33 protein-coding genes and 1 pseudogene are annotated in these 40,642 nt (G+C 69.2%); 22 read left to right on the forward strand and 12 right to left on the reverse strand.

Annotated elements, in window-relative coordinates; translation table 11 throughout:
* The 4 genes from KY469_18905 to KY469_18920 all read left to right on the forward strand — a co-directional run.
* On the forward strand, nucleotides 1-1,532 hold a 1,532-nt coding region (locus KY469_18905), incomplete at its 5' end, for an aldehyde dehydrogenase family protein (protein MBW3665168.1).
* Nucleotides 1,533-1,563: 31 nt separating this feature from the next.
* A complete protein-coding gene (locus KY469_18910) occupies nucleotides 1,564-1,803 on the forward strand; it encodes a hypothetical protein (protein MBW3665169.1) in 240 nt (79 codons plus the stop codon).
* Between the two features lie 119 nt (nucleotides 1,804-1,922).
* Nucleotides 1,923-3,080 carry an aminotransferase class V-fold PLP-dependent enzyme gene (locus tag KY469_18915; GenBank protein MBW3665170.1) on the forward strand — a complete coding sequence of 386 codons (1,158 nt, stop codon included), beginning with the start codon at nucleotides 1,923-1,925 and terminating at the stop codon, nucleotides 3,078-3,080.
* Nucleotides 3,077-3,319 (forward strand): sulfurtransferase TusA family protein, encoded by a 243-nt coding sequence (locus tag KY469_18920; protein MBW3665171.1) that lies wholly within the window; start codon nucleotides 3,077-3,079, stop codon nucleotides 3,317-3,319. Before KY469_18915 ends, KY469_18920 begins: the two co-directional genes overlap by 4 nt.
* On the opposite strand, the gene KY469_18925 is transcribed toward KY469_18920, so the two are convergent.
* Nucleotides 3,303-4,145 carry a hypothetical protein gene (locus KY469_18925; protein MBW3665172.1) on the reverse strand — a complete coding sequence of 281 codons (843 nt, stop codon included), beginning with the start codon at nucleotides 4,143-4,145 and terminating at the stop codon, nucleotides 3,303-3,305. The genes KY469_18920 and KY469_18925 overlap by 17 nt on opposite strands.
* Nucleotides 4,146-4,249: 104 nt before the next feature.
* Here KY469_18925 and KY469_18930 point away from each other — a divergent pair, with 104 nt between their 5' ends.
* The gene (locus KY469_18930) at nucleotides 4,250-5,875 is read left to right on the forward strand and encodes a long-chain fatty acid--CoA ligase (GenBank protein MBW3665173.1); all 1,626 of its coding nucleotides are present in this window, start codon (nucleotides 4,250-4,252) and stop codon (nucleotides 5,873-5,875) included.
* Here the strand turns inward: KY469_18930 and KY469_18935 are convergent, their stop codons facing one another.
* Nucleotides 5,876-6,925, reverse strand: a complete 1,050-nt coding sequence (locus tag KY469_18935) for a hypothetical protein (protein ID MBW3665174.1) — start codon at nucleotides 6,923-6,925, stop codon at nucleotides 5,876-5,878.
* Nucleotides 6,926-7,086: 161 nt separating this feature from the next.
* Nucleotides 7,087-8,100 carry a GTP 3',8-cyclase MoaA gene (moaA, locus tag KY469_18940; protein MBW3665175.1) on the reverse strand — a complete coding sequence of 338 codons (1,014 nt, stop codon included), beginning with the start codon at nucleotides 8,098-8,100 and terminating at the stop codon, nucleotides 7,087-7,089.
* A gap of 158 nt (nucleotides 8,101-8,258) precedes the next feature.
* Here moaA and KY469_18945 point away from each other — a divergent pair, with 158 nt between their 5' ends.
* Nucleotides 8,259-8,675, forward strand: coding sequence for a SigE family RNA polymerase sigma factor (locus KY469_18945; protein ID MBW3665176.1), 417 nt, complete (start codon nucleotides 8,259-8,261; stop codon nucleotides 8,673-8,675).
* 145 nt (nucleotides 8,676-8,820) lie between these two features.
* Here the strand turns inward: KY469_18945 and KY469_18950 are convergent, their stop codons facing one another.
* Nucleotides 8,821-9,261, reverse strand: coding sequence for an iron-sulfur cluster assembly accessory protein (locus tag KY469_18950; GenBank protein ID MBW3665177.1), 441 nt, complete (start codon nucleotides 9,259-9,261; stop codon nucleotides 8,821-8,823).
* Nucleotides 9,262-9,337: 76 nt separating this feature from the next.
* Nucleotides 9,338-10,429, reverse strand: a complete 1,092-nt coding sequence (locus tag KY469_18955) for a glycerate kinase (protein MBW3665178.1) — start codon at nucleotides 10,427-10,429, stop codon at nucleotides 9,338-9,340.
* A gap of 156 nt (nucleotides 10,430-10,585) precedes the next feature.
* Here KY469_18955 and nadA point away from each other — a divergent pair, with 156 nt between their 5' ends.
* Together nadA and KY469_18965 are read left to right on the forward strand one after the other, a co-directional pair.
* Nucleotides 10,586-11,806 (forward strand): quinolinate synthase NadA, encoded by a 1,221-nt coding sequence (gene nadA, locus KY469_18960; protein MBW3665179.1) that lies wholly within the window; start codon nucleotides 10,586-10,588, stop codon nucleotides 11,804-11,806.
* Nucleotides 11,807-11,896: 90 nt separating this feature from the next.
* Nucleotides 11,897-12,787: a hypothetical protein gene (locus KY469_18965; GenBank protein MBW3665180.1), complete on the forward strand. Its 891-nt coding sequence runs from the start codon at nucleotides 11,897-11,899 to the stop codon at nucleotides 12,785-12,787.
* Nucleotide 12,788: 1 nt separating this feature from the next.
* On the opposite strand, the gene gcvT is transcribed toward KY469_18965, so the two are convergent.
* Nucleotides 12,789-13,889, reverse strand: a complete 1,101-nt coding sequence (gcvT, locus tag KY469_18970) for a glycine cleavage system aminomethyltransferase GcvT (GenBank protein ID MBW3665181.1) — start codon at nucleotides 13,887-13,889, stop codon at nucleotides 12,789-12,791.
* A gap of 99 nt (nucleotides 13,890-13,988) precedes the next feature.
* Here gcvT and lpdA point away from each other — a divergent pair, with 99 nt between their 5' ends.
* From lpdA to KY469_19025, 11 genes are all read left to right on the forward strand, one after another.
* Entirely contained in the window at nucleotides 13,989-15,782 is a 1,794-nt protein-coding gene (gene lpdA, locus KY469_18975; GenBank protein MBW3665182.1) for a dihydrolipoyl dehydrogenase, read from the forward strand.
* A 13-nt stretch (nucleotides 15,783-15,795) separates the two neighbouring features.
* On the forward strand, nucleotides 15,796-17,265 hold the full coding sequence (locus KY469_18980) for a 2-oxo acid dehydrogenase subunit E2 (GenBank protein ID MBW3665183.1): 1,470 nt from the start codon (nucleotides 15,796-15,798) through the stop codon (nucleotides 17,263-17,265).
* 159 nt (nucleotides 17,266-17,424) lie between these two features.
* Nucleotides 17,425-17,691 (forward strand): hypothetical protein, encoded by a 267-nt coding sequence (locus KY469_18985; protein MBW3665184.1) that lies wholly within the window; start codon nucleotides 17,425-17,427, stop codon nucleotides 17,689-17,691.
* A 244-nt stretch (nucleotides 17,692-17,935) separates the two neighbouring features.
* On the forward strand, nucleotides 17,936-18,610 hold the full coding sequence (locus KY469_18990; GenBank protein ID MBW3665185.1) for a CPBP family intramembrane metalloprotease: 675 nt from the start codon (nucleotides 17,936-17,938) through the stop codon (nucleotides 18,608-18,610).
* Between the two features lie 140 nt (nucleotides 18,611-18,750).
* Nucleotides 18,751-19,101 (forward strand): DUF2510 domain-containing protein, encoded by a 351-nt coding sequence (locus tag KY469_18995; protein ID MBW3665186.1) that lies wholly within the window; start codon nucleotides 18,751-18,753, stop codon nucleotides 19,099-19,101.
* Between the two features lie 20 nt (nucleotides 19,102-19,121).
* Nucleotides 19,122-19,820: a lipoyl(octanoyl) transferase LipB gene (gene lipB / locus KY469_19000; protein MBW3665187.1), complete on the forward strand. Its 699-nt coding sequence runs from the start codon at nucleotides 19,122-19,124 to the stop codon at nucleotides 19,818-19,820.
* A gap of 106 nt (nucleotides 19,821-19,926) precedes the next feature.
* A complete protein-coding gene (gene lipA, locus KY469_19005; GenBank protein MBW3665188.1) occupies nucleotides 19,927-20,847 on the forward strand; it encodes a lipoyl synthase in 921 nt (306 codons plus the stop codon).
* A 172-nt stretch (nucleotides 20,848-21,019) separates the two neighbouring features.
* Nucleotides 21,020-21,535, forward strand: coding sequence for a hypothetical protein (locus tag KY469_19010; protein MBW3665189.1), 516 nt, complete (start codon nucleotides 21,020-21,022; stop codon nucleotides 21,533-21,535).
* Nucleotides 21,536-21,695: 160 nt separating this feature from the next.
* Nucleotides 21,696-23,354 (forward strand): OmpA family protein, encoded by a 1,659-nt coding sequence (locus tag KY469_19015; protein ID MBW3665190.1) that lies wholly within the window; start codon nucleotides 21,696-21,698, stop codon nucleotides 23,352-23,354.
* Between the two features lie 16 nt (nucleotides 23,355-23,370).
* Complete coding sequence (locus KY469_19020; protein ID MBW3665191.1) at nucleotides 23,371-23,964, forward strand: hypothetical protein; 594 nt, start codon at nucleotides 23,371-23,373, stop codon at nucleotides 23,962-23,964.
* Nucleotides 23,961-25,061, forward strand: coding sequence for a hypothetical protein (locus KY469_19025; GenBank protein MBW3665192.1), 1,101 nt, complete (start codon nucleotides 23,961-23,963; stop codon nucleotides 25,059-25,061). Before KY469_19020 ends, KY469_19025 begins: the two co-directional genes overlap by 4 nt.
* Nucleotides 25,062-25,075: 14 nt before the next feature.
* Here KY469_19025 and KY469_19030 read toward each other — a convergent pair whose 3' ends face one another.
* The gene (locus KY469_19030) at nucleotides 25,076-26,146 is read right to left on the reverse strand and encodes a mechanosensitive ion channel family protein (protein ID MBW3665193.1); all 1,071 of its coding nucleotides are present in this window, start codon (nucleotides 26,144-26,146) and stop codon (nucleotides 25,076-25,078) included.
* A gap of 490 nt (nucleotides 26,147-26,636) precedes the next feature.
* Here KY469_19030 and glnA point away from each other — a divergent pair, with 490 nt between their 5' ends.
* Nucleotides 26,637-28,067 carry a type I glutamate--ammonia ligase gene (gene glnA, locus KY469_19035; protein ID MBW3665194.1) on the forward strand — a complete coding sequence of 477 codons (1,431 nt, stop codon included), beginning with the start codon at nucleotides 26,637-26,639 and terminating at the stop codon, nucleotides 28,065-28,067.
* A gap of 393 nt (nucleotides 28,068-28,460) precedes the next feature.
* Here glnA and KY469_19040 read toward each other — a convergent pair.
* From KY469_19040 to KY469_19055, 4 genes and pseudogenes are all read right to left on the reverse strand, one after another.
* Nucleotides 28,461-28,797, reverse strand: a pseudogene (locus KY469_19040) (type II toxin-antitoxin system PemK/MazF family toxin).
* Between the two features lie 483 nt (nucleotides 28,798-29,280).
* Nucleotides 29,281-30,063 carry a hypothetical protein gene (locus KY469_19045; protein MBW3665195.1) on the reverse strand — a complete coding sequence of 261 codons (783 nt, stop codon included), beginning with the start codon at nucleotides 30,061-30,063 and terminating at the stop codon, nucleotides 29,281-29,283.
* 66 nt (nucleotides 30,064-30,129) lie between these two features.
* On the reverse strand, nucleotides 30,130-32,175 hold the full coding sequence (locus KY469_19050) for a S8 family serine peptidase (GenBank protein ID MBW3665196.1): 2,046 nt from the start codon (nucleotides 32,173-32,175) through the stop codon (nucleotides 30,130-30,132).
* Complete coding sequence (locus KY469_19055) at nucleotides 32,172-34,661, reverse strand: S8 family serine peptidase (protein ID MBW3665197.1); 2,490 nt, start codon at nucleotides 34,659-34,661, stop codon at nucleotides 32,172-32,174. Before KY469_19055 ends, KY469_19050 begins: the two co-directional genes overlap by 4 nt.
* A gap of 206 nt (nucleotides 34,662-34,867) precedes the next feature.
* Between KY469_19055 and KY469_19060 the strand changes: the two genes are divergently transcribed.
* The gene (locus tag KY469_19060; protein MBW3665198.1) at nucleotides 34,868-36,874 is read left to right on the forward strand and encodes a glycoside hydrolase; all 2,007 of its coding nucleotides are present in this window, start codon (nucleotides 34,868-34,870) and stop codon (nucleotides 36,872-36,874) included.
* 283 nt (nucleotides 36,875-37,157) lie between these two features.
* On the forward strand, nucleotides 37,158-39,938 hold the full coding sequence (locus KY469_19065; protein MBW3665199.1) for an AAA family ATPase: 2,781 nt from the start codon (nucleotides 37,158-37,160) through the stop codon (nucleotides 39,936-39,938).
* 532 nt (nucleotides 39,939-40,470) lie between these two features.
* Here KY469_19065 and KY469_19070 read toward each other — a convergent pair.
* Nucleotides 40,471-40,642: helix-turn-helix transcriptional regulator (locus KY469_19070; GenBank protein ID MBW3665200.1), on the reverse strand; the 172-nt coding region annotated here is incomplete at its 5' end.

Genomic DNA, 40,642 nt, shown 5'->3' on the forward strand with positions numbered 1-40,642 from the left:
TGATGGCGGTATCCACCGCGGCACGTTCCCATCGCTGGCGAGTGCTTCGTCGCTCGCCGACATTCTGGGTGGGCGGATTCCTCGTGCTCATGTGGGTCGTGTTCACCATCTTCGGCGACTTCGTCACCCCATACGAACCTCAGGGCAGCCCACAGGACATCCTCAATCGGCTCCAACCTCCTTCGTCGGAACACTGGTTCGGCACCGACGATCTCTGGCGCGACGTGCTCTCCCGGGTTCTCGCCGGCGCTCGCCAGGTACTGACCATCGCATTGGCGGCCACGCTCATCGGCACTGTGTTGGGAACGGCGATCGGCCTGGTGATCGGCATCGCGCTCGCCGGCACCAAGGGCGTGGTGGTCGAGGTCAATTCCGAGACCGATTTCGTCGCCCGCAACGATCTGTTCCAGGGGCTGGTGAAACTGATCGCGCAGGTCGCGCTCGCGATGCCGGCCGAAGTCCGGCAGGCGGTCGAGAACGCCAAGGCCGCGCAGCCGGCCTGGGCGGCGACGAACCCGCAGCGGCGCGCCCGCGTCATGATGACGTTCGTCCAGCTGCTGCACCGCGACATGGGGCCCGTCTCGCGCTACCTCGGTCCGTGGGTTCCGGAGCCGCAGCTGTGGCAGGACCCCGTACCCGACGTCGATCACGAGCTGATCGACGACGAGGACATCGCCGGACTCAAGGAGAAGCTCCTCGCGTCGGGGCTGTCCATCACCCAACTGGTCTTCACCGCCTGGGCGTCTGCGGCCAGCTTCCGCGGCACCGACAAGCGTGGCGGAGCCAACGGGGCACGGATCCGCCTCGCGCCACAGAAGGACTGGGAGGCCAACGACCCAGCGGAGCTCGCCAACGTCCTGGCAACCCTCGAGGAGATCCAGCAGGACTTCAACAGTGCACGGTCCGGAGGGAAGAAGGTCTCGCTCGCCGACCTGATCGTCCTGGGCGGGTGCGCGGCCGTCGAGCAGGCAGCCAAGGACGCCGGGCACGACGTCACGGTCCCGTTCGCGCCGGGGCGCACCGACGCCTCGCAGGAGCAGACCGACGTCGAGTCCTTCGAGGTGCTCGAGCCGCGAGCCGACGGCTTCCGCAACTACCTCCGAGCCGGCGAGAAGCTGTCCCCGGAGACCCTGCTTCTGGACCGGGCGAACCTGCTCACGTTGACCGCTCCCGAGATGACAGTGCTCATCGGAGGCATGCGCGTCCTGAACGCCAACTCCGGGCGAGCCGAGCACGGCGTCGTCACCGACCGTCCCGGAACGCTGACGAACGACTTCTTCGTGAACCTGCTCCACATGGGCACGGAGTGGAAGGCGTCGGAGGCGACCGAGAACGTGTACGAGGGTCGCGATCGCACGACGGGTGAGGTCAAGTGGACCGCAACCGCCGTCGACCTCGTCTTCGGTTCGAACTCCCAGCTGCGAGCGATCTCGGAGGTCTACGCGCAGGACGACTCGAAGGAGAAGTTCGTGCGCGACTTCGTCGCCGCCTGGGACAAGGTCATGACCCTCGATCGCTTCGACCTCGACTGATCGCTCGTGCCCGGCCCGGAGGAGACCACGCATGGCCGAGACCGATCTGCCGGAGCCGACCGAGGAGGACGAGCGACGGGCCCTCGAGCTGTACCGGTTGGTCGAGGACAACGTCCTGCGCGCCACGTCGCCAGGCGATGAGCGCTGCGGCAACTGCCAGTACTACCTCAACCCCGGCGAGAAGCTGTCCTACTGCTGGCACCCCAAGCTCCGCATCCTGGTCGATGCCGACTGGTGGTGCCAGTGGTGGGAGCAGATCCCCGAGGGGTAAGTCCGGTACCTGAGGTGGTCAGACGCGGGTGATGGGGATGCGACAGCCGGCGCTCCACGGGGCGTGTCTGCAGGTTCGACACTCGCAAGGGATTCCCTGCCGTCCCGTACGCTCCTGGCGTGTCCCGCGTCCACCTCGATCACGCCTCCACCTGGCCGCTGCGCCCCGAGTCAGCCGCGGCGTACCGCGACGCGGCCGCGGTGGCCTGGGCCGACCCTTCCCGCGGGTACCGCGAGGCCCGCGCTGCTCGCGACCTCCTCGACCGCGCCACCGAGACCGCGACCGACACGCTCGGGGCGACGGACGGGATCGTGTGGACCGCATCGGGTACCGAAGCGATCCACCTGGCGGTCCTCGGATCGGCGCGCGCGGCGGTGCGGCGTGGCGACCCCCGGCGGCACGTCGTCACGAGTGCGGTCGAGCACTCCGCGGTCCTGGGTGCGTGCGAGCGACTCCACGACGAGCACGGCTTCGACCTCACCGTGGTGGACGCCACCGCGTCCGGGGAGGTCGACGCCGAGGCGGTCATCGCTGCGCTTCGCCCTGACACCCTCGCGGTCCACCTCCAGCACGCGAACCACGAGGTGGGCGCCATCCAGCCCACGCACGAGGTGGGCGTGGCCTGCCGTGAGCGGGGCGCGCTGTTGCACGTCGACGCTTGTCAGACGGTGGGCCAGCTCGGAGTGACGTTGGGCCAGCTCGGAGCGGACCTGCTGTCCGCCTCCGCGGTGAAGTTCGGCGGTCCGAGTGGCGTTGGTCTGCTGGCGATCGGTGAGCGCGGCCGCGTTCGCGCGCTCCTCGACGGCGACGACCGCCAGCGCCGTCGTCGGTCGGGTCTCGAGCCGGTTCCGGCGATCGCCGCGTCCGCCGTCGCGCTCGCCGTGGCGACCGCGAACCTCGACACCGAACGGTCGCACCGCGAGCTGCTGCGGAGGCGCCTGCGTGAGCTGCTCCCCCGACGCGTTGCCGACCTGCAGGTCCACGGGCCACTGGCGGACGCCCACCCCGGGATCGTGGCCGTCTCGGCGCTGTACGTCGAGGGCGAGGCGCTGGTAACCGAGCTCGATGCCGCCGGCTTCGCGGTCCACTCCGGCTCGTCGTGCGCCACGACCTCGGGGGAGCCGTCGCACGTCCTCGTCGCCATGGGCGCGCTGACGCACGGCCACGTCCGGGTGAGCGTCGGTCCGTCGAACTCCGAGGACGACATCGAAGCCTTCGTCGAGGCGTTCGTCGAGACCGTCACCCGCCTACGTGAGACGGCGGGGGTCGGGCGGTGACCGCGGACCACGCCGACCACGTCGTGGACGCCCTGGGGCGGGCGTGCCCGATCCCGGTCATCGAACTCGCCAAGGTGGTCGAGACCGCGGCGATCGGCGACATCGTGGAGGTGCTCAGCGACGACCCGGCGTCGAAGGTCGACGTGCCGGTGTGGTGTCGCATGCGAGGTCAGCGGTTCCTGTCCCAGACCGAACGCCCCGATGGCGGCTGGGCCTTCCGGGTCACGAAGCTGCGTTGACCTCGGGGCGCCGCGGCAGGCTCAGCGCCAGGATCAGCGTCCCCGTTGCCCCGAGCAACGCGACGAACCCCGTGCCCGGCTCGAGACGGGAAGCGAAACCGAGCGCCGCAACCTGCTCCTGCGATGACATCAACAGCAGGAGATCGGCGACGATCTGCCCGACGAAGCCCACCGCGAGCGGCGTCGCGATGGCCACCGCCACTGCCCACGGCCGGCTCGTGGCCGCGGCGGCGATGACCAACAGTGCCGTCACGATGACGAGCAGGTTGACCTGGCCTTCCGCCGTCGTGGGCGCGAGCTCGATGCGGTACGCCAAGGTCCCGAGAGGAGGGAACTGCTCGAGTGGGGGCAGCCGCACGACGAGGCTGGCCCAGGTCGCCACCATCCCTCCCGCGATCACGATCCAGCCGCGCACGTCGGGCACCGCTTGGAACAGCGTCACCTCCGTCTGATCACGCAGGGCCAGGAGCGCGACGACACCCAAGGCGACGACCGACACGAACGTGACGAGGGTCAGCCACATCCAGAGGTCCGCGTGCCCGAGCATGTGGAGCAGTCCCACGACGCCGGGGATGGTCAAGGCGCCGATCGCAGCGAGCAGCCCGAGACCGATCCTGACCCGCGATGTGGCCGCCGACCACGTCAGCGCGACCGCCGTGACGAGCAGCGCCAGGTGGAGCAGGGACAGCGCGGCGGTCGTGGCCAGCACCGTGCCAGGGCCGGGCTCGGTTGCCGTCAGGATCGCGTGGATGTCGAGGGCCGCACGCACCAGGACGACTGGGAGACCCAGCAGCCGGACGAACCTGATCTTCTCGTCCGTGGTCATCTCCGGCATCTCGGACGCGCAGTGTGCCCGCACGTGTCCCGCGACGTGACTAGCTTCGACTCCCCGAGCCCATGACCGGAGAGCGAGCCGTGGTCGACAGCACGATGCAGAACTACCCACTGACCTTGACCCAGATCCTGCGGCACGGCGCCAAGGTCCACGGACAGAGCGAGGTCGTCACGTGGAAGGGCGACCACGCGGAGCGCGTCACGTTCGCCGACACCTACGAGCGCATCGAGCGCGCCGCGAAGGCGCTCGAGAAGCTCGGTGTCGGCCAGGGCGACGTGGTCGCGACGTTCATGTGGAACGACCAGGCGCACACGGAGCTGTACTTCGCCGTGCCCTGCATGGGCGCAGCGCTGCACACGCTCAACATCCGCCTCTTCCCCGAGCAGCTCGCGTACGTGATCAACCACGCCGAGGACAAGGTCATCATCGTCAACGACTCACTCGTGCCGCTGCTGGCGCGGGTCAAGGACGAGCTCACGACGGTCGAGACGTTCGTCGTCGTGGGCGACGGTGATGCCTCACCGCTGGGCGACGACGTGCTGCGCTACGAGGAGCTCATCGAGGTCGAGACCCCCGGCTATGACTGGCCCGACCTCGACGAGAACACCGGTGCGACCATCTGTTACACCTCCGGGACGACGGGCAACCCCAAAGGGGTCGTCTACAGCCACCGCTCCCAGTGGACCCACACCTTCGGAGCCATCGCCGGCGGCTTGAAGGTCAGCGACAACGACCGCTGCCTGGTCATCGTCCCGCAGTTCCACGCCAACGCGTGGGGCCTCATCTACATCTGCTGGGCTGCCGGCGCGGACATCCAGCAGCCGTCGATGTTCCTGCAGCCCGAGCCACTCGCGGCGTTCATCGCGGAGGCGCAGCCGACCTTCGCCGCGGCCGTCCCGACAGTCTGGAACGGACTGCTGCAGTACGGGGCGCAGGCGGAGATCGACCTCGGCTCGCTCCGTGAGGTCGTTGTGGGTGGTGCCGCGGTGCCGCGCTCCATGATCGAGGCGTTCAAGGAGCGCTACGACGTCGAGATCCTGCAGGGCTGGGGTATGACCGAGATGAACCCTCTCGGCACGCTCGCCCACCCCCCCCGCGGCGTCGAGGACTGGGAGGAACAGATCGACTGGCGGACCAAGGCCGGACGCATCGTCGCCGGCGTCGACATGCGACTGATCGACGACCATGGAGACGAGGTGCCGTGGGACGGCAAATCGATCGGGGAGGTCGAGGTGCGCGGACCTTGGATCACCGCGAGCTACTTCAAGATCGAGGACGACGAGAAGTTCCACGACGGCTGGCTCCGCACCGGCGACGTCGGCGTCATCGACGGACGCGGCTACATGCAGATCGTCGACCGCTCGAAGGACGTCATCAAGTCCGGTGGTGAGTGGATCAGCTCGGTCGATCTCGAGAACGAGCTCATGGCGCACCAAGAGGTCCTCGAGGCGGCCGTGATCGGCGTGCCGGACGAGAGGTGGACCGAACGCCCCCTCGCCGTGGTCGCGACCGGCGACGTGAGCCAGCTCACACCTGCGGAACTCGCGATGTTCCTCGAGGACCGCGTCGCCAAGTGGTGGGTCCCGGAGCGCTGGGCGTTCGTCGACGAGATCCCCAAGACGAGCGTCGGGAAGTTCGACAAGAAGGTCCTGCGCGCGCGTCACGAGGAGGGCTCGCTGGAGGTCCACACGATCGCGAAGGAGGGCTTCGAGGGGAGCTGATCACGTCACCTCCTCGGCCTCGATGGGGTCGGTGAGCTGCAGCGTGCGGTGGCGCTCGCGCCCGGTGCCGAGCTGCTCGACGTCCCACCCGCCGTGGTGCAGCAGCGCCGCCAGCAGCCGCCGACGCAGCCCGAGCTGCTCGGCGGCACGGTCGAGATCGGCCGCGGTCGGAGTCGGTACGCCCCGCTCCCTCAGACCGTCCAGGTCCGGCCACGGCAGCGGCTCGTCCGTGGGATCGATGTACGCCTTCTCCATCGTGGCGAGGTACTCGGTCACGGCGCGACGGACCGGTAGCACCGCGGTGCGGTCCATCGCACCGTCGGCCCGCCCGGCGAGCAGCGTGAGGGCGTCGTCGAGCGCGACGATGCTGGCGGTCAGACCGGTGTGTCGCTCGAGCGACCGGAAGTAGAACAGCAGCGGGTAGGCGAGGTGACGTTCCGCCTGACCCACGATGCGTGGAGCCAACGCGATCAGGTGTAGATCGAGCTGCCCGAAGCCCGACCCATCCCAGGCGCGTTCGATGATGCTGTGTGACGTATGGCCGAGCGTTGAGATGTAGCCGGCGGTCTCGCGGGCGTTGACGACGGCGGACACGATGGGCAGGACGTAGGCGATCGAGAGGCTGATCAGCGCGAGGCCTGATGCGGCTGCCAGCAGCTCGACGAGGCGCCACCACCCGGTCACCTCGACGCCGCTCGAACCCAGCCCGATCACGGTCGCCCCGCCGACGTACAGCCGGTCTCCGAGCGTCCCTGGACCCTCACGGGCCACGTGGGTGATGGCGTCGGGGCTGAACACCAGCGTCCAGCCCACGACGAGCAGGACCAGCCACATCGTCAGGATGCTGAAGAGGATCACGGGACCGGCGACCTGCAGGATGCGCCGGTTCGGCACCCGGCGGTGCAACCGCAGCGCCACGGCCCAGATGGCCTGCGCCAGGCGACCGGTGAGCGGTCCGCTGCCGCCGCTCACGGCGACCGTCGTCGACACGAGGTCAACGAGGACGGCCGCGAGCACGGCCGTTCCGAGGGCGATGGTGAGCGCTTCCACGCCACCACGTTGCCCCGCCTCGAGCGTGGTCGACCGACGTGCACCCGTCCGAACGGGGCCGCAACTGCTCGACGGTTCCCCGCTACCCCCCCGGATGCCGCAAGGTTGAACCGCTGAACCTGGCTGGCGGGTTCAACGGTTCAGCCTTCTGGTTGGCCCCGTCAGCCGCCGATGTAGCTCATCTCGACCTTCGGCAGGTCGCGACGCGCACCCGCGCGCAGCTCGCTGTAGCGGTCGGTGCGGCGCTCCCACGTGTCGCGGATGCGGGTCTCGAGGTCGGCGTCCGACGCGCCGTCGCGCAGCGGAGCGCGCAGGTCGTGTCCGTCGACGCCGAACAGACAGGTGTAGAGCTCGCCGATGGCACTCAGGCGAGCGCGGCTGCACGTGCGACAGAACGGCCGGGTGACGCTCGCGATCACCCCCACCTCACCGCTGCCATCGGTGTAGCGATAACGCTCCGCCACCTGTCCTCCGGGACCGGGCTCGATGGGTTCGACCGGCCAGTTCCGCGCGATGGTGGCGAGCATCACGTCGGCGCTGAGCACCTCGTCGGGGTTCCAGCCGTTGGTCGAGCCGACGTCCATGTACTCGATGAAACGGACGATCACGCCCCGCTCCCGGCCCCAAGCCGCGAGGGGAACGATCTCGTTGTCGTTCGGGCCGCGCTTGACGACCGCGTTGACCTTGACCGGGACGAGTCCCGCCTCGATGGCCGCGTCGATGCCCTCGAGCACCACCTCGACCGGCAGGTGCGTGTCGGACACCTCCCGGAAGGTACGGTCGTCGAGCGCGTCGAGGCTGACGGTCACCCGGCCAAGGCCGGCCGCTGCCAGCGGCTCCGCGAGGTAGGGCAACAGCGAGCCGTTGGTCGTGAGCGCGAGATCCTCGATGCCGTCGATGGCCGCGAGCATGGCGACGAGGTCCGGCAAGCCCTTGCGAAGGGTCGGTTCTCCCCCGGTGAGCCTGACCTTGGTCACCCCCAGACCGGCGAAGATCCGCACGAGCCGGTCGATCTCCTCGAAGCTCAACAGTTCGTCCCGCGGCACGAACGCGAAGTCAGGGCCGAACCGCTCACGCGGCATGCAGTACCGGCAGCGGAAGTTGCACCGGTCGGTCACCGAGACACGCAGGTCGGTCAGCGGCCGGGCGAGGCGATCGCGGGGTGGGGCGCTCATGGTGCCAAGCCTACGCCCCCGCCCCCGAGTCACGCGCGGTCCCGTCGGTGTACCGGTCCTCTCGGTCATGACCGAGCAGAGCGGTACACGGACGCGTGACACGCCCCGCCGGACTCGTGCGTGTGGTTGGGTGGAGGGTCCGTGGCGCAAGGGGGTTGGTGAGCGGGGCGATGCCGGAGGCGGCCGCGGCGTTCTGCGCCGCTGAGTACCCACGCCTGGTAGGTGGCCTCGCCCTGTACGTCGGTGACGTGCACGTCGCCGAGGAGTTCGCCCAGGAGGCGCTCCTGCGAGCGTGCCGGCGGTGGGAGTACGTGTCCGGTCTCGAGTCGCCGGGCGGCTGGACATGGCGGGTGGCACTCAACCTCGCGAACAGCGCGTTCCGGCGTCGGGGCGCAGAGCGGCGTGCCCAGGCCCGGCGCCCCGCCGATGCCACCATCCACATCGACGCTGATCCCGCGGAAGCGACCGCGGTCCGTCGCGCGGTCGCGGCCCTCCCCCAGCGCCAGCGCACCGCACTCGTGCTGCGCTACGGCCGTGACGTTCGACATCTGGGAGCCGTGAACCCGTCGATGTAGGTGTTCTGGTGCGATACGGCACCGGATCGCGTACATCGACTCGATCGACGCCCTTCACGCCCGAACGCCGCCGTCGCCGTGGACTACGCCACACAACGCGGGACGGGAGCCCCAGAGGGCTCCCGTCACCGTGAAGCGGAACGAGTCAGAACGTGGCGCTGTCGCCGCAGGCGCAGGTGCCGGAGGCGTTGGGGTTCTCGATCGCGAACCCGGAGGCCTCGAGCGTCTCCTTCCAGTCGATGACGCTGCCCTGGATGTAGGGCGAGCTCATCTTGTCGACGCGGATGGTCACGCCGTGGTGGCTCTCGACCACGTCGCCGTCGAGCTGACGGTCGTCGAAGAAGAGGGCGTAGCGGAAGCCGGCGCAGCCGCCCGCCTGCACGGCGACGCGCAGCGCGACCTCGGAGGCGTCGGGTTCGTCGGCGAGGAAGCCGCTGACCTTCTCGGCCGCCTTCTCGGTGAGGGTGATGACCGACGTCGACTCTGCCGCGGTGTCAGCGGGGGTCGGGGCGAGGGCCTCGGCCTGCGTGGGTGGGGTCACAGCTTCACTCCTGCGGTCTCGTGCATCGGTCTGTACGGCTGACATGTTCTGACATGTACCCGGGGGCTCAACCGTCGACGCCCCGTGAACAAGGTGAGTGTACCGGAGCGTGTTCCGCCTCTCACGAGCCTCGCCCGGCCACCCGTTCCGCGAGCCTCTCGGCGGCCGCGGCGACCTCCGCAGCGGGATCGTCACCTGGCCCTCCCGGAGCCGACCGCTCGAGGTCGCTGATCCACGACGGGGCGTCATCGCCCCGCCCGACGACGACGTAGACCCGCGCCCCGGCCTCCTCAGCGCGCTTGCGCACCTCGTCGAGGACCTTGCCCTCGCCGGTCGTGGCGTCGAGACGGCCCTCGCCGGTGACGATCGCCTCTGCGCCCTCGAGCCGCGCCGACAGCTCCACCAGGTCCGCGACGCGCGCAGCGCCCGACACGAGTTCGCCGCCGAGGCCGACTGCGAGTCCGTAGGCGAGACCACCCGCGGCCCCCGTCCCCGGCGCCTCGCGCAGGGATGGATCGGCGCCGAGGTCGCGTTCGGCCACGTCGGCCCAGCGCCGCAAGCCGCGCGCCAGTCCGGGGATTTCGTCAGGCAAAGCTCCCTTCTGTGGCGCGAACACCTCGGCGGCGCGGCTCAGCGGTGTCGTGACGTCCGACCACAGCTCGACAGGGAGGTCCTTCCACGCAGCATCCAGCGACCCGCGCTCGGTGGTCGCGAGCTCGGTGAGGTGGCGGCCGCCGACCTTGAGTCCGTTGCCGTCCTCGCGCAGCGGCCGCAGTCCCAGCGCCGTCAGCGCCCCGACCCCCCCGTCGACTGTCGCGGAGCCGCCCAACCCGACAACGATCCTCGACGCACCCTGCTGACGCGCGGCCTCGAGCAACTGACCCACGCCGTAGGTCGTCGCGCGGGAGGGATCGCGCTGGTCCTCGGGTACGAGAGCCAGCCCGCAGGCCTGTGCCGACTCGAGGAGCGCCGTGCCGTCGTCGAGCAGTCGCCATCGGGCCGTGACGGGGGTCGTGAGAGGTCCAGCCACCTCCGATTGGTGGATCTCACCGTCCACCAGGACATCGAGGAGGCCCTCTCCCCCGTCCGAGAGCGCCATCGTGACGACCTCGTCGTCGGGACGAGCGCGGAGCCAGCCGTCGGTCATCGCGGCTCCTGCCTGCCGAGCGGTGAGCGTCCCTCCGAACGAGTCGGGAGCGATCACGACGCGCACGGGAGCTCCTGAGAGGGCGGGACCGGAAGTGCCAGCCTACCGATGGGTCTGGTACGCTGACGTTCTTGTCGAGATGACAATAACTGGTTCTCGATCACTCCGTCCCAGTCGCTCGAAGGTGGGTCCGCCAGGCTCGGACCTCGGATCGGTACCCCGATGACGACCGCACCGACACCCGCGATCGAACAGCCGACCGCGCTCACGCCGACCATCCCGCCGGAGTCACCCCTGCTACTGCTCGGCCGCCGCAGCGACCCGGCGAGCGAGCGAGGCGTGCTCTGCCCCGGCGACCTGCCCTCCCCGTCGGACCCCGGTCTGGTCGATCGGGCGACCCGGGCGCGGACGCTCCTCGGTGATCGCGTGGCGGTGCTCGGGCACCACTACCAGCGGGACGAGGTCATCCGGTTCGCTGATTCGCGCGGTGATTCCTTCGCACTCGCGCGCTTCGCCGCCGAGGCGGATGCCCCCTACATCATCTTCTGCGGTGTGCACTTCATGGCCGAGTCGGCATCCATCCTCGCCCGCGACGACCAGACCGTCATCCTCCCGGACCTGGCGGCTGGTTGCTCGATGGCGGACATGGCCGAGAGCCACCAGGTCGTCGACGCCTGGGAGCGGCTCCTCCGGGCCGGCGTGGCGGACCGGACCGTGCCGCTGACCTACATGAACTCGACCGCGGCCATCAAGGCCTTCACCGGCGAGCACGGCGGCGCCGTCTGCACCTCGTCCAACGCCGCCCGGGCGATGACCTGGGCGTTCGACGAGGCCGGGCCGGACGGCAAGGTGCTGTTCCTGCCCGATCAGCACCTGGGCCGCAACACCGCCGTCCTGGGCCTGGGACTCGACCTCGACGACTGCGTCGTCTACGACCCCTGGAAGTCCGACGGCGGCCTGACCGACGACGAGGTCCGCCGCGCACGGGTGATCCTGTGGAAGGGCCACTGCTCGGTCCACCAGCGCTTCGTGCCGCACATGGTCCACGCGGTGCGCGAGCGCGTGCCCGGGGTCGAGGTCCTCGCCCACCCCGAGTGCCGTCATGACGTGGTGCTCCAAGCGGATCGCGTCGGCTCGACCAGCCAGATCATGCGGTGGGTCGAGGCCGCCCCGCCTGGCGCCCGGATCGCCATCGCGACCGAGCTGAACCTCGTTCGGCGCATCGCCGAGGAGCACCCCGACAAGGACGTCGTGTTCCTCGACGACACCGTCTGCTTCTGCGCCACGATGAACCGCATCGACCTGCCGCACCTCACGTGGGCGATGGAGGAGCTCCTCGCCGGGAACGTCGTCAACGAGGTCCGCGTCGACGAGGACACCCGCAAGTGGTCGGGCGTCGCGCTCGAGCGGATGCTCGCCCTCCCGGGCGACGGTGCTCGTTAGGGCGGTCACCCGGCGTGCGAACGTGTCCGTCGGCCGTGGGTGATCGATCCCATCGGTAGCGTCACCGGGACTCCGACGAGGGGACCGTCCGTGGATGCCGCGCTCGCGGTCGTCAACCCGGAGGCCGGGGGCTACGACGAGGACGAGATCGATGCGATCGTCGCGGCGCTACGAGACGTCGGCGAGGTGGAGTTGGTCCACACGACCTCGCCCCGCGAACTCGAACGTGCGCTTGAAGGGCTCGATGGACGACGGCTCGTGATCGCCGGCGGAGACGGCAGCCTCCACGCGGCAGCAGCGGCGCTCGACCGCCTCGCTCTGCTCGACTCGACTTCGGTGGCCGTCATCCCTCTCGGAACCGGCAACGACTTCGCCGGAGGGTTGGGCCTCGCGTCGGGGCTCGATGCGGCGGAGGCACTCGCGCAGGGCGTCGAGGAGCGCACCTTCGACCTCGTCCGGACCGACGATGCGATCGTCGTGAACGCGGCGCACGCCGGCATCGGGGCCGTGGCCGCCGAGAAGGCGACAACGCTGAAGCAGGTCCTCGGCGACGCGGCCTACAAGGCCGGGGCGCTGATCGCCGGAGTGGGCGCCGGCCCCTGGCGGCTCACCGTCACGGTCGACGACCGAGAACTGTGGCCCGAAGAGGGTGACGCCGCCGTGCTCGTCGCCATCGCCAACGGCTCGAGCGTCGGGGGTGGGACGGCGCTGCTGCCGCATGCCCGCCCCGATGACGGTGAGCTCGACGTGCTCGTCAGCACGGCGACGTCGCCAGGGGAGCGGACCGGTCTCGGAGTGGCGCTGCTGCGGTCCGAGCACGACGAGCGGCCGGATGTCGCCACGGCCCGTGGTCACGCGGTCGTCGTCGAAGGCGAGGCGATCCCTTGGAACCTCGACGGCGAGCTCCCGGGTGAGAGCACCCGACGCCGCTTCACGATCGAACCCGCAGCGCTGCGCCTGCTCGTGCCGCGCGGCGGTTGAGTCAGCCGCGAGGATCGCGGTCCACGAACGGAGGGCGCAGCACCTCGAACTCTCTGTGCTTGCCGCGGATGTCCACCGTGACGCGATCACCTGCCGCCACGGGGTGGGCGAGGTACGCGAGCCCGATGCCGGTCCGCAACGTCGGCGAGTAGCTCCCTGACGTCACGGTGCCCACGTCCTCCCCGTCCTTCAGGACCGTCATACCAGGTCTGGGGATGCCGCGCTCGACCGCGCGGATGCCCAGCAACCGGCGCGACACCCCCGCCTCGTACGCGACCTTCAACGCGTCGCGGCCGCGGAACTGACCACGCTCGAGATCCACCGCCCACGACAGTCGCGCCTCGAACGGATCGGTGTCGGGTCCGAGATCGTTGCCGTGCAGGGGGTAGCCCATCTCGAGGCGCAGGGTGTCGCGCGCCCCGAGGCCGCAGGGCGTGACCCCGTGATGCAGCAGCTGGTCGAACACCTCCAGGGCGCGGGAGTTGGGCAGGATCAGCTCGCTGCCGACCTCCCCGGTGTACCCGGTTCGGCACAGCAGAGCCTCCTCGCGGTCGAGGTCGATGGTCGCGACCGACGTCCAGGCCTGCGAGGCGACGTCGGCGCCCGTGACCGTTCCGAGCACGTCGAGGGCGCGTGGCCCCTGGACGGCGAGGATCGTGCACTGCAGCGAACGGTCGTCCACCTCCGCGCCGTGTCCGGACGCGGCCTCGATGAGCGCCGCTCCGACCTCGGCGGTGTTCGCGGCGTTGGGGATGAGCAGGTAGCGATCGGACTCGAGGCGGTACACGATGAGGTCATCAACGATGCCGCCGTGCTCATCGCAGCAGAGGCAGTACTGAGAGCGGCCGACATCGAGTTGCGTGACGTCCTTGGTTACCGTCGCGGCGACGGCGTCGCCGGCACCCGGCCCGACCACGTAGATGCTGCCGAGGTGGCTCACGTCGAACACGCCGACGTCCCGGCGGACGGCCTCGTGCTCACTGAGGGTGCCTTGGTACTCGAGCGGCATGGCCCATCCAGCGAACGGCATGATCCTGGCGCCGAGCTCCGCGTGGCGGACGTAGAGCGCGGTCCGTGTCAGGCCTTCGACGTGCAAGTGCAGCTCCTCACCTGTCGCCTCCGTCCGACCGACGCTACCCCAGGGAGCCGGGTCGGGTCCTCGGCTAACGTCGATGGCCCGTCGCGCACCCAGGAGGTCGGTGTGGCCGAAGAGGTCAAGCTGCCCGAACTCGGAGAGTCGGTCACCGAGGCGATCGTCACGGCCTGGCTGGTCGAGGTCGGCGACACCGTCGAGGTCGACCAGCCCCTGTTCGAGATCTCCACCGACAAGGTCGACACCGAGGTCCCCTCCCCCGTCGCCGGCACCCTGCTCGAACGCAAGGCCGAGGTCGACGACACCATCGAGCCTGGCCAGGTCATCGCCATCATCGGCGAAGGGGACGAGGAGGCCCCCACCGAAGAGGAGCCCGACACCGAAGAGGAACCCGAAGCCGAAGAGGAACCCGAAGCCGAGCAGGAACCCGAAGCCGAGCAGGAACCCGAGGCCGAGGAGCAACCCCAGGCCGAAGACGAACCCGAGGCCCAGGCGGAGGCGACCGAGGAGGCCGGTGACGGGGACACCTACGACGTGCTGATCCTGGGCGCCGGTACCGGTGGGTACTCGTGCGCGCTCCGGGCCGCCCAGCTCGATCTGACGGTCGCGTTGGTCGACCGGGACAAGGTCGGCGGTACGTGCCTGCACCGCGGGTGCATCCCGACCAAGGCGCTGTTGCAGTCCGCCGAGATCGCCGAGCACGCACAGGATGCGGGCGAGTTCGGCGTCAAGGTCGACTACCTCGGCATCGAGGTCGCCAAGGTCAACGAGCACAAGCAGTCGGTCGTCGACAAGATGCACAAGGGCCTGCAGGGCGCCCTCAGCGCCAGGGGCGTCGAGACCATCCACGGCACCGGCCGGCTGACCGCCAAGGACACCATCGAGGTCGAGACGGAGGACGGCACCCGCACCCTCACGGGCCGCAACGTCGTCATCGCGACCGGTTCGAAGCCCCGCGAGATGCCCTTCGCCCCCTTCGACGGCGAGCGCATCATCAGCTCGGACCATGCGCTCGAACTGGAGGAGATCCCCGGTTCGGTGCTCATCCTCGGCGCCGGCGCCATCGGGATGGAGTTCGCCAGCGCGTGGCACGCCTTCGGCGCCGAGGTCACCGTCGTGGAGCTCGAGGACCGGCTCCTGCCGCTCGAGGACCCGGATGTCTCGAAGGAGATCGGCCGTCAGTTCCGCAAGGCCGGTATCAGCGCCCTGACGGCGGCCAAGATGACCGCGGTCGAGACGACCGACACCGGCATCAAGGCGACGGTCGAGACCAGCAAGGGTGAGGAGACGCTCGAGGCCGACCTGCTCCTCGTCGCGGTCGGCCGCGCGCCTGTGACCGAAGGCAGCGGCATCGACGAGGTCGGGATCGAGACCGACCGGGGCTTCGTCGTCGTCGATGGATACGGCCGCACCAACCTCGATGGCATCTGGGCGCTCGGCGACGTGATCCCCACGCTGATGCTCGCCCACGCCTCGTTCGCCGAGGGCTTCCTCGTCGCCGACCAACTCGGCGGCCTCGACGTCCTGCCGATCGACTACAAGGGCGTGCCCCGCGTCACCTACTGCCACCCGGAGGTCGCCTCGGTCGGCCTCACCGAGCCAGAGGCAGAGGAAGCGGGGCACGACGTCGAGGTCGAGAAGTACCCCTTCCAGGCGCTCGGTCGTGCCGCGATGATGAAGGCGTCGGGGATGATCAAGATCGTGGCCGCAAAGGACGGTCCGGTCCTGGGCGTGCACATCGTCGGCCCACGTGCCACCGACCTCATCAGCGAGGCCGAGCTCATCTACAACTGGGAAGCGCTACCGATCGACGTCGCTCGCTTCATCCATCCGCACCCATCGCTCGGCGAGGCCATGGGCGAGGCACACCTCGCCCTGGCTGGCCGAGCGCTCCACGGCTAGAAGGGGACCTAACGTGGCCGAAGAGGTCAAGCTGCCCGAACTCGGAGAGTCGGTCACCGAGGCGATCGTCACGGCCTGGCTGGTCGAGGTCGGCGACACCGTCGAGGTCGACCAGCCCCTGTTCGAGATCTCCACCGACAAGGTCGACACCGAGGTCCCCTCCCCCGTCGCCGGCACCCTGCTCGAACGCAAGGCCGAGGTCGACGACACCATCGAGCCTGGCCAGGTCATCGCCATCATCGGCGAAGGGGACGAGGAGGCCCCCGCCGAAGAGGAGCCCGACACCGAAGAGGAACCCGAAGCCGAAGAGGAACCCGAAGCCGAGCAGGAACCCGAAGCCGAGCAGGAACCCGAGGCCGAAGAGGAGGCTGAACCCGAAGCGGGGCCGAAGGCCGAGGCGGAAGAGGAACCCGAGCCCGAAGAGGAGCCGGAGGCCGAGCCGGGAGAGGAACCCGAGCCCGAAGAGGAGCCGAAGGCCGAGGCCGAAGAGGAACCCGAACCCGAGCCAGCTCGCCGTCCCCGCGCGGACGCCGCCAGCCAGGAGGTCTCGGTCTCCGGCGAAGGCGCCCTCGCCTCACCGCTGGTGCGCAAGATGCTGCGCGAGGCGGGCATGTCGCCCGATCAGGTCCAGGGCAGCGGCGAGGGTGGACGCATCACGCGCGCCGACGCCGAGGCAGCGGTCGCGTCGGGAGGCGCCCCGCGCCCAGCAGCCGCGGCCGCACCGACACCGCGCCCCGACGCCTCCCCGACCCAGATCGACTTCGGCGACGACCGGGTCAAGACCATCGAGCTGACCCGCATCCGCAAGAGCATCGCCAAGCACATGCTCGAGTCGATGCAGACCACGGCGCAGCTCACGACCGCGGTCGAAGCGGACATGAGCCGCATCATGCACCTGCGGGGCGCCGCCAAGGGCCGGTTCAAGCAGCGGGAGGGCATCTCGCTGTCGCCCCTGCCGTTCGTCGCGCGAGCGGTCTGCCTGACCATCCCGCGCCACCCGATCGTCAACGGCCGCATCGACACCGACGAGGGCACCGCCACCTACCACGACTACGTCAACCTCGGCATCGCGGTCGACACCGAACGCGGGCTGTTGGTGCCGAACATCAAGGACGCGCAGGACCTGAGCGTCACCGAGCTCGCGCACGCCATCGTCGATCTAGCCGAGCGCACGCGCGGCAAGGGACTGCAACCCGATGACATCGCCGGCGGCACGTTCACGATCACCTCGACGGGCTCGCGCGGGGCGTTGTGGGACACCCCGATCCTCAACCCGCCCGAGGTCGCGATCCTCGGCGCCGCCGTCATCGAGAAGCGGCCCGTCGTCATCGAGTCGGAGCTGGGCGACGCGATCGCGATCCGGCAGATGAGCTACCTGGCTCTCACCTACGACCACCGCCTCGTCGACGGCGCTGACGCAGCCCGGTTCCTGACTGACCTCAAGTGGGTCCTCGAGAACCACGACTTCTCCGACGAGGTCTGACCCTCGATCGTGACTGCACTTCGTCCACTCGACCGGACCAAGTCACCTCACGATCGGGGCGCCTCTCCTCGGTGGCCGAACGGCCATGCCCCTCTCGCTCCCGCGTGATCGACCTGTGGCACGGTCGACCCGGAGGGGCCAGAGAAAGAGGGATGCCCGATGGATCGGACCACGCCCACCACGGATCAGCCGACAACCAGGACAGCCAGCACCAGCAACGGGTTCTCGATAGGGGCCATCGCATGCGGTCTGCTTGCTTTCGTCATCTTCCCCATCGTGCTCGGCCCTATCGGCATCGTCCTCGGCGCCATCGCGAAGTCGAACAACGAACCGAAGGCGAACTGGGGCCTCGGCATCGCGATCGCCGGGACGGCGATCGGGATGCTCCTGGGTTTCCTGGTCTTCGCCAACAGCGGAGCCGCCTGACCGGTCGGGGTCTCGTGGAGATCACGCGCTGAGGTCCCGCGACGAGCTCAGCGACGCGCCCGTTCCTCCACTCGCGGCAGGCTGGTACGACTACCCACAGCTCCCCGGATGGTGGCGGTGGTGGGACGGGCGACGCTGGACCGACCATTGGGCGCCGCAGGTCGCTGATAGAGACACGGCACCGGGCACCACGGCGGCCTCACGGCACCTGGTTCCAGGCTGGACCGCGGTCGCCGTCACGGCCGTGTTGCTATGTGCCCAGTTCGTGGTCGGTGCGGTCGTCGCGCTGGTCTTCCTCGATGGCGATGCTGACGCCGCCTCACTGTCGGCGGTGTTCGTCGTGGCGGTTGCGATCGCCGAGACGGTCGCGCTCGGCGCGGTCGCATGGCTGCTGCGGGCCCAGCTCGGGACGTGGCGTTCGGTGTTCGGTCCCGCGCGCTGGCGAGCATCGGATACGGCGCTGGGAGTCGGTGTAGGACTCGCGGGTCAGATCGCGCTGAACGTCATCGTGTGGACCGCGGTGCAGGTGCTCGATCTCGACGAGCCTGACGGGTCCTCGCAAGCGCTACTCGAGGAGGTCCCGTCTATCGGCGCCGGCGCCCTGGCGCTGGTGATACTGGTCGTCGTCGTGGTGGCACCGGTCGTGGAGGAGTTGGTGTTCCGACGCTCCCTGCTGACCGCCATCGAGCGGCGATGGCGACCCGTGGCTGCGATCGCGGCCTCCTCTCTGCTGTTCGGCTTGGTCCACATCGAACTGTTCGCCGCAGGCGCGGTTGGTGTCGTGCAGGTGGCTTCGATCACGATCTTCGGCGCCGTGCTCGCCGTGCTCTACCGGAGCACAGCCGCGACGGCCGCACCGATCGCAGCGCACGTCTCCTTCAACCTCCTCGCCGTTGTGTCAGCGTTTGTGGCAGGCTGATGGAACGGCTCCGCATCGTGCAGAACGGGGACGGGATGAGCGACGGTCCACCACCTCCACCTGAGGTTCCACCTCCACCCCGAGGTCAGCCTGCACATCCTCCTCAGGAGGGTCAGCCGCCGCCTCCGTCACCCGACAAGGTGGCCTCGAGACCCGACGCGGCGTGGTACGCCGATCCTCAACACCCGGGACAGCTCCGATGGTGGAACGGCAACCGCTGGTCCGAGCACACCGCGCCCGGCACACCCCCGCCGGGTTACGCGCGAGACTCTGAGGAGGTCGGCAACGGCTTCTCGGTGGGCGCAATCGCGTGCGGCGCCATCGCGTTCGTGTTCTTCCCGATCATCCTGGGACCGATCGGCATCGTGCTCGGGGCGATCGCGAAGTCGAAGGACGAGCCCCGTGCGAACTGGGGCATCGGCGTCGCCATCGCGGGCACGGTCGGCGGCATGGTGCTGGCTTTCATCGTTCTGTCGAACACGACGACGTGACGCCGTAGCATCGCAGCCTCATGCGCGCTTCCGATGCCCCGATCCTCGCCGTCCACGCGGCCCTCGTGCCGTACGGGGTGGCGTGGGACTGGCAACGGGACCTCGTCACGCGACGTGCAGCCGACGAGATCGGCGACGTCCTGCTGACGCTGGAGCACCCGCGTGTCTACACCGCGGGGAAGCGCGCCCACAGCGAACACGTCCTTTGGGGCGAGGCCGAGCGCAACGCGCGGGGCATCGAGCTGTTCGAGGTCGACCGAGGCGGCGACGTCACCTACCACGGCCCCGGACAGCTCGTCGCCTACCCGATCCTGAAGCTCGACGACTCGCGACGGGTCGTCGACTACGTGCGCCTCCTCGAGGAGGCGTGCATCCGGGTGATCGCCTCGCACGGCATCGTCGCGGGGCGCGACCCCGAGCACCGCGGTGTGTGGGTCGGCGACGACAAGATCGTGGCCGTCGGTGTGCGCGTCAACGCGGGCGGGGTGACCAGCCACGGTCTCGCGATGAACGTCACGACCGACCTCACGGACTTCGGCGGGATCGTCCCCTGCGGCATCGGCGACCGGGGCGTGTGCTCGCTCGCCTCGCTCGGGATAGCCACCACGGTCGACGCGACCTTCGAGCGGTTGCGACGCGCCTTCGCGGAGCTGTTCGGTTGTAGCATCGAGGTGACGACCACGAACGCTCTCGAACTCGCCGTCCCCGCAGCGACCTGAGGTTGCCGTGACCGATCAGACCCCCGTCATCCCGCCCCAGGCGCGGACGCTGCGGATGCTCCCCCGCGAGCAGCAGCAGCGTGCTGGCGTCGCCCGCCCGGCGTTGATGACCGGTCTGCGCTCGGACCGCAAGCCCGACTGGCTCCGCATCAAGATGCAGCACGGTGACAACTTCAAGGACGTCAGCCGCCTGATGGGCGATCTCGAACTCAACACGGTCTGCCAGCAGGCGGCATGCCCCAACATCTACGAGTGCTGGGAGACGCGCGAGGCGACCTTCCTCATCGGCGGCGACGACTGCACACGCCGCTGCGGGTTCTGCCAGATCAAGACCGGCAAGCCCGATGGCTACGACCGCGACGAACCGCGCCGCGTCGGGCAGGCCGTGGCCCATCTCGGCCTGAGGTTCGCCGTCGTGACCATGGTGGCCCGCGACGACCTCGACGACGGTGGCGCGTGGCTCGTGGCGGAGACCATCCGGCAGATCCGCGAGGCTGCGGCCGGTGTGGGCGTCGAGGTGCTGCCCAGCGACTTCGGCTACGGCAACGACCCAGCTTCCGGTCTCGCGGCGCTCGAGCAGGTCGTCGTAGCGGGACCCGACGTGTTCGCCTTCAACGTCGAGACGTGCCGGCGACTGTTCCCGACCGTCCGCCCCGCGTTCGACTACGACCGCTCGCTGGAGTTCCTCGCCGAGGCGCGGCGTCGCTTCCCCGACACGACCGCGACCAAGTCCAACGTCATCGTGGGGCTCGGCGAGACCGATGACGAGGTCCGGCAGGCCATGGCCGACCTTCGCCAGGCCGGCGTGCAGCTGCTCACCATCGGCCAGTACCTCCAGCCCTCGGCTCAGCACCTCACGCTCGACCGCTACGTCACCCCTGAGCAGTTCGCCGCGTTCCGCCGCTTCGGCGAGGTGGAACTGGGCTTCGACCACGTCGAGTCCGGCCCCATGGTGCGCTCCAGCTACCACGCCGGGGCGCAGGCCCGGGATGCCGGCGCGTGGGCGCCGACGGCGTCCGGTTCCTGAACCACGTGCGCGCTACGCGCGCGTCCTCGCGACGGACCGTCGGGGATGCTCGGGGTCGCTCCCCCTGGCGCGTACGGTGCGGCGGCGGATCCCGCGCGGACGGACGGGATCGCCGGCGGACCCGACCCCCGGCTGCGCCGGGGTCGGCAACAGGGGTACAGAAGGGACAGTCGTGGAGAACCTCTCCAACGGACAGAAGATCGCTCTCGGCGGCGGCCTCGTGCTGCTGATCTCCAGCTTCCTGCCGTGGTACGGCGTGGATCTGGGTGGGTTCGGTGGCGTCAGCATCAACGCGTGGAACGCGGGCTTCCTGGCGTGGGCGGGCGTCCTCGTCGGCCTGGCCGCAGCGGTGCTCATCGCGCTCAAGGCGTTCCAGGGCAACGCCGTCTCCGCCGGTGGCTTCGCCACCGAGCAGCTCGCGGTGATCCTCGCAGGGATCGGTCTCGTGCTGATCTTGCTGCGCCTCATCACCGAGACCAACTTCCTCAAGTACGGCATCTTCGTCGGTCTCGTCGCTGCGGCGGCTATGACCTACGGCGCGTTCCTGTCGATGCGCGAGGCCGGACTCGACCTCGACGTCGACGACTTCAAGGGCAAGCTCGGAGGCGGCGGAACCAGCGCCGGCGGCGAGCCGCCACCGCCTCCCCGACCGGACGAGCCGCCACCGCCTCCCCCACCGGCCCAGTAGACCGATCCGAACTGCTTCACCGAGGCGCGCCCCGCGGGGCGCGCCTCGCGCACCGGGGCCTCGCGTGCCCCTTCGGGCGCACACCCTTGCCCTCCGGGCGCGCCATCCGCCCCTGGTCGCCCTACTCCCCGTGTGCTTCTCTCTGGCGTAGGGGGTCGTCATGTCGAGATCGAAGGGACGTGAACCCGGGACCGCGCCCCACCGGAGCGCGGTCGAGCTGCCGCGACGATCGGTCACGGCGGTTCCCTCGGAGACCTCTCTCGGGGTCTTCGCCTCCGTCGAGGAGCTACCCCACGACCGGGTATCGCTCAGCGCCTTGCAGGAGCACGCCGGTAACCGCGCCGTCCAGCGCCTGCTATCTGCCCGGCCACGCAGCGCCGGCAGCCTCAGAGGTGACGTCCGCGTCCTGCCCGATGTGCGCCGCACGGGCGGGTACGTCGGTTGGGGACCGGGCGGGGCGTTCGAACGGACGGATGTGCAACGCCAGAAGGGCGGGTCCGCCGCCAAGCTCGACCCGTCCGGGAGCACCTTCGGGGACCCGTTCGGAGGCGGCTTCGGTGGCCCCTTCGGGGGTGGGTTCGGTGGGGCCAAGTCCAACCCGAAGCTCGATCCGTTCGGTGGCGGCCTCGGAGGCGCGCTCGGAGGCGGGACCAAGGCCGGCTCGAAGGTCGGCCCGGGTCCCGAGGCTGGCCCCGCCGACGAGGAAGCGCTGATCGAAGAGCAGGCCAAGAAGGACCTGATCGCCTTCACGGCCAAGAGCTACACGTTCCCCGGCTTCACCAAGGGCATCAACGGCAAGTTCGACGTGACCTACATCCCAAGCGCCCGCCTGCTCGACATCAACGTCAAGGTCAAGTTCGATTTCGTCGGCGCGGGTTGGGGGCTGATGGACCGGCTCATCTACCCGTTCAAGTTCATGGCACAGGCGGGCCCCGCCTGGTCCGGACAGCACCCGATCCACAACGTTCGCGAGCCGAAGAGCATCTGGGGCCCGGCGCTCAACCCCGTGAACGTGAACGTCCGGGTCACACCCGTGAAGACCGACCAGCACTTCACGGTTCGCTTCCACAAGGGGACGGGCGGAGCGGAGGTCCACAAGGGTGTCACCAAGCTGTTCGAGGACGACATGGCGCCGTCGCAGGCGTTCAACCCCGTCACCGCCGCTGGCGAGATCGCCCGCATCGAGCGCATCACGCCCAAGACGATCGACTTCGGACTCGACGCCGACCATGTGCCGGCGGCGGTCGCACCCAAGCTCGACTTCCTCGCGGAGTACCTCCGGCGTGTCAACCGGCCACCGGTCACGCTGACGGTGGAAGGCTGGGCCTCCACGGACGGGGCGGCCAAGTACAACTTCAAGCTGTCGGAGCGGCGCGCCCGCGCCGTCGCCGACTACCTGTCATCGAAGGGGCTCACCAACCACACCATCGTCGTGGTGCCGCGGGGCGAGAGGGGCGCCGGGCCGGGCCCCAAGTGGCGGAAGGCGACCATCACGCCGTCTATCGATCCGACGTGGAAGAACACGTTCAACACGATCACGCACGAGTTCGGCCACATGCTGGGGCTCGGCGACGAGTACCAGGGCACTCCGGGCAAGGTCGCCACGCACCACGGGCTGGTCAAGCAGCACTTCGGCCAGGACTACGCCGACCAGACCGTCAAGCGAGGGGACGTTGCGAGCGGCGGCGTGATGCACTTCGGCGACGATATCCGCGTCCACCACTACGTGACGATGTGGTCCGCACTCGCCGAGACGACCCTGAAGGCACCCGTGCCGAAGCCGCCGTTCGGCTACAACGACTGGAAGATCCAAGGATGAGGATGGGAGCCGCCCCGTGGCACTACGGCGATGGCGACGCGGCGTCTTCGTGCTCGTGGTCTCGCTCGCCGTCATCGGTGCCTGTTCCAACGGCGACGTCGACACGTCGTCCCCAGTGCCAGTCACGAGCCCAGGTGTCGAGGTGAGCGAGGACCTGATCGCGGGCCCCATCCCCGACGAGCTCGACGTACGGCTCCAGAACCGCGACACGAGCCAACTTCCGGACGACGCGCTAGTGCGCTTCCAGTTCATAAACCGCGGACCACATCCAGGCATCAACTACCGCTGGGTCCTGATGGAGGACGGCCGCCTCTTCGTGGCGCGCCACTCAGGCGACACGAGCGACCCCTACACGCCGTTCGATACCGACCTGCCCGCCGATCCGACCACGACCGTCGACACCGGTGTGGTCACCCGAGTTCGCGAGACCCTCACGCGTTCGGACTTCGCCAGTCAGCCTCCCTACCAGGCCGATCCGACGGTCGAGGATGGCACCTTCGCGGTCGTCACTGCACGGATCGACGGGATCCTGCACGAGGTCATCTACGAGGCGGTCGGACCCGCTCCGGTGGGGGCGCTGGCGCAGCTCCTGGAGGAGGTCGGCGCGTGAGGGGCGCAGGGTGCGACGCCGCCGCGAGCGCCACGCCATGGCGCAGCCTCACCGACAGCGTCGTGGAGCTGCCTGTGGTGCGGTCGGGGTACCGAGACGGGCCCTCTCCGTGCGAGGTGTGCCCGACCTCGCCCTGCTGCACGTACCTGCCACTCCACACCTTCCGCATCGGTACCAGGCTGGACCTCGATCACGCGGTCTACCTGCTGAACTTCGACCGCATCGAACTCGGTCTCGCCTCGAGCGGCGATTGGTCGGTCGCCTACCGCTACCCGTGCCGGCACCTCGACCGCGACGACTACTCGTGCGGCGTGCATGGGGAGGTCGAGCAGCCCCAGATCTGTAAGACCTACAACCCCCACGCCTGCTGGTACCGGCGGACCCTCACGACCTCCGAGACCGACGCCCACCTACGCATCGACCGCCCCCGGATCGAAGCGATCATCGAGCTCCTGGCCTTCGACGGCGACGGCATCCTCGTCCAGGGCCCCGAATGGGGCGAACTCCACGCCACGGTAACGGCCGTCGCCCCCGAGGTACCTGCGTCTTCCCCGTCCGATCCTCCCTCGGGCGATCCCGTCCGCGACAGGTGGCGAGCGCTGGCGACCGGCACCGGGGCTTCGGGGCGGCGAGCGCTGCCGCTCGCCCTCGAGGACCTCGACGACCCCTGCGATGACTGCGAAGCGTGGTGCTGCACCGCACTGGTGTTCCCGTACCCTGCCCCGGCCACGCGCAGCAACCTCGACTACCTCCGCTTCGCGCTGGGGTTCCCGGGCATCGAGGTCGGGATCACCGACCAGGCCTGGTCGCTGGTCGTGCGCACACGCTGCCGCCACCTCCAAGGACGCCGCTGCGGCGTGTACGACCAGCCTGAGCGCCCCTTGCTGTGCGAGTACTACGACCAGTGGAAGTGCACCTACCGGGTGCACCTCGGCCAGGAGCGTCCGCCTGGCTACGTCCGACTCGCTTACGAGCAGTGGGATGCGCTCGCCGACTGCTTCCGGTTCGACGCCAACGGGGACATCGTCGAGATGCTCGCCGCCGAGGCCATCCGCGAACGCGTCGAGGAGTCGTGGCGGGTAACGGCCTCAGGCTGATCTGGTTGCCCCGGTCATTCTCCTGGCTGGTCGCCGTCCGTCCCGGGCAGCGCCCCGCCCTCGCCCCGGACCCAGATCGTGCGCTGCGGGAAGGGGATCTCGATGCCCTCCTCGTCGAACGCCGCCTTGAGGCGCTGGCGTAGCTCGCGTGCGACCTCCCACTGCTTGAGCGGCACGGTCTTGACGACCAGCCGGATCGCGATCCCGTCAGCACCGAGGTTCTCCACGCCCCAGACCTCCGGCTCCTCGAGAACGAGCTCCGTGCCAGCCTCGGTCTCGCGGTAGACGTCGGCGACGTCCTTGATGACGCCCTTCGCCAGCTCGATGTCGGTGTCGTAGGCGACCTCGATATCGAGCAGCGCGCGTGACCAGCCCTGGGACATGTTGCCGACGCGGCGGATCTCGCCGTTGGGCACGTGCCAGAGCACCCCGTCGACGCTGCGGACCCTGGTGGTGCGTAGGCTGAGGCCCTCGACGATCCCGATCGCGTCGCCGACGTCGACCGCGTCGCCGACGCCGTACTGGTCCTCGACGAGCATGAAGATGCCGGAGAGGAAGTCGCGCACGAGGTTCTGGGCGCCGAAGCCCAGCGCCACACCGACGATCCCCGCACCGGCGATCAGCGGGGCGAGCTCGATCTCGAAGGTGCCGAGCACGATGAGGATGGCGAAGCCCCACACGAGCACGGAGGACGCCGACCTCAGTAGCGCCCCGATGGCCTCCGCGCGTTGCGCTTGCCGGACGCTGGGGAGCCGTCCACTGGAGAGCGCGTCCAGCCGTGCACGTCGCTTCAGCGTGCCCAGCCGCTGGCGCGTCTGGGGTTCCTGCATCTCCTGCACGAAGCGCTTGATGGCGCGGCGGATCAGGCGGTTCACGAACCACGCCAGGACGAGGACGAACACGACCTTGAGCGGACGTCCGAGGAGGAAGTCGGCCGCCTTCGACCATCCCTCGCTGTTGGTCTGCCCGAAGACCCATTCGCAGAGCAGCGTCGGTTCCTCGCCACAGGCCCCGAACAGGGTGGGATCGACGGGCGGCGGGGGGGCGTCCTGCGCGAGCAGCGTGACGAGCGGCTTGGCGGGCACCGTTCACCTCGGGGTGTGTCGGTCGGCTCGGACGCGACGAGGCTAACGGGCGCCCGCCGCCCGTCGATCGACGGGTTCGCACATCCGGGTTCCCTCGACCGGCACCCTTTGGCTAGCGTGTCCCTCGACACCCGGGCCGGAGTGTGAGGGGGGCCCGTGGCGATCGCGATGCCACGAGAGGATCGCGCCTGTAACAGTGCCGAAACAGCAGAGCAACGGCTGGGTAACCGCATCCCCGTAGCGTCCCGCGCGTCCGGACGGCCGGGTGCGATGCACCGAACCCCAGCGCGTTCCGACGCCAGGAAACCGGGCGGAGCGCCTACCGAGCCCCAACCGCGGCCCGCGCCGCGTGCGCGGGACGCGTCGGTGTGGCGCTCCGCCCACCTCCTGCCGACGCGCCTAGGGTGACGAGCCGAGGGCCCGGGCCCGGACGGACCGGTACTACCACCGAGCAGCGAACACACCCCAGCAGCGGAACGAAGGAGCAACGTTGGGCAGCTCAGAGACCCCGGACGACGTCGTCAAGCTCGTCAGCGACGAGGGCTACGAGTTCATCGACCTGCGGTTCGTCGACCTCCCAGGCCTCGTGCAGCACTTCTCGATCCCGGTCAGCCAGTTCAGCGCCGACATCTTCAGCGACGGCCTGTACTTCGACGGCTCGTCCGTCCGCGGGTTCCAGGGGATCCAGGAATCCGACATGCTGTTGCTGCCGGACCCCACGACCGCCGCGGAGGACCTCTTCCGCGATCGCAAGACACTCCAGATCTACTGCCACGTCCACGACCCCGTGACCGGCGAGGCGTACTCGCGTGACCCGCGCAACATCGTGCGCAAGGCCGAGGCGCACCTGAAGGCGACCGGCATCGCCGACACGGTCTACATGGGGCCGGAGGCGGAGTTCTTCATCTTCGATGGGGTGCGCTTCGACACCAACCAGCACGAGTCGTACTTCCACCTCGACTCGATCGAAGCCGCGTGGAACACCGGGCGTGACGAGGAGGGGGGCAACAAGGGCTACAAGATCCGCTACAAGCAGGGCTACTTCCCGACCTCGCCGATGGATCACTTCCAGGACCTGCGGTCGGAGATGGTGCACAACCTCGAGCGCGCCGGCATCGAGGTCGAGGTCCAGCACCACGAGGTTGGCACCGCTGGTCAGGCGGAGATCGACATCAAGTTCGACACGCTCGCGCGCGTCGCCGACAAGCTGATGACCTACAAGTACGTCATCAAGAACACCGCATGGGAGGCGGGCAAGACGGTCACGTTCATGCCCAAGCCGGTCTTCATGGACAACGGGTCGGGGATGCACACGCACCAGTCGCTGTGGAAGGACGGTGAGCCGCTGTTCTACGACGAGGCGGGCTACGCCCAGCTGTCGGACACAGCGCGGTGGTACATCGGTGGATTGCTCGAGCACGCCTCATCGGTGCTCGCGTTCACGAACCCGACGACGAACTCGTACCGCCGTCTCGTGCCCGGGTACGAGGCGCCGGTGAACCTCGTCTACTCCAACCGCAACCGCTCGGCAGCGTGCCGCATCCCGATCACGGGTTCGAACCCCAAGGCCAAGCGCATCGAGTTCCGCATCCCCGACCCGTCGTGCAACCCCTACCTGGCCTTCTCCGCGATGCTGATGGCGGGCCTCGACGGCGTGCGCAACAAGATCGAGCCACCCGACCCGGTGGACAAGGACATCTACGACCTGCCGCCAGAGGAGCTGCGCAACCTGCCCGGCGTCCCCCGGTCGCTCGAGGAGGCGCTCGCGGCGCTGGAGGACAGCCACGACTTCCTCCTCGAGGGCGGCGTGTTCACCGAGGACCTGATCGAGACGTGGGTGGAGTACAAGATGGACTCCGAGGTGGCGCAGATGGGTCTGCGCCCCCACCCCTACGAGTTCGACCTCTACTTCGACATTTGACATCTACGGGTAGTAGTGCAGATTTCCGCATCTAGAGGCCCCTAGCAGCCCGAATCCGTGAGTCGACTACTCGTTGGTCCGCGGTTGGTCCGCGCGAGAGCGCCGTCCGAACGCGTTGCCGAGCCTCGTCTGGTCCGCGCTCTCCGGCATCAACGGCTGTGTACGTCTAGAGCGTGAAGCCGGGGTCGCCGTGCCCAGATAGTCGTGCCAGCGCTCGGATCGACACGCCGCCCTCCAGACCGAGGCGTAGTAGTGCAATCGGTGACCAGTGCAGTGGTGCCGAACATGGTGCTGCCGCCCGTCGCGGGTGTGCGGTACCGCACGCTCGTACCGCACGCAGCGAGGCTCGGAAGCGCTACTTCCGGATGCGTAACGCACCGGAAGCGCCTCCGGTCAGAGGTCGAGCAGGTCGGCCAGTACTTCGCGGATCTGGCCCAACGCCGCCGGGCCGACCGTGCCGAGGGAGTCGCCCAGGCGGGTCGGTCGAGACGGCGCGAAGGTGCTGGCACTGCGCGGCCGACGGCTCGGACAGGCCGTTGTCGTCGTTCGGGTCGAGGTCAATCTCGGATCGGAATCCACGGCGGGTCGACGTGACTGGCACGACGTGGACGACGTTCGGCCTCTGGGCGAGGAGGACCTGTGCGGTCACGACCACGACCGGGCGGGGGAAGCCGGCCTCGCGGCCGACGGGTTCACCGAGGTCGGCGACGACGACCTCACTCGACGTCAGCTCGAGCCAGGACTGCTCGTCGTCGCGCAGCGGCTCACGCAGCTGGCGACCGACCTCCTTCTGTCGCAGGGCTTGGAGCGCTGCAGATGCGACGCTGTCGATGGTTTCGCCGCGGCGTTCAGCCTCGCGCTTGAACCCCTCGTGGGTGCACTTGCTGGACTGGCGACAAGAACTCAGTCAGTGCCCCCCTCGGCGAGCGCCTCGGGATGGGTCAGCGGCGCGGCGTGCCCGGCACCGGGATCTCATGCACTCGTGCGTTGGGGACGTGGTCGGTTAGGTGCTGGTCGCTGGCGTGAAGAAGGGCTTGGTGGCCGATTCCTGCAGCAGCAGCACCGGAGCGAAGATCCCGCCGACTACGAGGCGGAACGTCGCCACTCGACCGGTCAGGAGCCACACCGCGGACTCTCCCCCTGGGACCTGCCGCACGTCGTGGACACCGTCGATGCCTGGACCCGCGAGGCCGTCGTGCGCGCGCTGTCCGGTCTACAGCGCGTTCCCTGACGTACCCGGGGGGATCCACGGCATACCCGGGAGACCCTCGAGCTCCTCAGGCGTGGCGTTGAAGACGATCGACGAGGCCACCTCGGTCGTGTCGTAGACCCAGAGCGCCCCGTTGGTCGCGATGCCCGTGCCGACGATGCGCAGCTCGAGGTCGTAGGGCTCTCCCTTGCCGTCCAGACCGTTGAACTCGAGGGCGTCGTAGAGGTCGGGGATCGCGAACCGCACCTTCTTCACCGCATCGCCGCCAGCCTCCAGCGGTACGGTGAGGTCAACGTGGGATGCGACCTCGACCCCGTCCGCGTAGAGCCACACGTCGACGCGGAAGTTGTCCCCGTCGGGCTCACCCGCCGCTTGGAGAGCCATGTGGTGGGGCGGGAAGAGGAAGAACTCGATCAGGGCGTTGTCGACCGGGCCGTCGAAGCTGCCGGTGAACGCGGGGTGGACCGCCTGTGGGTGCTCCTGGAAGAGCTGGTACAGGCTCGACCCGAGGTAGCCGCCACCAGCCCCCCCGGTCACCGACGTGGCCGGCTCCGTGGTGTCGAACGTCGGCAGCTGGCCGTCCAGCACGACCGCGTTCCCGGCCTTCGACTCCGCCTGGTGGAACCACTGCTGCTGACGACAGACCTCCACATCGTCGGAGGCATCGTCCGGGGTCTCCGCGCCCCGGATGAGCCGACAGTGCTCACCTCCGTGCGCGGCCACGGTCCCGAGGGCCGCCAACGTGGCAAGAACGACGAGAATGGACAGACGGACGAGGTGACGCATCGGGATCCTCCGGACTGGTCGATGACCTCACTGCTTCCGCACTGCCACCGTCTCCTGCCGACGCCGTCATGGCAGCCAGACCGCGCACGTGCCTGCGGTGTAGTCGCGGTTCGACGCGCTGCGGCCCTCGGCTGTCAAGATCCACGCACTTGCGCGCTGGATCAGCCCGTCGCTCCAGCGGAAGACGAAGGTGATGGTGTCCGCGTCAGGATCGACGAATGCTTCGGCGTGCAGCGATGACGGACGAGCCCACCGGAAGCGTTCGCCTTCGGCGTCGCGAAGGAAGTCGAACTCGCCGGACGAGCCGTCGACGGCCACCTCCAACGTCGTATACGCCCCCAGCGACTGTGCGGGGAGATCGTCGTAGGCGACGACCACCGTGAACGCTCCGGGGTTCGCCAGCATGCTGGCGGTCACGCTCACCACGTCGTGTTCCGGCTTCTCCAGGGCGACCGTGCCGGCGACTTTCGTGTCCCCTCGCGGGTCGCTGATCACGATCTCCGACGGCTCGCCCTGGCAGGCGTCGGGCGCAGGGCGGCTCCCCCGCTTGAGGGCGCGGCTGATCGCGGCGACGGCGTCGACCAGGCCGTGCCCCGCGTGGTAGGAGGTGAGGTGGTCGTCGTTGCTGCGGAGCTGCCCGGTGGTGTCGGTGTAGCCGTCGGGTTCCAGCAGCGCCGCATCAATGAACCGTTGGTGGGCGGTGTCCTCGAGGATGTCCTCGACCTCGCCTGGGGTGAGCGAGGGGTTGGCCTCCAACAGCTGCGCCACGACCCCGGCGACGTAGGGAGCGGACAGCGACGTGCCGCTGAACGTCCCGTAGGCGGGGCCGTCCCTGACCTCGCTGATCGACAACACCTCTGTGGCGTTGCAGTGTTGGCTGGTTGGGGCGCAGCCGATGAGGTGATGGTGCCCCGGGGCGACCAGGTCGGGGTAGGTGGACGGGTCGCCCCGCAGGCCGCGGGAGCTGAAGGCCGAGACGGCGGCGTCGCGGTCACCAGCCTTGCCTTCGTAGAACGACCCGACGCCGAGCATGCCCGGCAGAGGGTGCAGGGCTTGAACGTTGGTCCTCACGGTCGTCCCGTCGCCACCCCAATTGCCCGCGGACCACACCACCACGACGCCCGCCTCGATCAGCGCCGTGGTCGCCTTGCTGAGCGGGCTGTCAGGGTCGAACAGACGCGGTCCCCCGAGGTCCGGATCCTCGGATGGCAGCCCCCAGGAGTTGTTGACCACGCGGATCGGTGGGCACGACCCGTCGCCGCACGGGTCGGCGTGGTGCTCCAGCACCCAGTGCAGCGCGCTGACGGCGTTGAGCATCGCGATGCTGGCGCCGACTGAGAGCCCGACCAGCCGCGCGCCCGGCGCCGTTCCGCTGATCCGCGCGCCGCTGGGGGTGGTGCGCGGGTAGGCCGCGGCCACGCCTGCGGTGATGGTCCCGTGCCCGGTGCCAGACAAGTCCACAGGCGGTGCGGGCAGCCACACCGTACAGGCGTCGGGGGACGGGTCGTTGCCGGCGAGGTAGTCGACGAACTCGCGTGGCAGCGGGCAGGCCTGCCGCAGGTGGACGTCGAACTTCGACACGCCGTCCTCGACGAACTGCTCGTGCAGGGTGTCGAACCCGCTGTCGACCATCGCGATCGACACGCCGCTGCCGTCGTAGGGCGTGGCGTCGGGGCGGCGCTGCGCGTGCAGCCCGGGGTACGCGGCAGTGTCGCGCAGTTGCGACACGCCGGTCGCGCGGTGAGCCACGTCGTCGTGGAAGACCAGCGGGACGTTCGCGTCGACGCGCCGCACGCCGGGCTGGGCGTGCAGCGCGCGCACAGCCTCGGGCGACCCGGCGGCCGCGACCACGGCGAGTCGGTCGAGCACCTCCACCGGGGTCAGGCCCGCCGCCTCGACCGCGGCGAGCGCCAGCTCGGTGCTCTCGCCGGTGACCAGCACCACGACCGCGTCACCAGGCGTGGCCGCGGCCAGGCTGTCGGCGACCTCCGGCCGGATCGACAGCGCGGGCTCCTCCCCGGCAGCCGCGGCAGGCGCGAGCAGCGCGAGTACGAGGGCGGCCAGGGCCCAGAGCGCGCGATGCTGGAATAGTGGGCAGGCAGCAGACGTCATGACCTGGGCCTTTCAAGGAGCGTGTGATGCCACATCTCAGCCTGTTGAGTGAACGTGCCCGTCGTCAGATCGAGCCCCGAAGCGCTGAATTCCCCGCCCCAAAGCAGCCTCATCGCGGCATCGTCGAGCCGTTCCTGCAGGCCGCTGACCCGGAGCTGAAGGCGCAGGCGTGATCCGGCCGGCACCGTTACGGGCGAGATCTCGAGCGTGTGCTCACCAAGGCTCGGATCGCTACTGGGTTGCAGCGGGACGAGCGTCTCGACGAGGCCCCGGACGAAGCGTCCCTCAACGTCGACCGCATCGATGTCGACAACGACAGGGCCCCGAAGTGGAGGAGCGATCGCGGGCTGTGCATCATTGACCAGGTAGAGACGTAGCGTCGCCTGCCCACCCACGATCGCGTCCGCTGGCAGCGGTGCCGACACGAACTCCGCGCGCTCGTCGTCCAGCGCGAAGGAGTCGAACACGAAGCCTCCCGCCCGACACTCCGCCTGCGGCTCGCCGAACGTCAGCTCACCCCTGGCAGCGGCTGGATCGTAGGAGCACCCCTCCGGGGAATCGATCGCGCCGCCGGTCCCGCCATCCAGCCCGAGGGAGAGCGTCCCGGTCGGGACGAAGGCGGGCGCCGGCGGTTGCTGTGGTGTCTGCGCCGCCAACTGCACCACGGCTAACGTCACGGCACTTGTTGCCGCCTCCGGGAGTCCGAGGTCCGCGCCGCCGACCACCTCGACCCGCCATGTGCCCGGTGCGGCGTCGATGTCGCGGGCCTCGAAGTCCACGTGCAGAACGCTGGCCATGTCCTTCTCTGGTGGCGCCACGGACTCGCTCGTTGCTACCTCGTTGCCGTCCGCGTCGATGAGCACGAGCGCCCACTCGTAGCGGTTGCCACGCCCTAGCCCGTCCCGTTCGAAGGCGATCGATGCGCGGATCGCCTCGGTGTCTTCACCGACCTCGATCTCGAACGCGCGGTTCTGGGGGTCGGCGAGGGTGTTGCGCTGAACGGTCCATTGGTCGGAGCGCAATATCCGGTAGGGGCGGGCCGCGAGCACGCGGGCGTCGGCTTCGGCCTGCAGCTGTTCGACAAGCGACTCGGAGAAGTCCGAACGGGTCACCAGCTCGACCGCGGCTGCGGCGTCGACCACGCCGTACCCGGACTGCCAGAACGGCGCGCCGTCACGCATAGGGGTAGCGGTGACCTGGAGGACCTGTTGGATGACGTCAGGTGTCAGTTCCGGGTTGGCCTCGAGCAGCAGGGCCACCACGCCCGCGGTGTGGGGCGCCGAGAAGGAGGTGCCGTACGTGCGCTGGCTCACGCCCGGATCCTCCTGCGGCCCGTTACCCAGCCCGGCGGGAGTGGTGGTCGAGACGACCGTGTACGCAGGGGCGGACACGTCGGGGTGCGACAGGCCGAGTCCGTCGCCTTCGAAGTGGACGTGTCCGTCCGCATCGGGCACAGCCGCCTGGCTGTTGTCGAACATCAGCCCGGATGAGGATCCACATACAGACGAGCACTGACCTGACCGGTCATCCCAGCGACCCGCCGCGAGCGTGGACCCTCCTGCGGCGATGACCCACGGTGCCGTCGCGGCATGGCCGATCGTCATCTCGTGCCGCGTGTTGCCGACGCCGTGGACCACCGTGATCCCCGCGTCGTGCAACGCTTTCGTGGCCAGGTTCCAGGGATCCTGGGGGTCGAACACCCGATAGCGGTGTCCGTAGGACAGGTTGAGAACCTCGATCCCGTACTGCTCGTGGGTGGCGAGGATGTCATCCATGGCGGCGATGACCGAGGAGGCGAACGCCTCCAAGTCGGCGTAGCCGATCAGATCCGCTCCCGGAGCGACGCCGACCAAACCCGGGTGCGCCGTTCCGTCCGCAGCCGCCGCGCCGGCGACCAGGGTGCCGTGCCCATCCGAATCGGTGTTGTTGTAGGGCAGGTCGTCGAACGGCACGAACAGCGTCGGTTCGGGGGCCCCTTCGACCAGCTCCGCCGGGTCCGGCATGACAACCTTGACGTTTCGGACCACGCGGTTAGCAAGGTCCGGGTGTGTGGCGTCGATCCCGCTGTCCACGACGGCGATGCCGACGCCCTTGCCGGTGTAGCCCAGGTCCCACGCCTGGGGCGCGCCGATCGCAGCCGACGAGTCCGCCGAGAGTCGCTCCAGTTCCTCGTCCGGGTACACGTCGCGCACCAGTCCGGCAGCGACAGCGCGGCGTAGGTCAGCAGCCTGCCCGCCCACCACCGCGAGGGGAAGATGCTGCATCGGCACAACGCCCAGCCCGATCTGGGTGAGCGCTTGCGCGTCCTGGCGCGTCGGCACCTCGTCGAACGTCGCGATCGCGCGGACGAGGTCGCCCTTGGCGACAGGCGCAGGAACTGCGGGAAGCTCGACGAACGACCCCGGGAGCCGGGCCGCGGCCGATACCGCAGGAACGCCCTGTAGCAGAACGATGCACGCGAAGCATGCGGCAACACGACGGTTCATGCGTCATCCCTCCGAGTGATCACTTGCGCCTCTTCGGTCGTCCGTGATCTCTGGGCCTCGCGTTACGTCGCTTGGTCGAGGCCCCGCTTCTCCTCGGTGGGGTTCGTCGGGAAACGGGACACATCCTGCCGGGGCGAACCCTGTATCGACCCCTGTATTTTCGAAGAGCTGATCTCACGCTGTTGACGCCGCGGAGGTGGGCGACGATGATCGCCGTGAGGGAGGGTGTTCCGAACGGCCTCGGGGGGGAACCCATGTCGTCGTCACGACGCGATCCGCGCACGCATGCACGCCGCGCCTTCGGCGCGCTCATCCTCGTCATCCTCACGATCGGTCCGCCCGGCCGAGCGGTGACTGCCGGTCCAGCGGATCCCGGAGCGGGCACGATCGGACCGGACAACCCCGAGGTCACCTGGGACGGTCAGCACTTCGCGGCGATGCGGACCTTCTTCGGTCCCGACCTGTGCTCGCCCGAACGTGATCCGGACAACGTCCTGTGCGACCACTTCACCCTGACCGTGGACGTCGAACCGTCCTACTGGGAGGCCCACGAGGGCGGCGCACGGGTGAGCGTCGAGTGGGAGCAGCCCTCCAACCGCTTCCACCTCCACGTCTTCCGCGACGGCGAGGTCGTCGCGAGCTCGGTGACAGTGACCACACGCATGAACGAGGTCGTCATCCCACGTGCTTCGGGTACCTACGAGGTCCGTGTCACTCCGGAGGTCGCACGGGGCGCCGGGTACGTCGGCACGGCGACGTTCGTGTCGCAAGAGCCCGGTGCGAACGCCAACCCGAGCCGCTCCTACCACGGCGTGCGGACGACGGGCGCTGTGCCGGACGAGGAACCGCAGAGCACGCCGACGGGCCACGCGGCTCTGCCCCCGAGGTTCCAGATCGTGGACGTCGGCCGGAACGCACAGGAACCGACGATCGGCGTCGATCCCACCGGGACCGCCTTCTACGCAGCCGTGGCCGTCGACGGTGTCACCACCCCCGCCCCGGGCCAGACCCGCACCCGGCTGCTCCGCTCGACCGACGACGGGCTCGTGTGGCAGGACATCTCGCCGGCGCTCGCCCCGGACGTCGCTGCGCACCAGTTCACGTTCGACCCCTTCGTGTACGTGGAGGACCAGAGCGGCCGCGTCTTCCTCGTCGACCTGACCATGATCGGGTCCCAGGTGTCGTTCTCGGATGACGGGGGTGAGACCTTCGAGACGGTCCACATCGACGCAGTGACCGGGATCGACGACCGCCCATCGTTGACGTCCGGTCCCGTCCCAGAGGGGGTCCCTCGGCCGACGCTGGATCCAGCCTTCCCCGAGATCGTCTATTACTGCGTGAACCACATCACGCACACTGGCTGCTTCCACAGTCTGGACGGGGGCCGGACGTTCCTGCCGACCGGGGAGCCGCCCTTCGCTGGTGTCAACACGGCCACCGGCGCCTTGTGCAGCGCGTTTACCGGCGACGTGCAGACCGATGTCGACGGGCGGGTCCTGCTACCACGGATCACGTGCGTCGAGTTGGCGGACGAACCAGGAACGGTCGAGCTCGAGGTGCCGGAGATCGCGGTCTCGGAGGACGCGGGGGCGACGTGGACGCGGTCCGTCGTGAGCGAGACCGTCCTGAGCGGTTCAGCATTCTCGCAGGTGGCGGCCGACGCGGACGGCAACCTCTTCTACGTCTGGATCGACGCGCGGCATCGACTCCCGTACCTGGCGACCTCGACCGATCACGGCGTGACGTGGAGCGATCCGCTCATGTTCGGGCCACCCGGGCTCCGCGAGGCCGCCCTGCCGACGATCGTGGCCGGCGACCGGGGACGTATCGCGGTGACGTTCATCGGCTCTCGCGTCTCCGACGAGACGGACTTCACCCGCCCCTGGGACTCCTACGTGGTGATGTCCACGAACGCTCTGGACGAGGATCCGCTGTTCGTCTCGACGATGACCAACCCGCGCGGTGACCCCGTCTACCGGGGTGAGTGCTCCGAGCCCTGCGCCGGGTTCGCCGACTTCCTCGACATCCAGCTCTCGCCCCTGGACGGATCCGTGTGGGTCACCGCGGTGGACGCGTGTACCCGCATCGAGGCCTGTACCACGGACGGCGCCCCCGGCGTGGTGCATCTGACCGGCGAGGACGGCGCGGTCCTCGACAGTCGCGGGATCGCCATCCGCCAGGTCGCGGGACCCGCCCTGGCTGCTGGCCCGTAGCAGCGGGTCGAGGGGTTCTGGACGAACGCCAATCCTCGCGCCCACCGTCGTTCGTTAACGTGCGACACCGTCGGCGTGTGTTGTCAGCGCGGCATGCCGAAGGGTGGCTCGCGTCGGCTGGCTGAACATGTAGGGGCAGATGGGTGCCGTTCCGGGGAGCTAGCTTAAGCTCAGGACGGACGGCCTTGCACAGCGGCCGTGTGACGGGGACGATCGGCGCAGGATGGCGGACGCAGCGGCCGGATCATTCCACGGGACACCTCTTCTCGAACGGGAAGGCGAGATGGTCCTGCTGACCGATCTCGTCGAGGGGGCGCGCGGGGGCACCGGACAGCTCTGTGTCATCCAGGGCCCGATGGGGATAGGGAAGACGCGGCTACTGGGCGCGGTCCGATCGGCCGCGGAGGGGCGAGACCTGAGGGTGCTTTCTGCCCGTGCTGGAACTCTCGAGCGTGACTTCCCCTATAACGTCGTCCTGCAGCTGTTCGAGCCGGAGCTGCGCAGGATCGGACCTCGCGCACGCGAGTCCCTGTTCAAGGGAGCGGCGGGACAGGCGGCTCCGATCCTTTCGCCCGATGGGCGGGCCATCAGGGCGGAGTCGGCGCCCGCCGATCTTCCCTTCAGCATCATCCATGGCCTGTACTGGCTCACTTCGAACCTGGCGGAGCGCACTCCCTTGCTCATCGCCGTCGACGACGCTCACTGGACGGATGAGCCATCCCTCCGATTCCTGGAGTACCTGGCTCATCGCGTGGGCGATCTGTCCGTGCTGCTCGTGCTCGCTTTTCGCACGGACGAACCCAACACGGATAGCGAGCTGGCGATGACGCTCACGAGCGATCCCCGGGCAGCTCGCCTGCACCCGGCCCCACTGAGCGAAGCGGCAACAACGGCGTTGGTTCGTGAGCTACTTGCGTCGGACGCGGCGGCGGAGTTCTGCCGCGCGTGCCACGCCGCGACTGGAGGGAATCCCTTCTTCCTTCACGAGCTGATCAGGACCCTCAGGTCTGAGCGCGTCCCGGCAACGGCCTCGACGGCCTCGCGAGTGGCGCACGTCGCCCCCGAGGGCATCGCCCAGAGCATGCGCCTGCGGTTGGAGCAGCTCGGTGTCGCCGCCCTCCGTCTGGCGCGCGCCGTCGCCGTCCTCGGGATCGACGCCGAACTGCGGCATGCCGCGGCGCTCGCCGGCCTGGACAATGCATCCGCTTCCGAAGGCGCCGACGCGCTGTTCTCAGCTGAGATCTTCAGAACAGCCAGGCCGCTGGAGTTCGTCCATCCCGTCGTCGAGGAGGCGGTGTATCAGGGCATATCACCGAGCCAACGCGCCGATGCTCACGCGCGCGCCGCCGCCCTCCTTCACGAGGCGAGCGCGGATCCAGACCGCATCGCGGTGCAGCTGCTCTCCACCGATCCCGCTGGCGTCAGCTGGCGGGTAGCCACGCTCGTGGAAGCCGCTGAAGATGCGCTCGCAGGAGGCGCCTCGAGCGCTGCCGTCAAGTATCTCCGCCGAGCACTGGCAGAGCCGCCCGATCCAGATGTGCGAACCATCGTTCTCCGCCACCTCGGTCGCGCCGAGATACGCGTCGGCGACCCGACAGGGATCGAGCATCTTCGCGAGGCGCACGAAGACGCCCCGGAGATCGCCCGTGAGTTGGGCCATGCATTGCTGATCTTCGCCAGCACCCCCGTTGAGGCCCTCGATTGCTACGACGGCGCCCTGGCAGACCTGCCGGAGGAGGAGCAGGAACTCCGCCTGCAACTCGAGGCCGACGCCATCTCGGCAGCGCGATTGTCGCCTGCCACGTTCGCCCAGGCGACCGAGAGGTTGGAGCGTGTCGATCAAGGCATCGCCGGGGCCACCCCAGGTGAGCGACTCATCCTCGCCAACCTGGCCATCCATGAGGTGCTCCAGGGAGGGTCGCCGAAGAAGGCCGCGTCGCTCGCCGAGCGCGCCGTCGTGGGCGGACTCCTCACCGACCAGGGAGTCGGAGCACCAACCTTCTACGACGCCCTCTACGCGACCATCATCGCGGAGGAGTTCGAGCTCGCCGAGCGCTTCTGTCAGGCCGCGCTCGCCGAGGCCCGCGCTCAGGGATCGCTCATCGGCCTCGCGGGCGCTTCGGCGTTCCGTTCCGACCTCCTGTACCGCCAGGGGATGGTGGTCGAAGCCGAGACCGATGCTCGCACAGCAGTCGAGGTGACATGGGCAACGGGGTTCGGGATATTCATGCCGCTCCCGCTCGCCCACCTGATCGACGCGCTGATCGAGCGGGGCGAATCTGCGGCGGCCCGCGATGTCCTTCGCGAGAAGGGAGGTGAGGAGATCCCGGACGGCCTCACGGGCAACTATCTCCTCTTCAGCCGCGGTCAGCTTCATCTCGCTCTTGGTGAAGCAGAACAGGCGGCGAGGGATCTGCTGGAGGTGTATCGGCGCGAAGTCGCGATCGGACGACGGAACCTCCGGCTTCCTTATCGGTCGGCCGCGGCCGTTGCCCTGGCGCGGATCGGCGACCTCAACCAGGCTCGGAAGCTCGCCGATGAGGAACTTCGACTCGCTCGGTCGTGGGGAACACCGCGAGCGATCGGGGTCGCGCTACGTGCTAGGGGTCTGGCCGCCCCCGGGAGCGAAGGCATCCCCTACCTCCGGGAATCAGTCGCCACACTCGCGCAGTCACGCAGCTTCCTTGAGCACGCACGAGCATCGACCGATCTCGGCGCGGCCCTGCGCGGGGCCGGACTCCGCTCCGATGCCCGTGAGCCGCTCCGCCACGGCCTGGACCTCGCCCACCGGTGCGGGGCTACCGCGTTGGTGGATCGCGCGTATCAGGAGCTCCTGGCCAGCGGTGCCCGCCCACGTCGTCCCGGTGCAACCGGCCTCGACAGTCTCACCTCCAGCGAGCGACGGATCGCTGCGATGGCCGCCCAAGGCCTCTCGAACCGAGAGATCGCCCAGTCGCTGTTCCTCGGCATCAAGACCGTCGAGATGCACCTCTCGAACGCATACCGGAAACTGGAGATCCACTCCCGCTCCGAGCTTCCGAAGAACCTGCTCGCACATCCATAGCGGCCTCCCGAACCGGGTCAACTCCAGGTCTATGGATGGGCGTCTCGGCGACCTGCATGCGGCTGCGGATCGATCGCGTCGGCCAGAGCGCGGAACCGCCCCGGCCGCCACCGCCGCATCCGTCGGCCGGCGGCGTGGCAGGTGCTCGAGCAAGTCCTGCGCCCTGCGACGACCCCGTCGGGTCGGCACCACGGCCGCCAACACTTCCTGCCCCCACGCCCTGGGCTGGAAGAACGGCCGTACCGTGATCGACAAGTTCGATGCCTCCATCGCGGAGGGTCGTTTGTAGCCCGAGTTGGGCCTAGACCGATGATGCTCCTATGCCCGGAGGCCGCCGACCCGCACTGGTCCTACGTTCGGTCCGCGGTTGGTCCGCGAGAGGTCCGGCGACGACCGCTAACGACGCGAACGGATGACAACGATGTCGTTCGTGAAAGCCCAGGTCAGGGCCACGGTCCGTGGATGACCGGTAACGACCGCGAGGACCCCGGTGAGACCTTCGACATCTGTCGACGTCGCCAAGAAACGGCGGTCAGGACTGCCGCGCGCCTGAGAGCGCGGGTACGAGCTCCTTGCGCCCTCCGACACCGAGCTTCTGGTAGGTGCTCGTGAGGTGCGTGGCCACGGTTCGCACAGATACGAACAGCGACTGGGCGATCTCGCGGTTCGTAAGCCCCTGCGCGGCGAGCTGGGCCACGCGGCGT

Source organism: Actinomycetota bacterium, from assembly GCA_019347575.1.
Classification (GTDB): Bacteria; Actinomycetota; Nitriliruptoria; order Nitriliruptorales; family Nitriliruptoraceae; genus JAHWKY01.

Bases quoted from the DNA above. Each gene is read 5' to 3' on its own strand.
- KY469_18950 (MBW3665177.1), bottom strand. From the start codon at position 9,261: ATGTCAGCCGTACAGACCGATGCACGAGACCGCAGGAGTGAAGCTGTG.
- lipB (MBW3665187.1), top strand. From the start codon at position 19,122: ATGCGCGCTTCCGATGCCCCGATCCTCGCCGTCCACGCGGCCCTCGTG.
- nadA (MBW3665179.1), top strand. From the start codon at position 10,586: ATGACGACCGCACCGACACCCGCGATCGAACAGCCGACCGCGCTCACG.
- KY469_18930 (MBW3665173.1), top strand. From the start codon at position 4,250: ATGCAGAACTACCCACTGACCTTGACCCAGATCCTGCGGCACGGCGCC.
- KY469_18925 (MBW3665172.1), bottom strand. From the start codon at position 4,145: ATGACCACGGACGAGAAGATCAGGTTCGTCCGGCTGCTGGGTCTCCCA.
- KY469_19045 (MBW3665195.1), bottom strand. From the start codon at position 30,063: ATGCGTCACCTCGTCCGTCTGTCCATTCTCGTCGTTCTTGCCACGTTG.
- KY469_19050 (MBW3665196.1), bottom strand. From the start codon at position 32,175: ATGACGTCTGCTGCCTGCCCACTATTCCAGCATCGCGCGCTCTGGGCC.
- KY469_18985 (MBW3665184.1), top strand. From the start codon at position 17,425: ATGGATCGGACCACGCCCACCACGGATCAGCCGACAACCAGGACAGCC.
- KY469_19055 (MBW3665197.1), bottom strand. From the start codon at position 34,661: ATGAACCGTCGTGTTGCCGCATGCTTCGCGTGCATCGTTCTGCTACAG.
- lipA (MBW3665188.1), top strand. From the start codon at position 19,927: ATGACCGGTCTGCGCTCGGACCGCAAGCCCGACTGGCTCCGCATCAAG.
- moaA (MBW3665175.1), bottom strand. From the start codon at position 8,100: ATGAGCGCCCCACCCCGCGATCGCCTCGCCCGGCCGCTGACCGACCTG.
- KY469_18910 (MBW3665169.1), top strand. From the start codon at position 1,564: ATGGCCGAGACCGATCTGCCGGAGCCGACCGAGGAGGACGAGCGACGG.
- KY469_19015 (MBW3665190.1), top strand. From the start codon at position 21,696: ATGTCGAGATCGAAGGGACGTGAACCCGGGACCGCGCCCCACCGGAGC.
- KY469_19065 (MBW3665199.1), top strand. From the start codon at position 37,158: ATGGTCCTGCTGACCGATCTCGTCGAGGGGGCGCGCGGGGGCACCGGA.
- KY469_19060 (MBW3665198.1), top strand. From the start codon at position 34,868: ATGATCGCCGTGAGGGAGGGTGTTCCGAACGGCCTCGGGGGGGAACCC.